Below are 57671 nucleotides of genomic sequence, written 5' to 3' on the forward strand. Positions count from 1 at the left end.
GCCCTGCAATATTTAGTGGACCAAGTAATCGAGAGCCATACTCCTCATCGGAATAAAATCTATCTCATGCAAGGAAATGTAATGGAGCAAGCCATCCATTTGAAACAATTGATTTCCGAACAAGTTCCGGGACTCGAAGTGGAAATCGGCGATATCAGTTCGACGCTTGCAGTCCATGCGGGGGAAGGTACTTTGGCTATTCTTTGGTATGATTAAAAGAACAATAGCACGGGGCGCCTTCTTAGTTGAAGTTCACAGTCTTAGTGCGCGGTATTGTAAAAGTGCCTTAATTTCTGCAAAGAGCGCAGAAATACGGCAAATCGAACCCTTCGTGGATCTGTGGATTAAATGAAAGCAGCTGTTCAACACGGTTCGTTGAACAGCTGTTTTTTCATGAAAATTGGTCATTGATTTTAAAAAAGATGTATTTTGCATTCGGTGAGTACGCATAAGAGTCCTTATATGCCCAGTGCCTTTGACGGACGTCATAGGTGTGCGCGTTGACGAGTGGGACTGCCCCGTCTTTTGCCGTGACGATGGTAGAATGGTCGAACCGTCCGTCCCCTTGAAAGTCATAGGCAATGACATCCCCCAAGTCGAGCTGCTCTGCGGAGGACACTTGCCTGGCCGTCAACCCTTTTTTTGAACTGCCCAAATACCAGCGCAACGAATGGGCTACCGACCAACTGAAGCTCCACGTCCCCCCTTGGATCCACCAACCCCGTTCGCGGTTCGGATAGCCGTGCATCGGTGCTCCGCCCGCACGCAAACATTGGGATATATAGTTCGTGCAGTCTACATCAAATGACGGGTACGCTGGGTTACGGCCATTCCACCAACGGTTTGCATAGTCTACCGCGGCTTGTCGATTATACAAATCACATCACCCCCTCCCCCATCGTATGAAGGAAAAAGAATAGGCATTCCGCCCATCTTCTCTTTTCCAACGGTTCCATCCCGATTCGACTCGGGCGATTTGGGATCTGTTTTTATCGTTTAAGGCCTTTGTTAGATAAATGGATAATTTTTAATAGGCTGGGCATTCTAATCCTTAGAGAAAAATTGAAAGGATTGGATGTATTTGTATTATTACAAGGAAGAGCTTATTAATATCATCACTCCTGATAAACCAGACCCCGAAGCCGCTAGAGTCTTACAAGAAATTTTAGGCGGTCATTATGGCGAAATGAGAACGATGATGCAGTTCTTTTTCCAAAGTTCCAACTTTAGAGGGAAGGATACACAGTTTCGAGATTTGCTTCGTGGCATTTTCTTGGAAGAAATTGCGCATGTCGAGCTAGTTCAAAATACAATAAATCAGCTATTAAATGACTCTGGGCATTCCGCAGCTCCAGGAAACGCCGGTGTCGATCATGCTCCACTTAACGACGCCACTAGACATGCAAATCCACATCATTATATTATTGGCGCTCAGTCTTCTCTGCCTGTCGACGCTGGAGGCAATCCTTGGAATGGTTCTTGGGTGTATGCTCATGGAAACCTCATCGCAGATTTACTCGACAATTTGGTACTTGAATCAACGGGAGTCCTCCAAAAAACCCGCATTTACGAAATGAGTTCAAATAAAACATTCCGTGAAACACTCGCTTTTCTTATCGTTCGTGATAACGCGCATCAGAATGCTTTTGCTAAAGCGTTGGAGACGTTAGGTGTGAATTGGGGTAAAATACTCCCCATTCCTAATTATGATATTAACAAGTATCCGGAATGCCGAAAATATGTCGATATGGGGTTCGATAATGCACTATTCAACTTCAGGTTAGACCCTACCCGCATAGCTGAGATTTTTCAAGGTCAATCTCCGAGCAGGAGTGAAGGCACTCTTCAAGTAGTTGATCCGCCTAATGGTTTTCCGGTACCGTTGATGCCTGAGATGCCTAACGAACATAGTCCTGGAATTCAAGATTTGAACCGCTGATTATTCTGTCCCCGATAAGATCACTGGGGACTTTTTTGTATTTGATCACCTTTTTATGTAACCAACCTATACGTTGTCACCTCCCGTAAAAGCATTGCTCACTTTCCACAAAACGTTTTCCTCTTCCATGGAACTTCTAGTTTCCCCTTCCCTCCTGGCAACACCTACAAAATTTCCCATTAATCTTACAATCTGTTATCAATTGTGTTACATCTCACTAAACCGCGGAATTTAGGGTATACAATAGCAGCTAATTCTTTTTCTCGAGGTGCTTGTTTATGAGTAAGAAACGTTTAACATGGGTGGATGTAACGAAAGGATTCTTAATGATCCTTGTCGTGATCGGCCATTATCCAGGGGAACTTGATTTTCCGCTTGCAAAGTATATTTATTGGTTTCATATGCCTGCTTTTTTCATTTTGAGTGGGTTGTTTTTTAAGCCGGCTATGGAAAAAGGGCTAATGAAAGCGGCTATCCATAAACGCTTTATGCAATTGATCGTCCCGTACTTGTTTTTTCTAGTCAGTATTACACTGATCCGTTACGGTATGGAAATCGGTTCGGGGAATTGGGATGTATCGTGGTATTTGAATGATTTGTGGACGCTTGTTATAGGCGGGCGTTTTGTGCGTGGTGCTTATGGTGTGTTCTGGTTTGTTACAACATTATTTTTTACCCATCTGTTTTTCTTATGGCTTACCAAAACATTCAACCGGACGAAACAATTTGTTCTGTTAGCGATTTTTTATACGCTTGCCCACTTCGAAAGCATTGTGGCAATGCATGTCATTGGCGGGAAACCCTCTGAAGCCGCGCAATCGATACCGATGCTTTGGAATATTGATGTGGCGCTGATGGCAATAGTGTATTTCGCAATCGGCTATTATTTAAAAGATATATGGATGCAGGTGACGAAACGATGGATGATAGCCGGTATCGTTGTCAGTGTGACGGCCGTTGTACTCGATAGCGTCGGTATGATCGATTATCGGTTAAGCATGAAATTTTTGCGCTACGACCATTTTATTTTGGATTTGGCCATTCCCCTTTCATTCACAATTGTATTGGTCGGTGTTTTCCAAAGAATCACCGCGAGGATGTCGCTCGGCTGGCTCCGGAAAGTCGAACAGCACTCCCTCTCCATCATGTACCTGCATATTTTTGCGGACATTGTTCTGAACGACTATTTCACTTATGGCCTCATGGGATTCACGGCAATCGGCTTGTTCATTCCAATCATCGTTTCGATTCTGATCAACAAGTTGCTGCCGAACGGGAAACTGTTGCTTGGCGGATTTACACCGAAGAAAAAATCGACTCCGATCCCAACTTAATAGAACGGACGAAAAACACCAGCCATTACAAACTCGGCTGGTGTTTTCCTGTTTACTTGAGTTGACTGAGTGTGTCTATCCACAATTTATACCCATCACCATTTAAATGAAGTCCATCAATTGTGTATCGCTTATCCAACTGTCCATTTTGATTCTGAAAATGGGCATGTAAATCGATATATTCCAATCCATTTTCCTCAGCAATTCTTTGTAAAATATCATTGAATTCCTTTACTTTTTTATTAGATACTTCATTCCCGAATAACCCATTGTTCACCGGCAAGATGGATTGAATAAAAAGCTTCGTACCCTTCCCATCGAACGCGTTTATGATGGCCATGATATTCTCCTCGAACTCCTGAATATCCGTTGCGTAACGGATATCATTTACACCAACCATCAAATACGCTTCAACAGAATTACGGCTCACCACTTCTTCTATTCGTTCCAATACCCCTTTGGCAACATCATTCCGTATTCCCCGATTCAACACAACCTCGTCCGGAAAGTATTCCTGGAATTCTCCGTAATCGGTGATGCTATCTCCGATAAACACCTTATCCGGCTGTTGAACAACAGAATTCTCGAAGACACTCTTTTTTGTGAAATAGTAATCGGCATCCCTTTTTGCGGAAGGAACTGCTTGCATCCGAGTTTTAACGAAATCAATCCCTCCAATTTTATTCACGATATAACTTCCCGATCCGATTAAAAGGATATTTAAAAGTAAAGATATCCCCAATATAATTGTAACCTTTTTCAATATGTACACTCCCTACTCAAAGGCGTCAGCCCGTCATCACTGCTATACCCGAAATAGTAGGGTATGTAACTGGATTGTTCCACCTTTTGAAATGTTGATATCAACAAAAAAGGAAACACAATTCAGATGCGAATTGTGTTTCCCATTGGGTTAATACTTAATGTTTACGCCTCAATAACCAACCTGTCAGACTATTCCTTCCCGCTTTTCGTTTCGCCTATTTATTGCAGGCCGCCAGCCATCTTTTCGTAATCGACTGGTTTTGGCGAGACTTTGGATTTCTCCAAGGCAGGAGTGTCTGGACGGGCGATTTGATAGACGGCTGCCCCGACAATTTCGGCTGTTTCCTGCAGCTTCTCTTTACTAATTTTATCTAATGAATCTTCCGGCGTGTGGTACCAAGGCTCAAGTGGATTGTGGATAAATAAAGCGGCTGGAATGCCTGCATAATGGAACGGTACATGATCACTGCGTCCTTCTTGTCCATACGTTAACGCCGTTCCCGTTCGGACACCGGCTGCTGCCGACAGGTCAGTAACAGTATTTTTCTCCCCATCAACCGTAAACATGACGAGCTCTCCGGCATCCCGGCTACCGACCATATCCATCTGGAACATGCCGACAATACGGTCGCGTTCATCTTGGGATAAACTATCCACATACGCATAAGATCCGAGAAGCCCCAATTCCTCCGCTCCGAATGTAACGAATCGGATTTCCGTATCAGTCGGCATGTTGGCAAGGACACGTGCAAGCTCCAGGGATGTTGCTACTCCGGAAGCATCATCATTGGCACCAGGCGACCCCGGAACTGAATCATGGTGTGCCCCCACAACGACAATCTGGTCTGTGGCTTTATTTTTCTGTGTTGGTTCTTTTACAGCTATTACATTATGTGATGTTTGTTGCGAAATTCCGCCACCTGTAATGTTGACAGTTGCGGAAATTGCTTGTCCTTCCGCTAAAGTAGATACCAGCTTCTCTCCCTCTTCTTGCGTAATGGAAACAGCCGGCACAAAGTCATCATTCGGGGCACCTAACGTACCTGCTAATGATCCCGGTACATTGTTGTAAATGATTACCGCAGTCGCTCCTGCTTGTGCGGCATTCAGCACTTTATCAGCGAAGGAAATGTCTCCTCGTTTGACGAGTGCGATCTTGCCAGAGACATCAACATCTGCCAAGTCTGCCTCTGTCGCTAATCCGGCATACACCAATTCACCTGTCGCCTCGCCGTTTGGAGTATACGTCAAGCTGCTGGATGCAAGGGGCTTGTCCCCGATTCGAACGGAAATGGTCGGCTCTTGGTAACTTTCGAAGGTAAACGGCTGAATTTCAGTTTGATAGCCGTATGAAGAAAATTTCGATTCAATGTATTGAACCGCTTCCCACTCGGCTTCCGTCCCCGCAATCCGCGGTTCGCTGGAAAGATGTGCAATATCATCGTAGATGTTATCCGAGTTGATTTTCTTAATGATCTTATTATCCAGGGCTTGCTGTGCTTGAGATGGCAGAGTCGGTGCTTCTTTTGCATAGGCCGCCGGAACTCCCATCGTTAAACTTGCTGCCATTAGTAAAGCAATAAACGGTTTTCTTCTCATACGTTAATCAAGCCTCCCGAAAAGTAGGTTACATGATTAAGTATAATTGAAGTACTATTTTGATAAAGTTCATATAGAACCAATTTTCAGAATAGTATTTTCGATAGTGATAATTCATAAAAAGAAGAAACTAACATATCAAAAGATCCGTTCACTACCACATTTAACTATAAAAAATCTATGTGTAAAGACTTTCATGAAAGTAGACTTTCAACCCATTAATTGAGCAAGACGATATTACATTAGACTCAGCAATTAAAAATTATCATCTATCGCAATCCGGGCATACTGCATTTTTTTAATTGCTAGATATATAGATAAAATAGGAGCCACTGAAGTGACTCCATTGTTGTTTTGCATCCATTATGCTCTCGCTTAAGCCCCTAGAAAACTAACCACTATAAACACTTGCACATGTTCCTGCGGCCGGTTCATAAAAACAGTGACTTTTAAATTGACCAGTAAAAGGTTGATTGTACCAGGTTGGAGGACAGGGAGCATATGGGTTAAAATACCAAAGGGCGTATCGCGCGGGATGTTGTCTCCAATTTTCCAAGGTCTGTCTGGCTAATCTTTTTTCAGAAGATCTCGCTCTTTGATAAAATAAATTCCCTTTTTGAACAGCTTCAAATGAATAATTTCCTCCTTGAATCTGAAAAATGACATCTTCAATTGTTCTTACATCCCTAAAGTCCAAACAATCTGCGACAGCCCGATTCACAATTACATTGCCCACATATAACATCCCTTGGTTGCCTTCACCCTCGGCTTCTGCTCTCATCATCCTTGCCATTAAACTAACGTCTGCATCTCGGTATTTAACTCTCGGCATTTTTCCACCCCAAACATATAGTATGATAGAAAAACTATATGTATGTCATGGTTTATATAATAAGAAAAAACACTTCCCTCATTCTGTAAATTAACAGATGTGGAAGTGTTTGTAGGTTCACTCAATGGTTGAGTGGTTTTCAAAATAAAACATTGGTAATTCTAAGTATGGAGCATAGGGGGCTCGAACCCCTGACCTCTTGCATGCCATGCAAGCACTCTCCCAGCTGAGCTAATGCCCCGTAAGTTTGGTACAATAAGATTATAACATAAGATATTAAAAAGACAATAGGTAGGGGGTTGGCTAGATGCAGCATATAGAGAGGGAAATTATGGGACCTGTCCCGCTCTGTGATGGCAAGGGACAATTGAATCCGGAAGCGATTGGGTTTGCCAGGCGTCCATTCATCCAGAGTAATTTAAAAGGCCATTTCATGCGGAAAAAGAAGTGGAATTATTGGTGTGTCTATGGGGAGGACCTTTTATTTTCCGCGACGATTAGCCACCTCGACTACGCAGCTGTCTGTTTTGTTTATATATTGGATTATGAGACGCAGCGGTTTTATGAGAAGGTGGTCACTATTCCGGTCGGACGAAAGGTGAAGATGCCTGAAGAAGTACTGGACAGTGTCAAGGTGTCAACGGATAGCTTCTCGATTCAGTTCATCCATATTCAAGGCGAGACCCATCTATCGGTCACCATCCCCGATTTTGATAATGAAGTGCTTCATGCGGATCTTCATATCACCCATCCGCCGGAAGACGATTCGTTAAATGTTGTCATTCCGAAGAGCCGGGACGTCTTCCAATTTACCGCCAAACATCATATCCTTCCAACCGGCGGTTTCGTGAAAATCGGGGACAAGCGGTATGATTTCAATCCGGATTACAGCTTTGCTGTCCTTGATTACGGACGCGGTATTTGGCCCCGTGAGGCGGAGTGGAATTGGGCGATGGCCTCCCAACGATCAGGTGGACGCCGGATTGGACTGAATTTTGGAGGAAAATGGACGGACGGTACAGGTCTGACGGAAAATGCCGTTTTCGTGGACGGGATCATGACGAAAATCCATGAAGATGTCATCTTCACATATGACGCGGACAATTTCATGTTACCTTGGCAAATTAAAACAAAATTCACAGATCGCGTTCAACTCACCTTTACTCCTTTTTTCGAACGAGTGGCCCAGACCAACATCCGCATTATCCGGACGGATGTCCATCAGCTCGTCGGCTATTTTAACGGCCGGATCAAACTTTATGATGACTCCATCTTGTATGTCCGACAAATGCTCGGTTGTACGGAAGAACATAAAGCTAAATGGTAACACTGTTATTATAGATTCCTTTTTCAGCACCGGCTCTTGGAAGCCGGTGTTTTCATTTCCACCATCTCTGTTTAATTTCCTTTCCGCGAGGTAAAGTTAAGTATTGATACCAAATGAAAGGTCGTGAAAATATGCGAAAATTTACGATAGCAAGTTTGCTTTTGTTGGCAGCTATCTTCGTAATAGCCGGATGCGGAAACTTTGGAAAAAATGCGGACAAAGATCAGCGGGAAGACGCGGATATCATTTACGAACATGAAAAAGAAGGAGGCACGATGGAAACCGGTGACGGGTACGGCTTCACCCATTTCGATCTGGACATCGATGTAGATGGAAAAGATGCAATCGAAGCGGATTACGAGGTCGATAAAGAGCTGGACGTCGAATATAAAAACACGTTGAAGGGAATCAATGTGAAAGGAAAAGAAGCGATGGACGAGCTCCATCAACTCTTTACCGCCCTTCTTCTCCGTAACAATATGACAAAAGAAGAGTATATCAAACGCATTTTAACGTATTACGAATTGGACGCATACTCCAAATTCGATTTGGAAATTAATTTTGACGATGGAACGAAATTGGATATCGAAGACGTGAAATAACAAATAGGCTATGAGGGTTCGCTTCCTCATAGCCTATTTTGATGCATTCATACTTCCGATCCCTTCACCATTTGATAAAAAGCCCCTTGACGCGCCAACAAGTCCTCCTGCGTTCCGGACTCGATCAATCGGCCCTGCTCCATGACATACACCTTATCCGCTTTGCGAATGGTATTCAGTCGATGGGCAATGACAAAACTTGTCCGGCCTTCCATCAATCGATCGAGCGCCTCCTGGATCGCCAATTCGGTCACCGTGTCGATGCTGCTCGTTGCTTCATCTAACAGAAGGATGACGGGATCGGCCACTAAGGCTCGTGCAATGGACAGCAACTGCTTCTGCCCTTGCGAAATCTCTCCCCCATCCGCCGTCAGGATCGTATCATAGCCATTTTCCAATTTCATGATAAAAGAATGCGCATTGGCTTGTTTCGCCGCTTCCATGACTTCCTCGTCCGTCGCATCCAATTTGCCGTACCGGATATTCTCCCGGACGGTCGCCTCGAACAGAAACGGATCCTGGAGGACAAACGCCATCTGGCTGCGAAGCGTTTGCCTCGGCATTTCATGTATCGGAATACCGTCGATCAAAATCAGGCCTTCATCCGCCTCGTAAAAACGGGACAATAACTGCATGATCGTCGTCTTCCCCGCTCCTGTAGCACCTACTAATGCCACCGTCTCTCCCGGTTTAACGTGGAATGAAATCCCGTCCACCGTGTAGCCGTCCGTTTCCACTGCATATCCGAAAGACACGTCCTTGAATTCCACTTCCCCCTTCAGCTTTTGATTCACATAGAAAGTGGCGTTGTCTAGCTCCACCGGCTCATCCATTATGGCAAAAACCCGCTCCGCTCCCGCAATTGCGGATAGCACTGTATTGAATTGGTTGGCCAGATCATTCAAGGGACGCGTAAATTGACGGGCTAATTCCGAGAAGATGACGATCGTCCCGATAGTCACAACCCCATCGCCTTTCAGCGCTAACAAACCACCAACGCCAGCCACAATCGCAAATGCAGCGTTGTTCAGCATATTCATCACTTTAGGAATGAAACCCGAATACGCGGAAGCCCAAAAACCGGCTCGGCGAAGATACTCGCTCTTCGTCGCGAATTCCTCCATAACACGGGACTCCTGGGAGAATGCCTTGACGATCCGCTGGCCGGAAACCGTCTCCTCGATCATGCCGTTCAATTCCCCGAGCGCCCGCTGTTGCTCCTTGAAGAGAAGCCCCGTCCGGCGGGTGATCCATCGGACTGCTGTGAACATGATCGGAATAATGATCATCGTCAATAAGGTCAATAACGGACTGAGGTACAACATGACCGCCAGAGTTCCCGTCAACGTCAGGACGCTGGAAAACACTTGGATAAAAGAAGAGTTGAGCGTTTGGCTGACGTTATCGATATCATTCGTCACGCGACTCATCAATTCACCATGCTGCCTTTTATCAAAAAAATGGACCGGTAGCTTTTGTAGATGGGCAAACAACCCCGCCCTCAGTCGTAACACCGTACGCTGTGCGATGCCGACCATCCAGAAGTTCTGGAAATAAAGCGATAAAGACAGGAACAGATAAATGGCGATCAGCCAACCGATTTTAACGGCCAGACCATTGAAACTCATCGGAATGATGTGATAATCGAGAATTCTTCCGACCATTAATGGACCTAGTAAAGTGAGGACAGAACTGACAAAGACGAGACCAAGAACGAGTAGTAACAGGCCTCGTTGTTCATCGACCAGCCTCCAGATCCGGAAGAGAACCGACTTCCAATCGCTCGCCCGCTCCTTTTTCCTCTTTTTGACTCCTCGAATTGCTTCTTTCGTAAGTATCGGTTCATAGCCGAACGGTTTACGGATGCTCGACATCATCGATCACCTCCCCTTCCGCTTGGGACTGTGCAATTGCCTGATAGAGCTCGGATTGCGTCATTAGTTCATCATGCGTGCCGTAGCCGACGACCCTTCCCTCATCCAAGAGTAAAATCCGATCTGCCCCTTGCGCTGTCCGGATTTTTTGCGTGACAACCAGCATGGTCGCCTCCTCCTCTTGCAATGCTACCCACAAGGCCGCTTCCGTTTTCACGTCAAGCGCGCTCGTACTATCATCCAGAATGAGGATGGACGGCTTCCGTACAAGTGCCCGGGCGATCGACAACCTCTGCTTTTGCCCGCCGGATAAGTTGACCCCTTTTTGCCCGACACGGGTTTCATATTTCTGCGGGAAATGATCGATGGATTCATGGATCTGCGCTTTCCTCGCGGCTTCCACCAACTCATCGGACCCGGCTTCATTGTCACCCCAAGCCAAGTTCTCCATGATAGACCCGGTGAACAGGACAGATTGCTGCGGCACAAGTCCGATCGTTTCCCGCAACTCGTTCAACGGCCATTCCCGGATGTCCACTCCTCCGACATAGATGGCTCCCTCCGTCACTTCAAAAAAGCGGGGGATCAGATTGAGAAGTGTTGATTTCCCCGAACCTGTCGCTCCCATGATGGCCAGCTTCTCTCCCGCTTGAACATGGAATGTGACGTTCTGAAGAACCGGCTTTGTTTTTCCGGGATAATGGAAGGACACCTCCTCAAAACGCAGATCTCCAGCCGATACGGACAAGCTGGAACTTTCCGTCTGTTGATCTTCCAGATCTTCATCGGCCAAGAGCACTTCCGCCATCCGTTCCGAGGAGGCTTTCGCACGGGAAAATAGGATGATGAGAAATGAGAACATCGAAAACGCACCGGTAATCCGCATCGCATAGTTGACAATCGCCACCAGTTCCCCGACCTGCGCGCCACCATCCCGAATTTCCACCGCTCCAAACCAAAGGACCGCCATCAAGCTGACATTCATGATGAACAGCAAAACAGGCAAGATCAGTTCCATCATCCGCATCGCCCGTACTGTGTCGCCCCGTAAAGAATCTGCAACATCGTCAAACCTTTTTGCTTCATGGGTCCCCCGCAAATATGCTTTGATCAACCGGACCGCTTGCAAATTCTCCTGAATGACCCGGTTCACCCTGTCGAGCCGTTTTTGGACACGTGAAAAGAAAACGACTCCCTTTTTCGTCATGACATACAAAAAGATGACAAGGATTGGCGCACCTGCAAGTAAGAACAAGGCAAGTTTCACATTGACGACAAAAGCCATGATCAAGCTGCCGATTACCATAAGCGGCGCACGCAACATAATCCGCAATCCCATGAACAACACGTTCTGCGCCATCGTTACATCACTCGTCAACCGGGTGATGAGACCGGACGTCGGAAACCGCAGAAAGGTGGCCATTGTGAATGCCTGCACTTTATTGAACAACGCCTGCCGCAGATCAAATGCAAAACTTTGCGCCGCATGCGCTGCGAAGAAGGAGTTGAAAGCCCCCGAGAAAAAGGCGAAGAACGCAAGCGCCATCATCACGCTCCCCCAAGTCCAGACAACAGCGGCATCCCCTGCGATAATCCCTTCGTCGATGATTTTCGCAATGAGTAGTGGCTGAACCAGTTCCACCCCCAGCTCCAGCAATGTCAGAACAAGCGCAATAACAATCGGCCATTTATATGGTTTCGCATAGGAAAACACCGTCCTCATGATCCGTCACCCCTAAAACCCTATCATTTCTCTAATAATTCAATAACTGTCCCCCATTATAACACGCCATGAAGAGAGTTTTCTTTCTCCCGGGGTGCGGGTTGATTGCACACTTCAGTTGTTTGCTTGCATCCTGTGTCCGAATGCTTGCACTCACCCGCACTTTCCTTGCACTCCGCATCAGGTTGCTTGCACGCAACGAACTGTTCCTTGCAAACCATGACTTTAGGTTCAATCAACCCACCCCCTCCGCTACCCAGAATGGTGCCTGGCACCGACACAATTTCAAAGAACACTTGTATTTCATTTCCAAATAGCATATAGTACATTACAACAGTAATGCACTAATTAGTAGGAGGTGACGCTGATGCTCGATCTGGATAGTTCGAAACCGATTTATATTCAAATAGCGGAATGGATTGAAAGTGAAATCATAGATGGAACGCTGCAGGCGGATGAAAAAGTTCATTCACAATATCAATTGGCTGAGATTTTCAATATTAATCCGGCGACGGCGGGAAAGGGGCTGACCTTGTTGCTGGAAGCAGGAATCGTCTATAAAAGAAGGGGGCTCGGGACATTTGTCTCCCAGGATGCCCGCGATACCTTAATTATAAAAAGAAAAGAAGAAACGCTCCGGCGGCTGATTAAAGAGCTATTAACCGAGGCTCGTTTGCTCGGTGTCGATGACCGACATCTTCTAACAATGATCGAAGCAGAGCGTGCACAGAAAAAGGAGGGGGAATCATGAACGTCATCGAATTTAGCAACGTCTCCAAATCATTCGGAGCACACAGCGTTTTGAATCAATTGGACTTCACGATTGCAGAAGGCGTTTTGACAGGCGTGATTGGTCGAAATGGAGTGGGCAAGTCAACATTGATGAAAATTGCTGCGGGTCATATCCGCGCAACTTCCGGAGACGTCCGGGTCTTCTCGGAAAATCCATTCAATAGTTTAAAAGTGTCCGCCAATCTCATTTTCACAGACGATACGATGAGTTTTTCCGATAAATTGACATTGCAAGACATCCTGGAAGAAGCGGCCCGCTTTTATCCGAATTGGGATGCCGATCTTGCCCAAAGGCTTTTCGAGTATTTCGGATTCCACCCGGCGGCTCGCTACCCTACCTTGTCCAAGGGAAGAAAAAGCACATTCAACGCCATTTTTGGCATAGCAGCGCACTGTCCGGTAACCATTCTTGACGAACCGACAACCGGCATGGATACGGCGGTCCGGAAAGATTTTTATCGTGCTTTGTTAAAGGATTATATCGCCCATCCCCGGACGATTTTATTGTCCAGCCATCATCTGGAAGAGATTGAAGATTTGCTGGAAGATATTTTACTGATCCATGATGGCGGCGTCCGGTTCCACGGTCCGATCACAGAATTACAGGAACGATTTATCAAGCTGATTGGAAAAGAAGAGAAACTGGCCTCCATTCAAAAGACCGTCTATGGCCGGCTGCAAAACGGGGCTTGGAGTGAAATTGTCGTGGAAAACGAATTGACTGATGAAGAAAAAACGCGATTGGCAGAGGAAGGCGTGAAACTTATGCCCGTATCCGCCAACGAGGCGTATGTCATCTTGACGACGGGATTGAATGGAGGGATCGACAATGTATTTAACAGAACCGCGACTCACTGATATCGTCATGAAGCAGGTCCACTATAAATTTAATGCGTATACCGGTGTTTTCACCGCTTTGATGGTCATGCAGATTATTGGCGTTTTATTGGCATTTAACGCAGGGGGCGGAAGCTATGGAAGTTCATCACTCGAAGTTTCTTGGACAGCCGCATCTGGCGATATGCCTGTTATTCTGACACTCATTTGGGCCTTCTCAATGGGAGTTTTACTGACGACGACAGCTTATCGCAACGACGCATTCGCTTTCGTATCCAACCGGCTCAGCCATCATCTGTCCAGTTTCGGTTTTCTGTTGGCGGTATCCGGGATTGGTGGAGTCACTGCTGTTTTTGCGGGCTCGATCGTCAAATTCATTTCCATGTTCCGATCCCAGCCCGTTCTGATCGAATCTTGGGGAGTATTGGGAGCTCCCATGGAGTATTTCACCCAATTAAGCACAGCCATTTTGTATACGATTCTATTGGCTAGTTTCGGTTATGGCATCGGCTCCTTCATCCAGCGGAGCAAACTGGTCATCCCGATACTCATCATCTTCTTGTTCGTTCTTCCGTTTTTTGCCGGTATCTTCGCATTCGGCTTTATTGAAAAATTGGTGGCCTTCTATGGAACAGAGACGTACTTTTTCACATTTCTCTTGAAAGTGGTTGTGACAGTCATTGGCATCTTCGGAATAGCGGTTTACTTAACGGATAAATTGGAGGTGAGGAAATAAATGTTCACAGTAACAATGTTCGGACTAGCAACATTACTGATTCCTATTGTTATCATCATGCTTCTCCTATTCAAGCCGATGAAAAAAGTGTCCCGAAGAATATGGCTTGGCCGCAAATGGACGTATCTCTTGTTTGGGACCTATATTGCCATTTTGCTCATCGCCACGTTGACTGTCGATTTCCTGGACACTCAAGCACAAGCAGATTTGCCTATTGTAGAAGAGCAGTCGGATAATCAGTTCTTCGAAAACATTCGGGCCGGTGACTTTGAAGCAATCCCTTCCGAACGGATTCTGAGAGAGCAGACATATCCCGTGCAGGATGGCTTTGCCATTGCCCACGCGATCCCCGACTTCGAGAACAGCCCCCATGTCATTCTGAAGTGGAAAGATACGGACGATGGTTTGATCGAGGAAAAAGTATTCCGTCCCCTCTTGGCAGTCAACCATTATGATCTGTCGGATCGGGCCGATTATGTCCTCCCCAAATGGGAAGACAACCAGGTGACCATTTTAAGGCAACCATCTACCCCAATACAGTTGAATTCCTATAATGACGCAGTTCTAGTAAATCAATTTACAAGCGCCCCACGCCGGAACATGGGATTCAGCTCATCCATGTCGCGCGATTTGGTCATTTATCTCCACGTCCCGAAAGGCTTGGAGATTGATATCGATGATGGGATTTATGTCGAAGAAATCACTGAACCATAAGAAAAAGCGGAGCGATCCTATTTCCGGAACGCCCCGCTTTTTTCATTCTTCCCGTGCTTTGCTTCCTGCTATCGACAGGCCGGTCACACCGACGAGCATGACGAGTGCCCCTACGAGCTGCCACGTGCCGAGCACTTGCCCAAGCCACAGGACCGAGATGACCATCGCTGTCAATGGTTCGAAGCTGGATAAAATACTCGTCTCGACCGGCGTGATGTATTTCATACTTCCTAAAAAGAGCGAGAAGGCGACTGTCCCGACGACGATGACCAAGACTTGCATAACAGCAATCCGCCAATCGAGTAGCGGATGATATCCAGTAAAGACGGCCATCGGATTCATAATGAATAAAACCCCGCCGCCAATCAGCATTCCCCATCCGACCGACAGCAGCACCCCCCATTCACTCATCAACCGAACGGGATACAATGTATAGAAAGCAAATGTGAATCCGACTGCCAACCCCCATGCCAGGGCCTCCTTGCTCAAGGCAAAGCCTGCCAATGATCCATTCGTCAATAACAGGAACAACCCCACAACGGTGACGGCAATCCCGATCACTTGCGAACGTGGCGGCAAGGCCCACTGCCGCCAGGAGACGAAAATGATAATGAAGATGGGGGCCAAAAATTGAAATAAGGTCGCTATGATGGCATTGCTCGTTTCAATGGAGCCCAGAAAAGTGAATTGGACCCCGAGCATGCCCACAATGCTGAACAGAATCAACTGCCTGGCCCACATTTTTTGTTGCAGGGGCGCCAAAATCCTTACCCCTTTCCCTTTCAAGACGGAAAGCAGCAGAATCCCTGCCACTATCATTCTCGTAATAATGAGAAAGGAGCGGGTCATGGCACCCTCTGTGAGAAGCCACTCCATCATGGGCCCTGTTGCCCCCCACAATATTGCACCAATCACAATCATCGCGATACCTTTGAATCGTTCCATTCCCGCCCTCCTCTCCGCCTGAACAAACCGTACAACCAACCCATGCCCTTCCACCTAGAAATCGCATGAAAAATTTCTAAAATTAAACAAAAGTTGGGGATTTGTCATAATCATGCTGTAAAGTAAAAATGATTTTATTATAATAGTAATATACAACATCCAAAAGGGGACAGTAATATGAAATCCGAAAGTGGGCAATTTATGCCAGAACTCCCAGACCTTCTCCGTAATTTGGAGCTCTTTTATATGGTGATGCGTACCGACGCCGAGGGGGTCATATTCTATACAAATAAAAAATTCCTGGACATCAGCAAATGGACGCCGAAACGGATCCTCGGAAAGACAATTTGGCAAATGTTCCCCGAAACGGAAGAAGGAGTGGAACAAGCCCATATCATTTGGGAAACCGTCGGCAAAGGGAAAACATGGTTCGGCACCGTTGAACAAATGACCCGGAATGGAGAGCCATACTACGTCAACCTGATTGCCATCCCATTTTTGAAACCTAACGGGGAATTAAATTCCGTCACGTTCTTGGAGCTGGATATCACACAAGACGTTAATTTGCGGAACCAACTTCAACAGATTGCTTTCATAGACTTTGAGACGGGTCTGATGAGCAGGCACAAACTTGAAGCTACTGTAAATGAAATGATTGAGGAAGACAAGCATTTCTCGTTTGTTCATATTGCCATCGACCATTACTATACGTTGAAAGATCTACATTCCATTGACTCGGAAAAAAAGCTGATCACATCGTTCAGCAATCGGTTAAAGCGATTCTTCCAAGACAATCCAATCGCCCGGATCGGCATCAGTGAGTTCACTGTCCTGACACCGTTCGGCGATTGGTATATCCAAGGGTTCCTCGAATTTTTGGAGCAAAATCCGATTTACATTGATAACAATGCTTTGCCGATTTCCGTCAGCGGAGGAATTGTCCGGTTCCCCGAAGATCAACAGACTTATAATCACCTCATCCAGGCAGCCATTACTGCTACGAAGGACGTAATGGAGCACGGCGGAGGAAAGATCGTGTCATTGACCGCGGAATCACATCGTGGACTCAACCGGCGTGCTACGATTGACCGTAGAATGCTGTCCGCCCTAAATGAACAAACTCTCCAAGTCGTCTACCAACCGCAATGGGATGTGGCAAGCGGGAAAGTGAATATGTATGAAGCCCTTGTCCGATGGGAGGACGCAGAACTTGGAATCGTGACACCGGAAGAATTGATTTCCGTTGCCGAAGAAAATGGGCTTATCCACGAAATCGGCGCATTTGTCTTGAAAGATGCCGCGCAACTTGCCGCAGTGTGGGCAAAAAGCAACCGGGATATTAAGATTTCGGTGAACTCATCCGTACGGGAGTTCAGCAATTCCCAGATGCTCGAAAAAATAAACTCCATTCTCGGGGCAACCGGCTGTCCTTCCAACCGGATTCAACTCGAAATTACAGAACGCTTTGCTTTTCAAGCGGAAGAAGAGCAATCCCTCGTTGTTCAAATGAATGACTTGAAAGAGAAAGGAATTGAATTCGCTCTCGACGATTTCGGAACCGGATATGGCTCATTCCGCTATCTACAAAAATTACCGATATCCAAAATCAAAATCGATAAAGAGTTCATCAGCTCTTTATTGACCCACAACAATACACAAAAACTGGTGGAAGGCATGATCCGTCTCGGAAAATCCCTCGGGTTGTATGTCGTGGCAGAGGGTGTGGAAACGAAAGAGCAGATGGATATGCTAATCTCCATGGGAATTGATGCCATTCAAGGATACCATATCGGCATGCCTGTCATTCCAGAAAAAATTGAAGCCCTATAACCAAGAAAAAATGGAGTGCCCTTGAATCCTAGGACACTCCGTTTTTTCACTGGGATACCAGGTACAGCTACAATTCGCAAAGAACACAAATGGTGTCTGTAGCCTGGCATCCTAGAGACTTCTTCCATCCGGGTGCCAAATTATTACACAATTCACGCCTATCAATTTGTGTGAAAACCTGGCATCCCTTTTTAATTCAGCGGCAATGTATTTTCCCGTTTCATCGAATCCAACCCGTACTGATGGATCTCCTTCATAGACACTGTATACAGCTTATCACCGCTAAATAACAATCGCTGAACTTCCCTTTCCCAATCGACATATTGTTCGCCTTGCTGTTTTCGCTCTATGAGATCTCCTTTCAACACAATTCCCTGCTCCGGCGTAATTTCATAAACCAGCGCGCCTGCCCCTTGGAAGTTCACATCCCAGAAATCATTATTACTCTTGCGTTCTTCGTAAAGAACCGCAGGGAATCCGTATAAACTCCGTTGTGGATTCTGGAAGAGCGCTTTATGGTCATGCTGGATCGGCGAGTAACTTCCCCGTCCGCCGATAATTTCGGTATCCTTTTCTTTTGGATTTGCAAAATCCGATACATCGAACAAGGAGAGTTTCATCCCTTGTGTCAAGATCAACGGTTCGCCGCCATGCGGATTTTTCTTCGCTACTGTATCGTAGCCGAACCCGATGAGATGGTTTTCGTCAAGCGGATGCAAATAGTTGCTGAATCCTGGAATTTTCAACTCCCCGAGCACTTTCGGGGCAGCCGGATCGGCGACATCAATGACGAACAGCGGATCCGTCTCCCGGAATGTCACCATATATGCCTTATCTCCCATGAAGCGGGCAGAATAGATGCGCTCCCCTTTCGCCAACCCTTCGACCGACCCAACCTGCTTCATTTTTTCATCTAAAATGAATAGATGGTTTTTGGAAGGATTTTCCTCGTCCCATTGATTCCCTTCGGTCGTGACTACACGGAAGTGGCCATTATGTTCATCCATGGAAAACTGGTTCAGTAACGTGCCTTTTAATGTAGCGGAATTGTGGAATGTCACTTTCGTACCATTCAGGGAAAACTTGAAGACTTCGCTATTGGCACTTCCGGGGTTCCAGATCATGGACCGATTTTGCCCGCCCGCAGCTGGATTTGCCTGATAGATTGAGGCGGTCAAATAAAGATTATCTTTTGACATATACAGTTGCTGGCTGCTGCCGAGATACCCTTTTGTTACGAGTTCGCTTTTAGATGGAGATGATAGATCAACTGCCGTGATGACGGAGTACGTCGGTTCCACTGCTCCCGGCAAAATGGAAATGTCTTGATAGGCTAACGGCTCCGGGTTGTCACCGCTGTTGGAATCCAGGACGACCGGACGAAGTTCCTCCGCTTTCGAATCCTCCATGATCCAGTAATATGGATAGATATTCGTTACAAAATAAAGCATATCACCTGTTTTCCGTGCGCCGTTCAGATGTCCTTCCGCACCGACTTCGCGGATCAGCTTCGGCTTCTCCGGCGTTGTCACATCATATAATTGCGCAACCGTCATGCCATTCATTGGCATAATCATTTCTGCCTGCTTATTTGAAGTTCCTGTATCCATCCTCATTTTCGTGCCGAGGACAATGAGCAAATTATCGTGCAAAAATAAGTTGTTCGGATAAAAATTCTCTGCGCCCACCTTTAGTTCATGAACTTTCTGGAGCTTTGCTGGATTCCGGATATCTGTAATGGTGACGCCGTTATGGCCAACAATGGAATAAATAAAGTCTCCGTCCGTCTTCACGATATCCGCCTCGTCGACCCCCTCGACTTGGTTGTTGGTCGTCGAATGGTCAACACCGCCGCCTTGTCCTGATGCCATGTCATTTGCACTCTCACTTGTGGTCATTTCCCTGGACACCTTGCTCTGATTTCTCTCCATCACTTGCTTCGCCCGCTCAAAATATGCTTGCAACTCTTTGGCGGAGGTAACGGATTGGATGGATTCATGGACCGTAAATTCGATTTTATCCCCTTGGAGAGATTTGAACCGCTTCCCTTTCACTGCCTCTTTCTTGACATGCAGCGTATACATGCCCGGTTCAAGTCCGTTGACATAGACCATATGCCCCTCAATTCGTATGTCCGCCTCGACCTTTTTCCCTTTCCGATCGGTGATATAAATATCACCGGAAAGGTTGGCCTCCGTTTTAAGCGGTGCGGAGAAGCTCGCACGCCAACCGCTATCGGACAGCGCAATACTGGAGGCGGTCACGGTCACTTTCTCAATCGATAACGCAAACGCCAAAGCTAAGATGACGATGGATAATGCAGAGGCGATCCAAATAGCTGGTTTTCTCAAGTTGACCAGTCCTTTCCATTTCCCTAGTTATACCATTAGACTGCTATCGAGCAATTTCGTTTCATTTAATTTCTGAATAGGCTTGAAATGATAGGTTTCATAATTTAATTAAATCCGGGAAACCTGAGAAGAGTGTTTTATAGCAATGATAATTAGGGTACTGGAAGATTAAATAACTCTTCATCGGAAAGGACGAATCCGTTTGAAAAAAACAGAAACGACCATCAAATCGAAGCGGAATCTGAAGCCTCTTTGGATTGCGCTTGCTTTTGCGGTCATGCTCATCATCGTATTTTTGCCTACTCATCCTGAACTCCCGGTTGCCGGTCAGCGCGCCTTGGCCATCTTGGCTTTTGCAGTCATTTTATGGATGACGGAGGCGGTCACCTATCCGGTGAGCGCCGCTATGATCATCGCCCTTATTACCCTCTTGCTTGGCTTGGCCCCGGACATGGCCAACCCAGATGTCATGCTCGGAACGAAAAATTCGCTTAAGATGGCGCTCGGTGGATTTTCCAACTCCGCGGTCGCCCTAGTGGCAGCCGCCCTGTTCCTAGCCGCCGCCATGCAGGCCACCAATCTCCATAAACGGCTGGCCTTGTATATTCTTTCAAAAGTCGGGGTCAAAACAGGCGCCATCGTTTTCGGAGCCATCCTCGTATCCATCATTCTTGCGTTTTTTGTACCAAGTGCTACGGCGCGAGCCGGTGCGGTCGTTCCTATTTTGCTCGGAATGGTAGCTGCATTCGGCTTGCCACATAATAGCCGACTCGGTGCATTACTTGTTATTACCGCAGTACAATCGGTATCCATTTGGAATATCGGTATCAAGACGGGCGCAGCCCAAAACATGGTAGCCCTCGGTTTCATTGAAAAGGAATTCGGGGTTTCGGTCGCTTGGAGTTCCTGGTTCCTGTATGCCGCCCCCTGGTCCATTATTATGTCCGTCGTTCTCTACTTTGTCATGTTGCGAATCATTAAACCGGAAACGAAAGCGGTCGAAGGCGGAAAAGAATTGATACAAGGACAGTTGAAGGAAATGGGGCCGATGAAGTCCGCAGAAATCCGATTGATCGTCATTTCGCTCGCCCTCCTATTCTTCTGGTCCACCGAAGAAAAACTCCACCCTTTCGATACGACGACGGTGACGCTTGTCGCACTCGCCATTCTGTTGTCGCCGAAAATCGGAGTATTTGATTGGAAAACGGTGGAGAAGATGATTCCGTGGGGAACGATTATCGTCTTCGCAGTCGGAATTGCACTTGGAACCATCCTGCTGGATACGAATGGAGCTCAATGGCTATCCGATAAAGTATTTGGCGCCATGGGGCTTGATCATATGCCACTATTGGCGACTATCGCCCTGCTGTCGCTGTTCAATATTTTAATTCACCTCGGATTTGCCAGTGCAACCAGTCTGTCTTCCGCGCTCATTCCGATTTTCATTGCATTGACATCGACACTGGCCATTAATGCGAATGACGTCGGATTTGTCCTGATCCAGCAGTTTGTCATCAGTTTCGGCTTCCTGTTGCCGGTGAGCGCGCCACAAAACATGCTCGCTTACGGGACGGGCGCCTTTTCTGTCAAAGACTTCCTAAAGTCCGGCGTACCATTGACCGTAATCGGTTATTTGCTCATCTTGCTGTTCAGCGCCACGTATTGGAAATGGGTCGGGCTATTGTAAATCCGTTTATTCCCCACGGGATGGGGAACATTTCTACTAATGACAGTTATGAAGGAGGAGAAGACATTGTCCGAAAATAAGTATGAAAAAATGGACAAGGCGGTTCCTCCGCAAACCCAGGATCAGCAACCTGGAATTGAAGCGGAAATGACTCCGGAACCTATTTATGAAGATGAAAATTATAAAGGCTCGGAAAAGCTGAAAGGTAAAAACGCATTGATTACAGGTGGAGACAGCGGAATCGGCCGAGCCGTGGCCGTCGCTTTCGCAAAGGAAGGAGCCAATGTGGCCATTGCCTATTTGGATGAAAGCGAAGAGGTCGATGCCGACAAAACGGTGCAATTGATTGAAAAGCATGGCGTGAAAGCGCTGAAGATTTGCATCGATATTAGCGAAGAGGAAAATTGCGAGGAATTGGTCGACACCGTCGTTAAGGAATGGGGCCATCTGAACATTCTCGTCAACAACGCCGGCAAACAGTTCCCGCAAAAAGACATTGCCGACATTTCGGCCGACCAGCTGCGAGAGACATTTGAAACGAACTTTTTCGGTTTGTTTTATTTGACGAAAGCGGCTGTGGCCCAGATGAAAGAGGGAGATGCCATCATCAATACCTCTTCCATTACAGCCTATAATGGCTCGGCGGGCTTGCTCGATTATTCCGCGACCAAGGGAGCGATTACTTCATTCACCCGGTCACTTGCCTTGAATTTGGCCGAGAAGAAAATCCGGGTCAATGCGGTTGCCCCCGGCCCGATCTGGACGCCGCTCATTCCGGCCACTTTCGACGCTCAAAAAGTGGAACAGCACGGTGGCGACACCCCGGTCAAACGACGGGGCCAACCGGCGGAAAACGCGCCCGCCTTCGTATTTCTCGCCTCCAACGACTCCAGCTATATGACCGGACAGACGATTCATGTAGATGGCGGAGATTATGTAGGGTCTTAATACTGGATTGAACCCCGGAAGTGGAGGCTTTCGGGGTTTTTCATATGTTTTTAGACAATGGAATGGAATGATGAAAGGACCTATACGTAACATGCCCTGCTTGATATAATGGAATAAAGAAATGGAATTTTCAAGGAGAGGAGGCTTTTGAGTATGGAGCAACAATTCAAACTGATCGTGTCTGAACTCCAGAAAGTGAATCAGCGATTGGATACAGTAGACAAACGATTGGATACAGTAGACAAACGACTGGATACAGTGGACAAGCGATTGGATGCAGTAGACAAACGACTGGATACAGTGGACAAGCGATTGGATGCAGTAGACAAACGATTGGATTCAGTGGACAAGCGATTGGATCGATTGGAATCTGAGCAACAGCTGATCAAACAGGCTGTATTGGAAACGAATGAACGGGTCAAACGACTTGAAGGGATCCAAGAGAGCCAGCATCGCCTGATCGAATTGCTATCTGCCCGGTCCATACAACATGAAGCTGAACTGAAAAGGATCCAGTGAAATTACATACTGATCAAAAACAAACGTGATGAGTTGATGAACCTAGGCGTTTGTTTTTTATCGAATAAATGCCCGGTCAAAATCTTATCCAATGGAATCAGATTTTGGCCGGGCTTTTATTAAGCTTCTGCAGTTTCTCTTGTGTAGCGTTTTGTAAAAATCAATGCAAAATAGCCGAATGTGATGACTAAACATGCTGCAGTGAAGCCGATGAGGATGCCGTTATTCGTCCACAAGAATCCAATGTCACCTGTCGAGATGGTGGCTTTGAATGCTTGGACGGAATAGGTCATCGGCAAGAATGTATTAAAGATTTGCAACGGCTCCGGAATCAATTCCAGCGGGAATGTGCCCGCGCTCGTGGTCAGTTGCAAAATTAGGATGAGAATGGCCACAAAGCGGCCGGCATCGCCCATGATGGAGACGAACATCTGGACAATCGCGATGAATGTGTAGCTGGTGATGATTGCCGTCAAGATGAATAGCGGTGTGCTCTCGGTTTCCATGCCGAGCCCGAATTTGACGACTGCCACCGCAATCAAGGCTTGGATCAACCCGACTGCTGCAAGAACGGTCGCTTTGCTGGCAAACCAGCGGAACGGCCCGATCGGCTTGATGGCCGGTTCGACGAGCGGGAAAACGATGGACAATAGCAAGGCGCCGACGAACAATCCGAGCGACAAGAAGTACGGGGCGAAGCCCGTTCCATAGTTTGGTACGTGGTTGATGCCTTCTTTGTCGATATCTACCGGAGCGGCAGCCATTTCATATGTTTTCTCTGTCGGTGTCACTTCGCTTGCCGTTTCATTCGCTTCTGCCAATTTCTTCTGAAGCGTCGATATACCCTCTTTCAGTTCCCCGATGCCATTCACAAGTTTTCCGGACCCTTCGGCCAGTTCCTGCGATTTGGACGCGAGCGTGCCGGTGCTTGCCGTCAATGTACCCGTTCCTTCTGTTAGTTTGGCAAGCCCTTGCGATAAATCGGCAGATCCTTTTTGGGCAGCATTCGCTCCGTCTGCCAGTTTGGCTAATCCGGTTGCTAGTGCTCCGTTTCCGTCCGCCAGTGAATTTGCACCATTCACCAAAGCGGCAGAAGAAGCGTTCAATTCATGTAAACCGGCCAATGCTTGGCTGCGCGCAGCGGCGATTTGGTTGGCAGAGTCGTTCAATTGGGCAGTGCCACCTGCCAAAGCTGATGTACCTGCGGATAATTCATGTATCCCTCCTGCCACTTGGGCACTGCCTTGTTTCAAATCTTCAAATGCAGCATATAACCCGGCTTGTTGCTCTGCGGGAAGCGATGCGATGATCGGTGCTAGTTGTTGCGACAAGGCTTCAACTCCCGAATTCACCTGTTGGGCTCCACCAACCAGGTTGTTGGCCGCTCCATTGATGGCAGCCGTCTTGTCATGCAGGCTGCCAATCGCTGCATTGAACTCTTTTTCCTTTTCAGCGAGTTGCCCGTAGCTGGCCGCTAACTTACCTACGCCCTCGGTGTATTGGGCAATGCCGGAATTTAATTCACCAGCTCCCGCTGATGCTTGTTCGGCTCCGGTTCGGAGTTCAGCGGTCCCAGAAGCGAGGGTGCCGATTCCGTTATTTAATTCCTTCGCGCCGGCCACTGCTTCCCGGGTCCCTTTCGCCAATTGATCGGACCCGTCTGCCAGCGTAATCGTACTTGATGCCAATTGTTCAAGATAGCCTTTCAGATCGGCGGCGCCTGTGGACAAATTGGCAGCCCCTTCATCCAAGCGACCTGCTCCATCGGCCGCTTCCCCGAACCCTTCCCCCATTTCCGCAATGGATGCAAACAATTTTTCCGAGTAAGTGGAAGCCACTTTTTCATTCACTTCCGCTCGGATACGATCCATGGCCGTTTCCCCGATTTGGGCGGACAGGAAGTTGAATCCTTCGTTCGGTTTATAGACAATCGTCAATTTTTCCGGATAGGCGTCCAGTAAAGTGGTGGCGTGTTCCGAAAAGTTTTCGGGTATCTCGATGACCACGTAGTACTCCTGATTTTTCAACCCTTGCTCCGCCTCGGCTTGCGAGACTTTCTGGAAATCAAACTGCTTGCTCTCCAGCAGCTTATCCGTCAATTCCCGGCCGAGCGCCAACTGCTCGCCATCCAACTCGGCTCCTTGGTCATTATCGACAATCGCTACGGGCAAGGAGGACATATTCTCATACGGATCCCAGAACGCCCAAAGGAACATCCCTGCATATAAAACGGGAATGAACAATATAGCCACCATCGGTACGAACATTTTCCGAGTACGTAGCAGTTGCTTCCATTCCGCCCAGGTCATTGTCTTTTTCATATCTTTCTCCTCCTCAAAGGGATGACCGTTTTAGTCATTTGGTCATTTTCAAACAAAAAAAGGAGTCTCAAATTAAGAGACTGTTAAAAATGGTCCTGCTTAATACATCGCTAATGCGCTGCTCGGTCAATGCTTCCTCATGGGTTTCTTCCCAATCGACAATCAATGCCAAGTACGATTTGAATAAAAGGTACGCAACCAACTCTGTGTCGCAAGGCTTCAATTCACCTTTCGCAATTGCCCGCTCCATCTTCTCCCGAATATAGGCAACTATCTCTTTCTCGATCGTTTCAAGCACTTCCTTGACAGCAGGGGTGCGCAGCTCTTTTTCTTCATTCACCAATTTGGCATATAAATGATGGGTCTCCCGGAACTTAAGCATTTGCATCAACCGCGCATGGGCATTCTCTTCAAATGAAGCCCCCTCGACCGAAACCGCGTCGGCTTCCTTCCGCATTTCGTTCATCATCTTCATGACAATTGCATTGAAAAGTTCCTCTTTGTTTGCAAAGAACGTGTAGATGGTCCCTTTCCCGACGTTCGCAATTTTGGCGACCTGATCCATCGTGGTCGCTTTGTATCCAAAGAGGGAAAATGATTTTGCCGCGGCATCCATTATTTCCTGTCTTCGATCCATTGCTTCATCCACCTTTCTGACCAAAATACAATTCCGGTCACTTAGTCATTATAGTATACCGACCAACAAAGGATTGCAAGTGTAATGTCGAAAAAGCTAAAATTTCCATTCCTTCCATACTTATGAGATGATAGGAATAGATAGAGCGTTTCATAAAGAAGTTTACGATCATTAGTGACACTATCTAATGAAAGGAAGCTGACAACTATGGGTAACTTCACGAAATGGGTCGGTGTGGCAGGAGTTGTTGCCGGAGCGGCCTATCTGTCAAAGAGTGGGAATCGAGAGAAAATAAAAGGGCAGCTTGATAAAGCGATGAAAAGACTAAATACATCGTATGTCAAAAACTTGGGCAAGCCTTTGGACATTGACGATGCCCAAATGGTGGACGAAGGTGCCATGACAAGTGTGCAGTATTTTAATAGACTGCAGGATAAATCCCAGCCAACATCATAATTTTTGGACCACCCGCGAACTTTTACACGGTTCGCGGGTGGTCTTTTGTTTTTTATTCAAAAAGAGGCTGTCCAATTAGCTGAATAGGCCCGTTTTCAGATGAGAGCGGATTGTGGGCGGAGCGGTTGTTGAGAAATATGAGCGGTTCTCCGCCGTTATAGGCGCTCGTGACGAAATATGAGCGCCAACCTGAAGCTTATGAGCGGTTCTTCAAAAATATAAGCGCCGATCCATTTTTATGAGCGCTTGTGAAAAGTTATCAGCGCTTGTCCCTATTACGAAAAGGGCTGCCTATACAGGACAGCCCCTTCTCATCCCTTAATACGTCAGTTCTTTCAACTGGTTAATCGCTTGTTTGAGCAGCTCCGGTTTCTGAACTAGCGCAATCCGGACATACCCGGCTCCCGCAGAACCAAAAATACTCCCGGGAACCATGACGACGCCGGCCTCTTCAATCGCTTTGAAGACAAAGTCGATGTCGTTCATGTCCGATGGGTACTTCGCCCAGACAAACATGCCGCCTTGCGATGGAGTTGCCGACCAGCCGAGCTCGTCCAGGCCTTCCATCAACACGCGATGCCGGACAGAGAATTCCTCGCGGAGCCGGTCCGTGATTTCCTCTGCATTATCCAGCGCCACCGCAGCGGCCTCTTGGATCGGCGCGAAAATTCCATAGTCCAGATTGGATTTCAATTTCCTCAAAATCGCCAGCATCTCCGCATTCCCTACGATATAAGCGATGCGGGCACCGGCCAGGCTGAAGCTCTTTGATAAAGAATTGATTTCCATTCCGACTTCCTTCGCCCCTGGAGTGGACAAGAAGCTGATCGGCGCATCACCCGTGAAATAGTATTCCGAATAAGCCGCATCATGCAGGACAGGAATGTTGTATTTACGGGCAAATGCGACCACTTTCTCAAAGAATTCGGGCGTCGGCATCGCCGGAACTGGATTACCTGGCAAATTTAAAATGAGCAGTTTCGCTTTTTCCGCAATTTCGGCCGGTATGGCATCAAGATCCGGGAGAAAGCCGTTTTCCGCAAGAAGCGGCATGTCATACGGCACCGCTCCGGCAAGTTTAATGCCCGCGTCGTAAGCGACGTAGGCCGGATTCGTATTCAAGACAATGTCGCCTTCATCGCAAAAAGCGAATGGCAAGTGGACTAGCCCTTCTTGGGAACCCATCGTCTGCAATACTTCCGTTTCCGGGTCGAGTACTACATTGGAACGTCTTTTATAGTAATTGGCAACCGCCTCGTTAAAACGCTTGATCCCCCCAAGTGTATAACCATAGGAACTCGCCAGGGCACTTTGCTCCGACAACGCCTGCCGTACTTTAACATCGGGCGGCAGATCCGGGCTACCCAAGCTCAAGTCGACCACCGGATGCCCTGCCGCCTTTTTCTTTTCCGCGGCTGCTTTTAAATCTCCAAAGATGGCGGGAGTGAAAATAGACATTTTACTAGACGGTTGAATTTTCAAGAGAAAGCACTCCTTGTGTGAAAAATAAATGTAGGGTTCCAGTTTATCACAAGACGAAATTTCATTGTACATGACAATCTAAATTTCTTTATCTTCCACTTCACTAGGTCTTTATTAAGATTAAATTTGTTTATTTTTTTTCAATAAAGAATGCGTTTACATTATTTAACTTTTAAATTTTATCAAAAAGTGTTTGACTTTATTTAAAATCCCTCGTATCATTTACGTAAAGCTTCAAATTTTTTAAATATGCTCGAAAGGAAATGACGAACTATGACAAACATATACGGCAATACACCTTGCTTCCTTGGGGCAAAGAACATTTCTGCTAGTAAGTCATTAGAAGATATAGATGCAGTTGTATACGGAGTACCTTGGGAAGGTGCGGTAACTTGGGGAGATTATACAGGTTGTGAACTAGGCCCGAAAGTGATGCGCCTCACATCTGCAAGATACAGCGGCTACTTGCCAGAGTTAGATCATATTGATGTGTTTGAACATATGAAACTCGGAGATATCGGCGATATTGACGTAGTACCGGCAGATGTCGACGAAACAATGAAAAGAATCACAGACTTCACAAGCAAACTATGGGAAAGCGGAAAATTCCTGATCGGACTCGGAGGAGATCATGGTATTACTTTCCCGATCGTGAAAGCGCTTGCCGAGCAAGGCAAAAAAGTCGGTATCATTCACCTCGATGCCCACTATGACAACTTGCCATCCCATAACGGCGACCAATATGCACGTTGCAGTCCGTTTGCCCGTTTATATGAGCAAGAAGGCGTACGTAATGAAAGCATCATCCATACAGGAATCCACGGACCGCGGAACATTCCGGAAAGTGGACGTAATGCAAAAGCAGCAGGTGCTGTCACGGTAACGATCAACGACATCCGTAACCACTCTAATTTGAAACAATTGGCAGCCGAGCTTCATGCAATGGCGAGCAAAGATGTCGATTGCGTCTACTTGAGCATTTGCAGTGACGTATTGGACTTCGCGTTCAACCCAGGCGGTCCGGTCGATGGAAACGGATTGACTTCCCACGAACTATTAACTCTAGTTCATGAGATTTGTAAGCAAGGCGTCGTTGGAATGGACTTTGTGGAAATCTATCCACAACAAGATCCGACCCAACTTTCAGCTCACTTTGCTTCGACAGTCATTTTATATGCACTTGCAGGGGTCATTGAGAGCAAAAAATAAGGTATACTTTACTTTGGTTATCCCGCTTCCCCTCAGAAAAGGAGGCGGGAAGCCCAAAGTAATCTTGGAAGACTGGTGATTCAAATGGCGAATGAAGAAAACGCAGAAATATTAAAGCGTTACGAACCGGTGGCTGATATGATTGCCGCTACGTTTGGACGGAATTGTGAGGTTGTCATCCACGATTTGACGAACGTCCAATCCTCCCTCGTATATATAGCCGGGAGTGTTACGGAAAGAGCGCTGGGAGCCCCGACTACAGAAGTCATCTTAAAAGAGTTGCGGCAACACGGGGATGCTGTCCCTGATATGCTCGGCCTGACTTCACGGACAAGAGATGGGAAGTTCGTAAAGACTTCCAGTTCATTTATCCGGAATGAAAGCGGTAACGTGATTGGCTTCATCGGGATTAATTTTGACATTACTGCATTCTCTATGGTCAATCAGATTATTAAAGATTTTTCTTCTACTCCTGATCTAGATCAACTCGATTCCCCTATGGAGGAATCGTATGCGAAAAATATTGATGAAGTCTTTGAACAACTGATCAACAGTTCATTAAAAGAAATCGGGATTCCCATTTCAAACATGTCCCGAGAGGATAAAATTCAATTCGTTCGCAGTTTAGAAGAAAAAGGAACGTTTTTAATTCAAGGTTCAACTGAAAAAATTGCAAACGCTCTCAATGTTTCAAAGCAGACGATTTACAATTACTTGGAATAGGCAATGTGCAGCACCTCCTATTCTAGGTTCTTCTACGAAAAATAGATTGAATATTCTTAACTTAAAGAGGGTAAAGAAAGGTGGTAGAAAGCTATGACTGCAACTAAAGAAGTCGATACAACAACAACCGAAAAACCAACACTGAAAAATAAATTAAAAGTGATCGGTCCCGGCGCCATTATTACTGCATCATTTATTGGACCCGGAACTGTGACAACAGCTACACGAGCAGGGGCTTCGTTCGGATTTGCCATTCTATGGGCTGTTGTCTTCTCCATTCTTGCAACAATTATTTTACAAGAGATGTCCGCCCGACTCGGGATTATTACGAGGCAAGGCCTCGGGGAAGCGATCAGAGAACAGTTTGCCAACCCAATTCTAAAATTCGGCTCCATGTGGCTTGTTATGATAGCTGTTGGAATCGGTTGCGCCGCTTACATCGCGGGTGATCTTCTCGGTACATCGCTCGGAATTTCAACATTGACAGGGATTTCTCCGAATGTTCTCGGACCGATTTTCGGGGTTGTCATTCTATTACTCGGTCTCAGCGGCAGCTATAAGCTTATTGAACGAGTGATGGTTGTACTCATTGTCGTCATGAGCTTCACCTTCATCACCACGATGATTGTAGCGAAGCCAGACTTGGGCGCTGTGTTCCAAGGTGCGTTCATCCCGACATTGCCTTCCGGCTCCATTATTATGGTCATCGCATTAATCGGGACGACAGTCGTACCTTATAACTTTTTCATCCACTCTACGATGGTTCAAGAAAGATGGTCCAAGCCATCCGACCTGAAAGAGGCACGACTCGATACAATTGTCTCTATCAGTATCGGAGGCCTCATTACGGCAGCCATTCTAATTACTGCCGGGGCAATGATCTATGGCGTTGAAGTTTCAAGCGTTGCCGATTTATCACTACAGCTCGAACCAATACTTGGGGAATGGGCTAAGGTTTTCATCAGTATTGGATTATTTGCTGCGGGCTTCTCTTCTGCTCTAGCTTCTCCTCTGGGCGCTGCGGTTACCATTGGAAGCGTTTTAAAATGGAAAAACGGCATGAAAGACAAGCGGTTCAAAGCAGTATTCGTTATTGTAATGGTAATCGGGATCGTTTCATCCGGACTCGGTTTCAAGCCGCTCGATGTCCTGCTTTTCGCACAAGCATTGAATGGTATTTTGTTGCCGGTCATAGCAATCTTGCTATTGATCATCATGAACAACAAAAAACGTCTTGGGAAATATACAAACAGCGTAAAAGCAAATATTGTCGGGGGCATTGTCGCTTTGATTTGTACAGGCCTTGGGATTTATAGTTTGGTTGACGCAGTTCAAGTGTTCTTGGGATAAAACTCCGACCATCAAAAAGAGCGCGGGAATCTTCCTTATTAGGAAGCCCGCGCTCTTTTTTCACGTCAGTTCGCGGATTGTTTCAAACAGGATTTTTGTTCCAATAGCACAGTCCTCTTTCGAACTCCACTCAGCTGGATTATGACTGATGCCTTCTTTCGAACGAATGAAAATCATACCCATTGGCCATGCGTTGTAGAACTGCATACCATCATGCCCCGCCCCGCTTGGAAGGGTGAACGGTTCAATGCCCGTTTTACGGCACGCTTCTCGAATCACTTCTTGGATCGAATCCGAACAGGGAGCCGGTGTGACGCGCTGTAACGGTTCAATATACAGCTCCACTCTCCGCCTTCGGCATATTTGCTCTGCCTGGGCAATGATCTTATTCTCCACTACATTGCGGATTTCCTCATCGATGGTCCGGTGATCCAGTGTGAACTCGACTTCCCCCGGGATGACATTCACGCCACCCGGTTTGACGGATATCTGCCCGACCGTCGCAACTGTTGCTGGATACTTATTCGCTTCCTCTTCAATGAACTGCATGATTTCCGCCGCTGCCATCAATGGATCCTTCCGGCTGTCCATCGGGTTCGCACCAGCATGGCCTGCTTCACCGGTTAGAATCCACCTTGTCCAAAGTGGGCCCGCGATGCCTGAAACGACACCAGCAGGAAGTCCCTGCTTCTCCAAGACTCGCCCCTGTTCAATATGCAGCTCGACATATGCTTTGACAGTCGATGGCTCTTTACTCGCTTCTCCGATGTTTAGGGGATCCAACCCGACCCGTTTCATCGCCTCCCCGATGGTCACCCCATCAGAATCGACCTGCCCGAGCTGCTCCTCCCTTAACGTTCCCGCCATGGCACGGCTACCGATCATCCCGAATCCAAAACGGCTTCCTTCTTCATCGGTGAATGCGATGACTTCAATTGGATGATCATGCTGGATCCGTTGCTCATTCAGTGTTTGAACGACTTCAATGCCGGCAAGTACACCAAGGGCACCGTCAAACATGCCGCCATCCGGAACCGTATCGATATGGGAACCGATTAAGACGGCAGGCGCATTTGCCAGCCGCCCATCGCGCCGTCCGATCAGATTGCCGACCGCGTCTTCCCTGATACGCATACCCGCCTCTTCCATATAAGAAGCGACGAGCTGCTTCGCTTGCCGTTCTTCCTTTGTAAATGAAAACCGGGTCACCCCGCCGCTAGGCTGTTTGCCCAATTCCCCCAATGCCATCAGGCGATTCCAAAGCCGCTCTTCGTTAATCATTCGGATGTCCCGCTTTCACTTTGATCTCCGTCCTTCATTTGAAAACGGAAGTGGCAAGTCCCTTCCCGTAGAACATATTGATCATGCACCACTTCGAAATTCGGATTATAGCCTTTCGCAATCGAAGGGTCGATCATATGGCAGTATAGGATTCCGTAGTCTTCCATGCCATCTTTTTTCCACTGTTCCGCAAATGCACATTTCGTAAAGGACTGTTCAATTTCCGTTGGATGAAATGTTGTTTCATATTCAAATAGTTCACTACGGCCCATATCATAGTTGGACAGATAATTCTCCATCGTATTCGGTTTCCCGACAGCGGCAGCTCGACGGGCAATATCCCGGCCACGCTCTTCACCAAATGCCCCGACACTATCCATCATGACACGTTCCCCTTCTTCTTTGCCGAACGTTTCCACCATCGCTTTGGCTATATGGGCAAACAGTTTTGCCATGATGGCGAACATCGTATAAGGTTCGCGGCCCGCTTTTTCCAGTTGCGCATTATAGGCATCAAGCGTTTTCTCGATTTGCCCCGCGTCAAACACCTTATCGTATGAAAATAGAGCATCCTTCTGAAGCTGGCCTTCCACTTCAGATCGCTGTTCGGCCACCACTTGCTGCACTCCTGCCTGCACAGCCGCTTTTCCCTCTTCCCCGAAACGGTCCGTCGCAGTGGCAACGATATGATTCATCAATTTTGCGGTAATTGTATCCATTGTGACGGGTTCCAGATTTGTTATTTCATCCATGCGGTTTCACTCCGTTTTCTAGTAGTTTGTATAGATAATTGGTCAAAAGCTTGGAATAAGTCCCCTATGATATCTTCCACATCTTCAAGTCCTGCCGACAGACGGATGAGTCCATCTGTGATTCCACTTTCCCTCCGAACAGATTCCGGAAGAGCGAAATGCGTCATGGTCGCCGGGTGTTGGACAAGCGTTTCAGGGTCTCCCAGGCTGAATGAAATCATGATTAATTTCAAAGCATCCAGAAATGCCGTTGCTGCATCCAGACCGCCTTTTATTTCAAATGAAACAATTCCGCCCATCCCCCTCATCTGTTTTTGCGCAATTTCATACTGAGGATGGGAAGGCAGGCCTGGATAATAAACTCTTGCTACTTGCGGGTGATACTCTAGGAATTCTGCAATTGCATTAGCATTATAACAATGGCGTTCCATCCGAAGTCCAAGTGTTTTCATTCCTCTCAACAGCAAGGAGGCATCACCCGCACTCAGCACTTGTCCGAGGTCACCCATGATCTGCTGCCGCATGAAATCGATTCGCTCTTGATCCGCAACGATGACTCCTGCGATGACATCGCCGTGGCCATTCAAGTATTTTGTCGCACTATGGATCACGATATCAGCGCCGAGGTTCAGCGGCTTCTGGAGATAAGGCGACATGAATGTATTGTCGATGACTAAAGGGATTCGGTGCTGTCGGGTAATAGTTGCGATCCCTTCAATATCAAGCACGGTCAATAGTGGATTCGAAGGTGTTTCAATATACACCGCTTTCGTGTTTGCCTGGATGGCCGCCGCAAGGCTCTCCAAATTGGTACAATCCACAAAACTGAAGGTAATGCCGAATCTAGGGGCCAACGTTTTCAAAAAGTGATAGGTCCCGCCGTAGACATCTTTGGTTACGACGACATGATTCCCGTGTTGCAACAAGCTAAGCAATACTGTGGAAATCGCCGCCATTCCCGAACTGACACCAAGGGCCGCCTCACCATTTTCAAGTAGAGCCACTCTCTCTTCAAACGATTGTAACGTGGCATTGCCGTACCTACCATAGTAAATACCTTCCCGCTTTCCCGCTACTGTCTCCGCCGCCGCTTCATGACTTTCGAACGAATATGCGACTGCCGGAACAATCGGTTGGGCAACAGCCCCTATACTTCTATCTTTCAGGTGACCATGAATTAAAGTCGTATCAAATCCCAATTTCTCTTTCATCTAAAAGGTCTTCCTCCTTCAAGCAGACACTCCGCTACTCCTTTCATTATAAATTTCCACTTTTCCATAAATCAAATGAATGTTTATAATGGTATGTATGAATAAAATTCATGTATGAATGAGGTGCTGTAATTGTCTTTAATCAAGTATGAAATTTTTCGCACCGTAGCTGAAACCGGAAGCTTGTCCAAAGCGGCCGAATCGCTCAAACTGACCCAATCCGCAGTCAGTCATGCCATTGCAGGACTTGAGGAAGATTTCGGGTTTACGCTGTTCATTAGAAGCCGTTCCGGGACGAGTCTGACGTACAACGGTGAAAAAATGCTTGTCCATGTTCAGGAAATCTTAAAGAGCAACGAGCAATTATTGCAGGAAGCCGCGAAGATTAATGGGCTTGAAACCGGGATTGTCCGGGTCGGTACATTTCCAAGTGTTTCGATCCACTGGATTCCCCACATCATCAAACTGTTTCGGGAAGACTTTCCGCTGATCGAAATCAAATTATACGAAGGCAATTATGATGACATCACCAAGTGGATTACCGAAGGAAAAATTGACTTCGGCTTTTTATCCCTACCGGCCTCTAAATCATTCGATACAATTCCGATCAAACAAGATCCGCTCCTTTGTCTGGTATCCGCTGTCCACCCGCTTTATGAAAGTGAAACGGTTCACGTCGAACAGCTTCGGCACGAGAAGTTCATCATGCCCAAATCATCCATCGATAATGATGTTCGAAGGATTTTCAAAAAGTACCGGATCACCCCCTTGACCCAATACGAAATTGCAGAAGATCAAGCCATCATCTCAATGGTGCAGAACCATCTGGGCATCAGCATTCTTCCCGAGATGATCTTATATCATCTGCCCGAAACGGTCCGGGCGATTCCGCTGGAAGGAACCTATTATCGGTCCATCGGAATTGCCGCAACTTCTTTCACCTATATGTCACCAAGTGCCAAGAAATTGATTGCGTTTATTCAAAACTGGATCACTCCATCAGAAAACGGGTAGGCGAAACAGTCGCTCCACCTACCCCTTAATGCAACTCAATTATTCAAAAGGCCATGCAGGCAGCATGCGATTCAACTGCTTATCCTCTCGATACCCCAGAACATATTCCGCCTGCATGACCGTATGGATTTCCCGGGTCCCTTCGTAAATGACCGGCGCTTTCGAATTGCGCAGGAACCGGGCGACCGGGTAATCGTCCGAATAGCCATATGCGCCGTGGATCTGGAACGCGTCGTCCGCGGCTTTATTGGCAAAATCACAAGCTTGCCATTTGGCGAGGGACGTTTCCCTCGTATTGCGCAGCCCTTTGTTTTTCATTTCACCCGCCCGGTAGACTAGGAGGCGGCTCATCTGAAAACCCGCTTCCATATTGGCGATCATTTGCTGGACCAACTGGTGCTTGCCGATTGCTTTCCCGAACGTTTCGCGTGCACGGCAATATCTCACACTCTCTTCCAAGCAGGCCATGATGAGCCCTACTGCCCCAGCTGCGACGGTGAATCGTCCATTATCGAGCGCGGACATCGCAATTTTGAAGCCTTCTCCTTCTTCCCCGAGCCGATTGGCTGCAGGAACTCTCATATCTTCAAAGAATAGCTCGCCTGTATTCCCCGCACGGATTCCGTATTTCCCCTTGATCGCTTTCGAAGAAAAGCCCGGCGTGGTCCGCTCGACAATGAAGGCACTGATGCCATGATGCTTCTTTGATCTATCCGTATAAGCGAACACGAGGAGGTGATCCGCCACGTCACAGAGTGAAATCCACGTTTTTTGTCCGTTGAGCACGTAATGATCCCCGTCGCGGACCGCCACTGTCGACATCGCGGCGACATCGGAGCCGGCACCCGGTTCGGTCAGTCCGAATGCACCGATTTTCTCCCCCTTCGCTTGGGGGATCAAATACTTCTGTCTCTGTTCTTCATTTCCCCACTGCAGCAAGGTCAGACAGTTCAGCCCGATATGGACGGATACGGCCGTCCGGAAAGCTGTATCGCCCCGTTCCAATTCTTCACAAAGAATGGCGAGAGAATTATAGTCCATCCCGCTGCCTCCATATTTCTCAGGAATGCAGACCCCCATGAACCCAAGGTCTGCAAGCTGTTTCCAGATGGCTGGATCAAATCCCCCATCTGCATCCCATTTCCGGATATACGGAATGATTTCTTCATCGACAAAGTGGCGGGCCGTCTTTCGTAACATTATTTGTTCTTCCGTGAATCCAAAGTCCATTTCAATCGCTCCTTTAACTTCCGTAGATATTTATGGATTCTCTGATGGTAGCTCTATCGATTCTTGGATGACAACTCCCCGCTTTTTCATCTCTTCGATATACCGTTCTCCGGGAACAATTTGTTCCGGAGGAAACACGCCCCTATTTGCGATCACGCCTGCACCGATCATTTGCGCGACGACTGACACCGTATTGGCCGTCGCCCTGGCCATCGCCGTTTCGCCAACTGCTGTATCTTTTGTCGTGACGAGATTATAAGTATAGGTGACTCGGTTACCCTTTTTCATACCGCAGACCTTAACTCGAAGCAACACAGCGTCCAACTTCTCCCCTAATTGCAGTTGCTTACCCAAGTGTTCAAGCATGACATCCCGAACGTTCACTGGCTGCCCTTTGACGATCACTTCTTGACCGCGCGACAATAAGCCTAGGTCCACCAACAATTGGAACTTTTCGGCATGCCCTTTGTAGCGAATCGTCTTGTACTCGAGCGTTTTGACTCCCGGGAACGACCGGGGCAAAGTGGAGGTGCCACCCGATGTATGAAAAGCCTCCAATTCCGGGAACTCTTCGAATTCGATTGCTTCAATTTCGGATAAAGAAGGGATTTCAAAACGGTTGCCCTCCCGGATGACAAGGGAAGGTTCCGTATAATGATCGAACACCCCTTCCAGCGAAAAGACGATATTATATTGCAGCGGCGGCTCCGGCTCCAACGGAATCCCTCCGACATACAGTTTGATCGTGTCAACGGCATCCAGTTTTCCCGCGCCGTACCCTGTCAGAATATTAATCATCCCAGGGGCCACTCCCAAGTCCGGAATGAGCGTCACGCCTTTCTTCTTTGCCTCTCCGTCCAATCCGAGGACGGTATCCGTGACACCACCGATATGTCCTCCGAGGTCGACTGCATGCACCCCGACGTCAATTGCGGTGCGTGCCACTTTTTCATTAAACGCGTAAAAGAGCGCATTGATGACGACATCACCCAATGCCATGACGTTTCGCAACTGGAGGTCATTGCCGGCATCCAACAATAAAATATCCAGTTTGTCTGACATTAATTGCTCAGCGAACTGTTCCGCTTGTCGGACGTTGATATCCGCCAAATACACTTTTGTCACGGCGTCGCTCTTCACTAGATCCCGTACCGCTTCCTTCCCCATCAGACCCGCACCTAGTACAACCACTTTCACACGCTCATCCCCTTACTTCAATAAGATGTCGGAACCCGGCTTCTTTCAAGATTCATTGAGCGATTAGTCCGTATCAATCTGCGCACGCTGCAATTTCCCACTAAAGTCCACGTAGATGCTTTTCCATTCCGTGAATACGTCGAGCGCCGCCACGCCCGAATCCCGGTGGCCGTTCCCTGTCCCTTTCGTCCCTCCGAACGGTAGATGGATTTCCGCTCCCGTCGTTCCCGCGTTCACGTAGACGATTCCCGTATCCAAATCGCGTTGCGCCCGGAAAATGGTATTGATGTCTTGTGAAAAGATGGAGCTGGACAATCCATAGCGGACGCTATTATTCACTTCAATTGCTTCATCCAGATCCTCCACTTCGATCAGGGAGATGACAGGACCGAAAATTTCCTCCTGCGCCAACCGGCTATCCCATTTGACGTCGGTGAATAAAGTCGGCTCCATATAATGTCCCTTTGCCAAATTTCCTACAGTCGCCACTTTCCCTCCCGCCAACAACTTGGCACCCTCTTCTTGTCCAATCGCGATATAGCGGGTGATCTTCTCCAGCGCCTGCCGATTTATGACCGGACCGATTTTCACCGATTCATCCAATCCATCCCCTATCGTGAGTCCTTCCATAGAGGCCAAGAGCTTGTGCTCCAGATCCTCTTTCACATCCTTATGCACAATGACCCTGCTGCATGCCGTGCACCGTTGGCCCGCCGTGCCGAAAGCGCTCCATAATATCCCTTCAACGGCCAATTCCAAGTTGGCGTCGTCCATGACGATGACTGCATTTTTGCCGCCCATTTCAAGCGACACTTTTTTCAAGTGGTGCCCCCCCAACTCCGCCACACGGCGACCGGTCTCCGTCGAACCGGTGAAGGAGATGACCCTGACATCCGGATGTTCGATCATGGCCGTGCCGACTTCTGCACCTGTACCGAACACGATATTCGCCACTCCCGCGGGCAGTCCGGCTTCTTTGAAAATCAATGCCATTTCGTAAGCCATCATCGGAGTTTCAGTTGCCGGCTTCCAGACGAATGTGTTGCCTGCCACAAGGGCAGGAAACGACTTCCACGTGGCAATTGCGACAGGGAAATTCCATGGCGTGATCAAACCGACGACGCCAATCGGCGCCCGAACGCTCATCGCGAATTTGTTCTGAAGTTCGGATGGTACAGTTTCCCCGAACAATCGCCTGCCCTCACCGGCCATATAATAGGCCATGTCAATCCCTTCCTGCACTTCTCCGCGTGCCTCTTCAATCACTTTTCCCATCTCTTTTGTCAAGACTCGGGACAGATGCTCTTTCCTCTCTTTCATCAAATGGCCGATTTCATAAAGGTAATCCGCACGCTTTGGAGCAGGGACAAGCGCCCATTGCCGCTGCGCCGCCTTTGCTGCTGCCACTGCCGTATCCACATCCTCTTTAGTGGACAATCGTACCTGCGCCAGCTCTTCGCCGTTGGCCGGGTTGAGTACCGGCGCATAATCTGTTCCGCCCGCTTCCTGCCATGCTCCATCGATAAAGTTATTCAGTCTCATAGTAAAACCCCCTAATAAATATTTCCGAAAAATCTATTATCTTGTCCATTCGCTAGCTATTATGATATTCCTCTCTTTTTTTAAATATGAAAACCCCTGAACCGATATTCACCGGTTCAGGGGTGTCTGTTTATTTGATATCTACTCGATTTAATAATTTACTGATGTACCGCGCTTCCTCCACGCTGCCCGCTTCCATCATATACCGTCTCGGGAACGGCATGATGGGCTCTTCCAATGCGTTGCCGACGTACAGATTATGTTCATGGGCATTGGATAGCAGCAAAAGGGATTCCCGGTCTTCCGGGTCATCTTTCACGGTAGCGATCCATTCGAGGAACAAGTAAATGGCATCGTCCTCTTCCGGATATTCTTCCAGGAGCTCAAGCGCCCGTTCAGCTTCATCAGCATGGATATGGCTCGCTATCGCAACGTAGCGCGCCCCTTGATTATCATTCGGATTGAGGGCAAGCAGTTGACCGAGGACGCGTGCCGCCTCGGCAAATTTTTGCTCGTCGAACAACCAAGCGCCATATGAGAAAATTGCCCGCAAGTACGGTCGATTGGTCACAAGATTCCACGCAATATCAACATCGCCGTCGAACTGTTTTTCCCCTTCTGCGATGGCGGTCCGGTAATACTGTTCTTTCTTCTCTTCATCCTTTGCCATTTCCGCCTGCAACAGCAACACATCCACGTTTTGCGGATCCAATTCAGCCGCTTGCTTCGCCAGTTGATAGCGCTGGCTATCACTTTTCGCCTCATACGCTTCATAGGCGAGTGCCTGGGCTTGCTGCTTTGCCCCTTTTGGAATGAACTGCTCATTCATGACCCGATTCATATAGGCTTGTGTTTCTTCCATCGTTTCAAAGTCACTTTCGTTGATCCTGCAAAACATTTCCCAGTTGGGACGCTCTGTCATGGCAGGGTCTGTCCCGATTTCAGTAGCTAGTCGTGGTCGGTCTTTCTGTGCCTCTTTCATTGAATCCATTACATATTCGTGAATGTTGTCGGCATGCTTCGTCATGGAACTAACAGAGACGCCAAACAACTCGGCGATCCGGGATTTGCTATATTCCCCCGGTATGACCCCTATTTCAAATGCGACCTGGAACATGGCGGCCGACAATATCTCAGCCTTCCTGAAGTTCGGTTTCTGTAACACGAAATACGAGACCAAAATATTTTTCAGTATTTCTTGTACTTCTGGCAAACCGATTTCCGCTCCGGTCACTTCATCCAAGGCGTTTATCGCATCGCGTTGAAGAGGAGGAAGGTTTTCTATGACTGCATCAATGGTGGCAGTTTCCTTATCCAGCAAAATTTCATAGACATCGACCATATGCTCCTTATAAAATTCGGAACTCGTCTCAAAACCACTCTCTTCCGCCAACGATATGATCTCTTTCCGGACCAGTTCCATCGGATCATTGATGAACGTGAGAGAGGATATGACATAGATCCCGTTTTCAATTTTACGATTGTCCGGAAGTACCGGCCCGAAAACAAGAAGATCCTCTTGAGAAAGTTCGTTAAACGGCATATCCATTTCCTTGTCAATGAAGTGCATATCGTTGCCGAGTATTTCTTCTACTACGAAAAAACCCTCTTGTTCCCCGATCACTTTCCCGAACAAGACGAACGGATTTTTCCATACATCTAAAATGGATCGGACCGCCTCCCGAATCGGACTGTTCGATGTTCGGACCAAATGGCGCTTCCATATATCAGGCCGTGCGATGAATAAAAAATACTCGCTGATCGCTTCTTCAATTTCTTCCCTTCTCCAAAGGCTCTCCAATCGGTTCAACCACTGTCTCCGATACCGCTCAAATTCCGCAATGTCCGAATGGGATGGGGGTTGTTCGAATACACTCGAAACAATCCGGGACAATTCCTCATCGACAAGCGTCTCGACCGGATCTGATTTTTTAAGCGCACAACACTTTTTGTATTTTTTCCCACTCCCGCATGGACATGGGTCATTTCGTCCTACCATTCAACTCACATCCCTTATCAATTTACACACGGCATTTCTGATGGCTTCTCCTTTCCTATTCTAGATGGTTCCGTTTTTCCCTTCAATACAAACAAACTCCATATTGGCTATTATGCCCGTACGGAGTTTGTTGTCATTCATTCAACTATCGGTTTGGTGCTCTTTTCACTACCGGGTTGGTCCTCGGCTTTCAGCTGATATTCATAGGTCGGTGGCAAGACCCGTTTGACGAATAGCGTCAAGACGAGAGCTACAATGGCCACGATTGTGGAAATAAAGAACGAAAAATTAATCCCTTCCAACATCGCTTGCGCTCCTAAGGTCTGTTCCAATTGTTTCAACCCTTCCGCAGAGGTTGGGACATTCCCTGATGTTTGCGCCTCCGCGAATAGTCGGGCTCCTTCACTTTCCATCCGTTTTGTCATAATGGTCAAGAGCACGGCGGATCCAATTGCTCCGGACACTTGTTGCAATGTATTGTTCATAGCCGTACCATGCGGATTCGATTTCATCGGCAATTGATTCAACCCATTGGTCATAATCGGCATCATGACCAATGAAATGCCGAACATCCGCAACGTATAGATGAACATCAAATAATAATACCCGGTGTCCATCCCGAGCCGGCTTAAATCGAATGTGGAAATGGCAGTGATCGCAAGGCCAATGACCGCGAGAATCCGGGCGCCGAATTTATCAAATAGTCGCCCCGTAATCGGCGACATCAAACCCATAACGACAGCACCCGGAAGCATGAGCAAGCCGGAGTGCAAAGGCGAAATACCCCGGATCGTTTGGACATAGAGCGGCGTTAAAATCATCCCCGAAAACATAGCGATCGATAGGACGATTGAAATGGCGGATGACAAGGCAAACATCGGATGTTGATAGATCTTGAAATCCAGCATCGGTTCCGTCATGCGAAGCTGTCTGACAATGAAGGCAATCAAGGCAAGCGTGCCGATAATGATTGTTCCATAAACAATAGGCGCACCCCATCCTTTATCCCCGGCAGAACTAAATCCGTATAACAAGCCCCCGAACCCGATGCTCGATAAGATTAAAGAAAAAGCGTCAAGGGTAATATCACGGTTCGGCGTAATATTACGCAATTTAAAGAAGGCGTATAGGAGTGTCAGAATCGAGAACGGCAAGACTACGACGAACAGCATACGCCATGAATAGTGCTCGACAAGCCAGCCGGACAAGGTCGGACCAATGGCAGGCGCGGTAAACATGACAAGGCCGAACAATCCCATCGCTGTCCCCCGTCGTTCAATCGGAAATGCAGTCAGCATGACATTCATTAACAGCGGCATCATCATCGCAGATCCTGTCGCTTGAATCATCCGAGCTGCGATGAGCATCCCGAACACCGGCGCGACGATTGCCATGAGGGTACCGATTGAAAATAATGTCATCGCAGTCAAAAACAGCTTCCGATTCGTAAACTTTTGGACAAAGAAGGCGCTAGCCGGGATCAGGATTCCATTCACTAGCATATAACCTGTCGTCAACCATTGGACGACCGAAGGCTTCACGGCAAATTCCGTCATAATGGTCGGTAAGGCAATGTTTAATAATGTATTATTCAGCAAAGCGACAAAAGCCCCGATGAATAAAATCGCAATCATCCCGTACGGCGGGTTCTCATGCAGCTTTTTAATATCTATAGTTGATTCCATATATAACCTCCAGCATAAACATGGTGTATAAAAAATGCACCTTTAGTACAATCCATTAAACAGTTTATACTCAAAGTCCAAATTAATCAATTACTATATTACATATTTAATAAAATGTTATCGTTTCATTGATATCTCAACGTTTATAGTTTAAAATTCAAATTAGACTATCGGTTCAAACAATAATCCGAAAGACAATTTGATAATAAGGTGATATGAATGAACGAGCGCAAGCGCCAAGTTCTAATGACAGCACAACGGCTTTTTGTGGAAAAAGGGTTTCAAACCACTTCCATTCAAGATATCCTGGATGCAGCAAAGATATCCAAAGGGACTTTTTACAATTACTTCGCTTCCAAAAATGAATGCCTCATGGCGATACTGGAACAAGCACATATCGAATCGACGATCAGAAGAAGAGAATTATTGGTGGGACATGACATCACCGACAAAACCATATTGGCTAAACAGATTTCTGTCCGGTTGGTCGTCAATCGGGAGCAACATCTTATGCCCCTTTATGAAGCAGTCTTATATTCCGGAGATGAGGACCTCCGCGCCTTCATCCGCAAACGTCATCTAACGGAACTGCGTTGGCTGGCAGATCGGCTGGTGGACGTCTACGGCAAGGAAGCCACCCCCTACGCAAACGATGGTGCCGTCATTTTGATCGGCATAATCCAGCATTATCATCATTTTTGTAATGGGTGCAAACAGGACTTTGACGCAGACAAAACCATATCTTTCTGCATCCGGCGGTTGGATTCCATTATGCAAGGGATGATGGAGGCGGATGATCACTTCATCGAAGGTGAAATATGGAGGGGTTTGGAACAACCAGTTGATGATAAATCTGCGATTCAACAGCGCCTGATCGAACAATTCTCGGGCTTCCTCCGACATTTGACGGACGAATCCAGGCAACATGAAATCCAATATACCCAATTCCTGTTGGAGGAAATGAAAGCGGACCATCCACGGCTGTTCATTCTGGAAACCGTGGCACGCTCCTTCCGGGAAACCTTCAACGGCACTGCGCACGAATCGGAAGCGCATGAACTGATTTCGCATTTGTGGAAGTATATAGACTTACTCAAAAAAGATTCTCAGTCTTCGTAATTTCATGAAGCTTTTTCACTTCCTACACGTATACTAAGTAGTTGAAAAATAAAGGTATTAGGAGGAAGCTCATGAATAATCACGAAATCGATTACAAACTTTACGGAGATGACATGCAGTTTGTAGAGGTCGAACTGGACCCCCACGAAACGGTTGTGGCGGAAGCCGGAGCGCTTATGATGATGGAAGACGGCATCGAAATGGAAACGATCTTCGGTGACGGCTCCTCAGGCGGCGGCAGCGGGCTGATGGGGAAACTGATGGGTGCCGGGAAAAGGCTGTTGACAGGGGAAAGCCTGTTCATGACAACCTTCACGAATATGGGAACAGGCAAGAAGCACGTCTCTTTCGCCTCCCCTTATCCCGGGAAAATCATTCCCCTTGATCTGAGCCAATATAATGGTAAAATCATTTGCCAAAAGGATGCGTTTTTGGCAGCTGCAAAAGGCGTATCTGTAGGAATCGAGTTCCAGCGCAAATTGGGAGCCGGCTTTTTCGGTGGGGAAGGGTTCATCATGCAGAAGCTGGAAGGCGATGGTATGACGTTCGTCCATGCAGGCGGCACAATTATTGAGAAAAAGCTGGGGCCCGGCGAGACGTTGCGGGTCGATACCGGCTGTCTCGTCGCCATGACTCAAGAAGTCGATTACAATATTGAAATGGTAAAAGGCGTGAAAACCGCGTTATTCGGCGGAGAAGGTCTGTTTTTTGCCACATTGCGCGGACCTGGCACTGTCTGGATCCAATCCTTGCCGTTCTCCAGACTCGCAAGCCGCGTCTTCGCAGCAGCGCCACAAACTCCAGGCGGCGGTTCTCGTGATGAAGGCAGCGTCGCAGGCGGGATATTCAATCTGTTAGGCGGGAAATAAGAAGTGGGGCTGTCCGATGAATCGGGCAGCCCGTTTTTATTTGGGGAGGTGGGCGGCGTTATGAGCGGTTGGCGGGAAATATGAGCGGTTCTCCAAGGTTATAATCGCTCACGGCTAGTTATGAGCGTAAATCCAGGCTTATGAGCGCCGTCCTGGAAATATAAGCCCCAAACGATTTTTATGAGCGCTTGAGGAAAGTTATGAGCGCGTCCCCCCAATTGAATGAACTGCGGTTATCCGTCAATTTCGGGAAGATATCCGTCACTTCCGGCAAGATATCTGTCACTTCCACAAACTTATTCCCGAAACAGGCCCTTCCTCCTACCCAGCCCCGTTGAGCAGCAGCCAAATATACCGCGCTTCCTCCTCGCTGCCCTGGGTGATCTTCAAATATCTCGGATAGGGAATGGTCTTTGCTTTGAACAACATCAAGTGCATCACATGGCTATTCGCCTGTTTCGCCAATTCCAGCATTTCCTCTGCGGATTCGGATTTTCCCTCAGATGCTTCACATTCCAACTTCCAGTCGAGATATAAATATGTCGCGTCGTTCGCGGAACCCCTCTCGTACCGCACCATGATTTCCGCCGCTTCCCTGAAACGTCCTGCATGGATCAAAGAAGCGACTGCCTCGTATCGGGCGCCTTGATTATCCGTCCGGTTCATCTTCAGCAAGTCCAAGAATACTGAAGCGGCTTCATCATATTCTTGCTGCCTGAATAAATGCACACCAAACGCGAAAGCCGCCCGCATGAACGGCCGGTTCGGGATATTCATCCACGGATTTTCACCAGGTTCGAACACTCGGGAAGCTTCCCGGATCGCCTTTTCATAGAAGCGCGCCGCCTGTCCGGGATCCGTTTCCTTTTCGGCTTGCAAAAGAAGGACATCCGGGCAGGATGGTCCAATTGCCGCTGCGCTTTCCGCCAAGCGAGTCCGCTGTTCTTCCGACTCGGCCGCATACGCTTCATACGCCAGTAATTGGGCGCGGCTCCCATCGACTCCCGGCTTGCGGCCCTGCTTCACGACGCCGCCCGTCGTCATCGCAGTTTCCCATAACCCCTTCTCAGTCGGGCGGGGAGCCGTACCGATTTCATATTCCCGGATAGCTGCGGGCTCCTCCCCACTTCCGAGCATTTCGGAATAAAGTTCAGTGAGCTCCTCGAAATACCGGGAAGCTTGTACATTCTCTTCACTCTGTACGGTTTCATCTTCCATTCCTTCAAGCATACCGATATTAACGCCAAGCTTCCAAATAGCCGTCAGGAAATCCCCTTCCAGGACAACCTCCTGCGGTTCATTCAGAAAATAGACGACTGCCAGCTTATGTAACATTTCTTTCGTCTCCGACGGCTGCGCCGAGTCACGGAGTATGGTATCCAGGGAGGTGAGGGTCCGAAGTTGGGAAGGCAGCAGCACTTCCTCGACCATTTCATTCAACGTCGTAACACTACGTTTAATGAATAATTCGTAAATGTCGAGTGCATGGTCGGCGATGAATTGGTCATGCGGCTTCTCCTGTTCTTGCGCTCTTAAATCCACCAAGGAAGTTTTCGTCTGTTTGCTCCATCTCGCAAGAAAAATCATGGAAGACACCGGAGCAACAGCATCTGGACCTTGTCGAGGATCGCGCAGGACAATGCCGAAAACGAGCGTCCCCTCATCAATCGGCATTCCTTCATTCCTCCGCAATTCATAGATCCGGTCCCCGAATAAATCAGCCACTTGAATGGAGGTATTGGACGAACCGATTATTTCACCCAGGAGCATATGCGGGTTTTCCCATTCCTGCAGAACCGACAATACGGATTCCCGCTCCACTTCCCGTAACTGACGAGTCCAATAGTTCCTCCAAACATTCGGATTGTGGATAAATAAATAATACTCACTGGAAGCTTCTTCGATATCATCCCGGTTCCAACTGTTGGACAGCCGTTCATTCCACTCCCGCATCAAGCGCTGCATGCGCTGGCGATCAGAGGGCTCCCGCGGATAATCCTTGAAAAACCCGGAAAGAATTCGATCCAACTCTTCATTCACTACCAATTCGACTAAATTCATCCCTTGTGAACCGCAACATTTCTTGTACTTTTTCCCGCTGCCGCACAGGCACGGGTCGTTTCGTCCCATCATTTCATCCCCTCCTAAAAAATCCATTCCGTCACGAATGGATTTTTGTTTATCACTCTTTCTCTGCACTTAAATCCCAAACAAAGCCGTATTTGTCGCGCACCTTTGCATATTTGGCTCCCCAAAACGTCTCTTGCAGTTCCATCAGCATGGTCCCTTCCGCAAGCAGGCCATCGTACAATCTTTGAATTTCCTCGTCATCCTCACATTGCACGGTCAATGACAATCCATGCTGCATATCTTGCGTCCGTTCCTCGGTCGAATCTGCGAGCATCAGCTGAAAATCCCCTTTTTGCAGATGGCAATGAATGACCAGGTCTGCAGCCTCGGGCGGGGAAGGAAAATCGGCATCGCCGTAACGCTGGATACCTAGAATGGTCAGTCCGAATAAATCCGCGTAAAATCCCGCCGCTTCCCGGGCCTCTCCGTGGAACGTCAAATAAGGAATAATACACCCTTTCATATAAGCCCCTCTTTTCTCTACGACTTTATTAAACTACTCGATTTTGCGGTTCACGGCCTTCAAATACATCAAGGATGGCCTGTACGTTCAAATTCATCATGGCCAACCGTGTTTTAACAGAGGCGCTTCCGATATGGGGCAATGCCGTGACATTCGGGAGCGATAACAGTGGGTGATCCACTGGAACCGGCTCGGTCTCGAAGACGTCCAATCCGGCCGCCCAGATCGTCCCGTTTTTCAGCGCTTCGTAAAGGGCCGTTTCATCGACAATCCCCCCGCGGGATGAATTGATGAAAACAGCGGTCTTCTTCATGAGCGCCAACTCCCTTGCTCCGATCAAACCCGCTGTTTCGGGCGTGAAGGGAGCCAAGGTAATAACAAAGTCAGCCTCTTGTAATAGTTTATCCAGTTCGGCGTATTCAAAACCAAACTGGACTTCCGCTTCCTTTTTCCGGCTCCGATTATGATATAGAACCCGCATATCGAACCCTCTGGCCCGACGCGCAACCGCTTCGCCGATCCGGCCCATGCCGATGATGCCAAGCGTCGCACCGCCGACATCCATTCCCGTATACCCCATCGGTGTCCACGATGTCCATTTCCCTTCGCGAAGATCCTGTTCCGCCTCCCCTAATCGGCGGGCCGTCGCAAGCAACAGGGCAAATGTCAGATCCGCCGTCGTTTCGGTTAAGACCCCTGGTGTATTGGTGACGACGATGTCCCGCTCTTTCGCTGCCACCGTATCGATATTATTATAGCCAACCGCCATATTGGCGACGATTTTCAATTTCGGAGCAGCCGTCAAGAGGTCACGGTCCACAGCATCGGTGACGACCGTCCATAAAGCATCCGCGTCTGCCACTTCCTCAAGCAGTACAGAACGTGGAACGGCCTCACTTTCAGATTCCCACATCCGCACCTCAAACTGATCCCGAAGTGGCGCCACGGCCTCCTCTGGTAATTTCCTTGTTATGTATACGATAGGTTTCATGTAAACTCATCTCCTCAATCAATACTGTTGGCGTTGGGTAAACCCGCCTGTTCGTTGTACAACCGTATAACTTAGTTGCATATGCTGTGTTTTATTAAAAAAACGGTCATAAAAAAGAGAGCCTTCTAAGTCAATCCTAACTTAGAGACTCTCTTCTTTCACTTTTTTTGCACTATTTCGATATCAATTTTTGCAGATTTCGAGAACGTTCCGTACAGATTCCACCGACTGGGCAAAGGCTGATTTTTCTTCTTCCGTTAACGGCAGCTCGATAATGCTTTCAAGCCCATTTCCGCCAAGTACTGTCGGAACGCCTACATACAAATCCGAATAGCCGTATTCGCCCTCCAGGTAAGCAATGGCAGGTAGGATTCTCTTTTTATCCAGGATAATCGCTTCCGCCATTTCCACGAGCGACGCGGCCGGCGCATAATAGGCACTACCGTTCCCTAATAAAGAGACGATTTCGCCCCCGCCTTTCCGGGTCCGTTCCACAATCGCATCCAAGCGATCTTTCGGTATGATTTTCTCCAGCGGAATCCCGCCCGCGTAGGAATACCGGACGAGGGGCACCATATCGTCGCCGTGTCCGCCCAACACAAAACCGGAGATATCTTCTACCGAAATGTTCAGCTCTTCTGCTACAAATGTATTGAAACGCGCCGTATCCAACACACCTGATTGCCCGATCACGCGATGTTTCGGGAATCCGGTCGTTTTATAGCAGACATAGGTCATCGCATCGACCGGATTACTCAGAATCAAGACAATGCTATTAGGAGCATAACGTCGTACTTGCTCGGAAACGGAACGCATGATTTTCGCATTCGTATTGACCAAGTCGTCCCGGCTCATGCCCGGCTTTCTCGCGATGCCCGCCGTGATGATCACCATATCGGCATCTTGGATCTGCCCATAGTCGGACGTACCTGTAATCTTCGAATTGAATCGTTGGACTGCACCCGCTTGAAGCATATCGAGCGCCTTCCCTTTGACCGGACCTTCCTGGTCAGGAATATCGACAAGTACGACATCCCCTAATTCTTTTTGAGCGATCAGCAGCGCAACCGTGGCACCGGTGTACCCCGCGCCGATCACCGCTATTTTAGGTCTTCGAAAAGCCAATGAGGTTCACCCTTTCTAACGACTACGCCTCCGGATTCTTCGGAGCCGTATCCTTTTTCGCGGGAGCCGTTTTCGTTTTTTGCACTTTTATGGCTGGTGGGGTTGATTCCGCCGGCTTCACCATGCCATAGACCGTTTCATCCGGCCGAGGGATCACATGGGAACCGACTAGTTCTCCGACCCGGTTGGCCGCATCCCGTCCCGCATCGATCGCGGCTTGAACTGCACCTACATCCCCTTGTACGATGACCGTCACAAGGCCTCCATCGATAAATTCCTGCTTGACCAGTCTCACATTGGATGCCTTGATCATCGCATCCGCCGCTTCAATCGAACCGACCAGCCCTTTTGTTTCAATCATTCCAATCGCTTGACTCACCAGACTCACCTCTTTCCACTTCGGTTGAATCAATGATTCCTACAACTACCGCATCAATCGGGATAGGATTTTCACGATCTATGAAACGGGAAGAGCCTCCGCTCGTGACCAACACGTGGTCTCCTATCCCTGCCCCGATGCGATCGGCAGCTACAAAATGTGTGCGAATCGGTCGGCCATAACCATCTACCGGCTGAATGACCAATAGTTTCATGCCCTGCAAACCTTCCTCTTTCCGGGTCGCCCAAACATTGCCGATTACTTTTCCCATGCGCATGCCGCTTCACCTTCTTCTATTTTCTAAACGAAATAGATTTGCCGAGCTCCCGTGCCGTATCCCGGGCAAGAGCTGTGACGATCGTTCCTTTTTCCAGAAGAATTTCCGATTCTTCAATCGCTTTCACTTCGTCATTCGTCAGCAATTTCTTGCCGAATTCATACACTGTTTTCGTTGGAGTGGGAACAGACCGTTCGACAGTAGCCGTAACAGGCGGTTGGCCGGATTTCACGAGCCGCCCCATCGCTCCTTGTGTAATGAAACCTGCATTCGCTTCGTCCGTGTCGATGTGCATCTCCAGACGGTAACGTTCGGACACCCGGATTTTTACATTCCGGTAGGCAATCGGTCGGATTCCGTCCACTTCCACGGTCACAACCTCGCCATCTTGGACACCCATCCGGTTTGCATCCTGAGGCGACATATGGATATGGGATTGGGCGATAATGAGCCCCTCTTGCAAGAAGAGACTTCCCTGAGGTCCGATGATCGTTATCGGAGCCGAGTCCTTTATATCCCCCGATTCACGAATCGGCGGACGGGCACCAATTTTCATGGCATCCGTCCAACTGATTTCGACTTGTGTTTGTGACCGGGTCGGCCCTAGCACACGGACATTGGAAATGCTCCCTTTCGGCCCGGCAATCACGACGGTTTCATTCGCCGCAAACTGGCCAGGCTGGGAAAGCTCAGAACGTTTTGTCAGTTCGTACCCTTTCCCGAACAAGATTTCCACGTGTTGCGGGGACAAATGAAGATGGCGGGCAGAAACGGCAATCGGAATCGTATCAGCGGGCAGCTCCTGTTGCCCTTTTGCCAATTGGCCCAGGACTTCCCCGACAATCTGTTCAATTAATTGCTGATTCATTTCGGTACCGCCTTTCCGTTACAAGCACATCTTAGTTTTCCAATTTAGGCAAGATCATTTCCAATTCGTTATGCGGTCTTGGAATCACGTGTACCGATAGAAGTTCTCCAACACGTTGTGCAGCCGCTGCTCCTGCGTCCGTCGCCGCCTTTACTGCACCGACATCTCCGCGTACCATAACTGTGACAATCCCACCACCGACGTGCACTTTTCCAACAAGGTTGACGCTTGCCGCTTTCACCATAGCATCCGCCGCTTCTACTGCTCCAACCAAACCTTTTGTTTCCACCATTCCTAATGCTGTACCTTCTCTATTCATAATTGTTTCCTCCTATCATTTATTTGGATAATTGTTTTACAATCTCATGGACCAGGTTCTTTACCATAGTTTCATCGACACTTGCATCGAGCGATTGCAGCACTTGTGATACGACCTGATCTTCCGTTTCCTCGCCGGACGACACATCGTTTTTCGGAAGATCGACTTCCTTGATGCCATACGCCATCCGTTTAATATTCAATAAATGCTTGGCGGTCACGTTGTCGGATGTAATATTACCTCCGAACGTCCCGCACCCTAATGTCATGGACGGCATAAGCCCGGTTGTTCCACCAACCGCCCCGACAGAAGACATCGTGTTGACCAGAATCCGGGAGACCGGCATATCCAGCGCAAACTCACGTGCGATGGCGTCCGTTTCGGTGTGGATGGATAGGGAATGCCCCCTGCCCCCTAGGTTCAACAACGACAGGCAAATCTCCTTCGCATGTTGGACATCGTTTGCGACGTACATCGCAAAGACCGGTGACAGCTTTTCCAATGAAAACGGAATATGCTTGCCTACTTCCGTTTCCATCCCCACGATCACCCGCGTTCCTTCCGGTAATGAAATTCCCGCCAATTTTGCAATTGTTTGTGGGCTTTTGCCAACAATCTTCGGATTCACTTTCCCAGGCGTCGGCGAGATCACTTTTTCCATCGTCCGCTTTTCATCATCCGACAGCAGATAGGCTCCGTTCCTCTTCAGCTCGCGGATGACCATATCCTGGACATGGCGGTCCACAACAATCGCCTGTTCCGTCGCACAAATCGTCCCGTAATCAAAAGATTTACTATCGACGATATGTTTGACAGCTTTGTCGATTTTCGCTGAGCGTTCGATATAAACAGGAACGTTCCCCGGTCCTACCCCGTAAGCCGGCTTTCCGGAACTGTAGGCAGCTTTCACCAAACCGCCGCCACCTGTCGCCAAGATGAGGTTGACGTCCCGATGGGTCATGAGCTGCTGTGTGGCGTCCATGGAAGCCTTCGTCAAACATTGGATCAGACCTTTCGGTGCGCCTGCCGCAACGGCAGCCGCATCGCAAACCTCCAAAGCCTCTTTCGTACACTGCACTGCATAGGGATGCGGGCTGACGACGATCGAATTACGCGTCTTCAAGGCGATCAACGTCTTGAAGAACGCCGTGGATGTCGGGTTCGTCGTCGGGATGATTGCCGCCACAACGCCGAATGGCGCGGCAATTTCCAGCACTTTATTGACTTTATCTTCCCCGACGACCCCTACAGTTTTCAAATTCTTGATGCTTTCGTAGACGTCCCGGGAACCCACTTCGTTTTTTATCTTTTTATGGGCTGCCACACCCATGCCTGTTTCTTCGACCGCCATTTTCCCTAGGCGCTCGGATTGTGCGAAGGCCGCTTCTGCCACCGCCTGGACAATCCGGTCGACTTGTTCTTGTGTATAGTCCATATAGGCGAGCTGCGCTTCTTTCGCGGTTTTCACCGCCGAGCGCATTTCCTGCAACGCCAGTAAATCTGCATCTAGTGCAACTTCCATCTGCATCCTCTCCTTTCTCAGTAATCCAATGGCCTCCTAGCCATCAGCTGGATCGCCTCTCTGAACGCATCCGCAGCTGCCTGGCAAGATGACTGACTACCCGTCAATAATCCTCCGCCAAAATTGGTTTCCGATGGCGGTGAGAAATATTCACAAATCCGGACATCCGCCGCTTTCAAAGCGGCGTCCAACCCGACGACCGATTCAACGGGCGGGGCGATCAAATACGCAAGCGCCTGCCCTTCCGCCACCCCGGCCACTTCCGCTAAATAACTTCCGCAACTCGAAATGGTGTGAGCATATAAGACATGGTCCGGATTGTCATTGATTGCTTCGAAATAAGCTGTGTTTTCAATCGTGATCCGGATGGAATCCAGCCCGCTCTTCACTTCTTCAGGAGAAGGGCCTGCGATGATGCCAATGAATTCCCCCGATAAGGGACCCGAAGGATGGGCTGATCCGGCATAAAAGCTATTTGCATACACCACCTCAACATCGGATGTCTTCGTTGCTTCATCCGCAGCCGTATAACCGACATCATCAATTGTTGTTGTGAAAATGCCGAGGCTCCGTTGATACGGCTTTAATTGAAATTGATTCGCCAGCCCTTCATCCACATTGGGAATAACCTGCATGGAGAGTAGATCCGCAAATATTTTTTTCATGTTGTACGCACGCCTCCTATCCTTCTTTCTTCACTAACGAAACTCCGCTCGCTTCATACTTCAAGATTTTTTGGATAAGCGTCCCAAGATAAGCCCCTGCTTCCACGGGAGGAATGCCTCCTTTATGGATGTTGGAAACGACCATCCGATCCGCCTCGATTGTACCGATACGTGGCTTGTAACAGATATAAGCACTTAATGATTCCGCCGACACCAGTCCAGGCCGCTCGCCGATCAAAATGATCACAACGTCCGGCTGCAGGATTTCCCCGATCTCATCCATCAATGCAACCCGCCCTTTATCGACATAAAAGGTCGTTCCCATCTCAATTCCCAGATTGTTCAGCGACTGTTCCAAGGATAGATAGACATCCTCCAAATTTTCCTCCAGCGCCTTGGCACTAAGCCCATTCGAAGCGACCACTTGGACGGTCGGGGCGTGTTTGCATTTTTCTTTCACGAGTCTTTTGGATTCATCCGATAGCCGTCTCCCCAAATCGGGGCGTCGAATATACTCCTCTTTGTCTTGCACTCTGGAATGGGTCTGGAAGAAATTGAGACGATTCAAAATTTCTTCAGGCACCTCTCCGTATACGGCATCCACCGCGGCGGCGTGGTCAAAACGGAATTGAAGCCACGTTGACGTTCTAGGTCTCGAGCCAGCGCGCCCTACTGCAATCCGGGCAGGCGTTTTTTTCCGGAGTTCAGCCAGTTGATCATGCTCTTCCTCTTGCACACTCGCGGACATCCCCGAAAAAGTCTGCGGAAGAGGCTCTGTCTTTCTATCAGACACCACCGTCTTGTGAAACTTCACATCCCCGGAAGCCGCTTGACGAGGCTGTTCTTCCGTTGCACGGCTTCCAACCGGTAAGTCGTTGAAAATCTGGACAGGCATATGCTCTTCCTTCGCCTTCACTTGATTGGTCTGCAATTTTTCTACGACCATTTTCGTAATCTTCTCAATGAGTTGTTCATTCACAGCAGTCGCCTCCTAACGTGTGAATATCGTCGGTTCTCCTGCACGAGAACTCAGACGACCATTTTCATAAATCCCCATTTTCTCCAGCCATTTCAGATATTCAGGCGCAGGTGTCTTCCCGAACGTCTGCAATAGCGTCGCTACATCGTGATAGCTCATGGATTGATAGTTCAGCATGACATCGTCTCCCATCGGGGTAGCGATGATAAAGTTCACACCCGCCGCAGATAGCAAGACACCTAAATCTTCGATGTCGTTCTGGTCCGCTTTAATATGATTGGTATAGCAGATGTCGACCCCCATCGGGATGCCGTGCATTTTCCCCATGAAGTGATCTTCCAGTCCGGCGCGGATGACTTGTTTATTGTTGTACAAGTACTCAGGTCCGATAAAACCGACAACAGTATTCACGATGTACGGGTCGTAATGGCGGGCAAATCCGTAATTCCGGGATTCCAGTGTCATTTGGTCGATACCAAAATGGGCTTCTGCCGATAACTCGGAGCCTTGCCCCGTCTCAAAGTACATCACTTGTGGCCCTGTGCCCGTCCCTTGCTTCAAAGCCAGATCCCGAGCTTCCGCGATTAATTCTGCCGAAATGCCGAAGGAGCGGTTCGCTTTCTCCGTTCCCGCGATACTCTGGAAAATCATATCCGCAGGAGCACCTTGTTCCACCGCTTTCATTTGCGTCGTGACATGCGCCAATACACAGTTCTGTGTAGGAATTTCCCATTCTTGAATGAAATCTTTTGTCGCGTGTAATAGACGTTTAACACTTTCGACAGAGTCATCGACCGGGTTGATTCCGATTACGGCATCCCCGATTCCGTAAGACAATCCCTCTTTCAGGGAAGCTATCATGCCATCGACATTGTCCGTCGGATGGTTTGGCTGAAGACGTGAAGAAATGGTCCCTTTTTGTCCAATCGTAATATTGCAAGTCGACAGGATCTCGATTTTATTGGCAGCGTGTACCAAGTCCAGATTGGACATCAATTTCGCAACAGCTGCAATCATCTCGGATGTCAGGCCTCGGCTGATCCGCTTCAGTTCACGATCACCGACTTCATTGCTCAGAATATACTCCCGCAATTCCGCGACTGACCAATTTTGCACTTCACTATAAATCTTTTCGTTCAAATCTTCCTCTATGATCCTGGAGACCTCATCCGTCTCGGCAGGGATCAACGGGTTATTGCGGATATCACGCAAGAGAATCTCGCTTAATACGGCCTTGGCGGCAATACGCTCTTGGACCGTTTCAGCCGCGACCCCCGCAAGTCGATCACCCGACTTTTCTTCGTTGGCTTTCGCCATCACTTCTTTCAGGTCGGCAAATCGATATTGGATTCCGCCTAACACTGTATCTAATTTCAATGGTCAACACCTTCTTTCATGACGAGTGAAATGTTAATGTCTTCACGACCACCGGAACGACACCCGAATCGAGCGCTCTTCCGATGTCCAAATAATCCCCATGTTCAACACGGATCTGATCGATGCAAACGACACTCTGCTTGACCTGCATCGCCAGTAACGTCTGCCCCAGCACTTTGGCGTGATCGGACTGCAATACCAGCACAATCGGCTGCTCCGGCATAGGCCGTCTCTCCATCGCTTGGGTGATCACCTCTGCCAGTCGCTGAATGTCCCGGAACCCCATATACGGAAGGTCCGAAATATAAAGTGCAAAATTCTGGCCTTCCATCGTGGCATCAAACATTTCAATGGCTGTAATAATAGCCGTTGGAAATTCACCTAAACCTTGTTCGAGATTTGAGTTGAATGAATAATGATACACCGGCAAATTTTTCAGCGGTAACTCATCCGGAGCAACTTGAATGGTAGCGCCGCTGATCTCCGTTGTTTGCGTACCTGCACCGAGGACGGTCGCCCGCACCGTTTCCACGGGTTCCATCCACTCGAATGCCTGAAGTTCGGCGTTCTGTTGCAACGCATCCGCCAGCACCAGTCCGATGTCATCATATTGCGCGGTGGATTCAGCTTCCGATTCATGCCGGTACATACATTCCGAAATGCCGCCCGAGAATACGATCACGTCGATCGGACTTCTCCAGTTGGGCGGATGTCCGAGCAATAACGCCCGATCCTGCTCCCGCATCTCGTTTCGAAGTACCCGGGCAAGTGACTCCGCCATGAAGCGGGTGACAAAGGTCACCCCCTCCGATGTCGCGGAATCACCGATTTGCAGTGGCAGATGATGTTCGTCTAACAGGCGTTGGACAGGGGGTGAAATCGAGCGGATTGTTCCGTCCTGGAATTCGATCAGCCTGCCACCGATGTGCATCGTGCACGTCCCGAGAAGTTCTTTATCCCTGTAAACAGCGATATTGGCCGTACCGCCCCCGATATCGATATTCGCAATCACTTTTCCACTACGGCTCGACTGCTCAAAAGCACCGGAGCCTTTTGCCGCAATAATGCCCTCCAAATCCGGTCCGGCCGTGGCAACCAAAAAATCGCCGACCTCTCCGGATAAGTAATGGAGCATCTCCCGGGCA

Annotated in this window: 52 protein-coding genes and 1 tRNA gene (2 of these 53 running past the window's edge); 20 read left to right on the forward strand and 33 right to left on the reverse strand. The window is 48.2% G+C overall.

Going from position 1 to position 57671, the window contains the following annotated elements; all coding sequences use genetic code 11:
- On the forward strand, window positions 1–216 hold the 3' portion of the coding sequence (locus AB1K83_RS10015) for a DegV family protein (protein ID WP_413058051.1). The gene continues 630 nt to the left of window position 1, outside the view; 216 of the gene's 846 nt are visible here — the last part of the coding sequence; its start codon lies off the left edge, out of view; its stop codon occupies window positions 214–216.
- A gap of 175 nt (window positions 217–391) precedes the next feature.
- On the opposite strand, the gene AB1K83_RS10020 is transcribed toward AB1K83_RS10015, so the two are convergent.
- Window positions 392–877: an amidase domain-containing protein gene (locus AB1K83_RS10020; protein WP_413058052.1), complete on the reverse strand. Its 486-nt coding sequence runs from the start codon at window positions 875–877 to the stop codon at window positions 392–394.
- Window positions 878–1081: 204 nt separating this feature from the next.
- Between AB1K83_RS10020 and AB1K83_RS10025 the strand changes: the two genes are divergently transcribed.
- Together AB1K83_RS10025 and AB1K83_RS10030 are read left to right on the forward strand one after the other, a co-directional pair.
- Window positions 1082–1939, forward strand: a complete 858-nt coding sequence (locus tag AB1K83_RS10025) for a manganese catalase family protein (protein ID WP_413058053.1) — start codon at window positions 1082–1084, stop codon at window positions 1937–1939.
- 278 nt (window positions 1940–2217) lie between these two features.
- On the forward strand, window positions 2218–3273 hold the full coding sequence (locus AB1K83_RS10030; protein ID WP_413058054.1) for an acyltransferase family protein: 1056 nt from the start codon (window positions 2218–2220) through the stop codon (window positions 3271–3273).
- Window positions 3274–3325: 52 nt separating this feature from the next.
- Here the strand turns inward: AB1K83_RS10030 and AB1K83_RS10035 are convergent, their stop codons facing one another.
- From AB1K83_RS10035 to AB1K83_RS10050, 4 genes are all read right to left on the reverse strand, one after another.
- Window positions 3326–3961: a GDSL-type esterase/lipase family protein gene (locus AB1K83_RS10035; RefSeq protein ID WP_413058055.1), complete on the reverse strand. Its 636-nt coding sequence runs from the start codon at window positions 3959–3961 to the stop codon at window positions 3326–3328.
- A gap of 296 nt (window positions 3962–4257) precedes the next feature.
- Window positions 4258–5637, reverse strand: a complete 1380-nt coding sequence (locus AB1K83_RS10040; RefSeq protein ID WP_413058056.1) for a M28 family peptidase — start codon at window positions 5635–5637, stop codon at window positions 4258–4260.
- A 391-nt stretch (window positions 5638–6028) separates the two neighbouring features.
- The gene (locus AB1K83_RS10045; RefSeq protein ID WP_413058057.1) at window positions 6029–6469 is read right to left on the reverse strand and encodes a cell wall hydrolase; all 441 of its coding nucleotides are present in this window, start codon (window positions 6467–6469) and stop codon (window positions 6029–6031) included.
- Window positions 6470–6637: 168 nt separating this feature from the next.
- Window positions 6638–6710 (reverse strand) — tRNA-Ala (locus AB1K83_RS10050).
- Between the two features lie 66 nt (window positions 6711–6776).
- Here AB1K83_RS10050 and AB1K83_RS10055 point away from each other — a divergent pair.
- Window positions 6777–7796, forward strand: a complete 1020-nt coding sequence (locus tag AB1K83_RS10055; protein ID WP_413058058.1) for a DUF2804 domain-containing protein — start codon at window positions 6777–6779, stop codon at window positions 7794–7796.
- A gap of 131 nt (window positions 7797–7927) precedes the next feature.
- The gene (locus AB1K83_RS10060; protein WP_413058059.1) at window positions 7928–8398 is read left to right on the forward strand and encodes a YusW family protein; all 471 of its coding nucleotides are present in this window, start codon (window positions 7928–7930) and stop codon (window positions 8396–8398) included.
- Between the two features lie 47 nt (window positions 8399–8445).
- Here the strand turns inward: AB1K83_RS10060 and AB1K83_RS10065 are convergent, their stop codons facing one another.
- Both AB1K83_RS10065 and AB1K83_RS10070 read right to left on the reverse strand, forming a co-directional pair.
- On the reverse strand, window positions 8446–10272 hold the full coding sequence (locus tag AB1K83_RS10065) for an ABC transporter ATP-binding protein (RefSeq protein WP_413058131.1): 1827 nt from the start codon (window positions 10270–10272) through the stop codon (window positions 8446–8448).
- Window positions 10256–11995, reverse strand: a complete 1740-nt coding sequence (locus AB1K83_RS10070; RefSeq protein ID WP_413058060.1) for an ABC transporter ATP-binding protein — start codon at window positions 11993–11995, stop codon at window positions 10256–10258. Before AB1K83_RS10070 ends, AB1K83_RS10065 begins: the two co-directional genes overlap by 17 nt.
- A 367-nt stretch (window positions 11996–12362) precedes the next feature.
- Here AB1K83_RS10070 and AB1K83_RS10075 point away from each other — a divergent pair, with 367 nt between their 5' ends.
- From AB1K83_RS10075 to AB1K83_RS10090, 4 genes are read left to right on the forward strand one after another with little or no spacing between them, the layout of a single operon-like run.
- A complete protein-coding gene (locus AB1K83_RS10075; RefSeq protein WP_413058061.1) occupies window positions 12363–12746 on the forward strand; it encodes a GntR family transcriptional regulator in 384 nt (127 codons plus the stop codon).
- Window positions 12743–13645 carry an ABC transporter ATP-binding protein gene (locus tag AB1K83_RS10080; protein ID WP_413058062.1) on the forward strand — a complete coding sequence of 301 codons (903 nt, stop codon included), beginning with the start codon at window positions 12743–12745 and terminating at the stop codon, window positions 13643–13645. The genes AB1K83_RS10075 and AB1K83_RS10080 overlap by 4 nt, the downstream gene beginning before the upstream one ends.
- The gene (locus tag AB1K83_RS10085; protein WP_413058063.1) at window positions 13617–14360 is read left to right on the forward strand and encodes a hypothetical protein; all 744 of its coding nucleotides are present in this window, start codon (window positions 13617–13619) and stop codon (window positions 14358–14360) included. The genes AB1K83_RS10080 and AB1K83_RS10085 overlap by 29 nt, the downstream gene beginning before the upstream one ends.
- A complete protein-coding gene (locus AB1K83_RS10090; RefSeq protein WP_413058064.1) occupies window positions 14361–15074 on the forward strand; it encodes a hypothetical protein in 714 nt (237 codons plus the stop codon).
- A 42-nt stretch (window positions 15075–15116) separates the two neighbouring features.
- Here AB1K83_RS10090 and AB1K83_RS10095 read toward each other — a convergent pair whose 3' ends face one another.
- Window positions 15117–16019, reverse strand: a complete 903-nt coding sequence (locus tag AB1K83_RS10095; protein ID WP_413058065.1) for an EamA family transporter — start codon at window positions 16017–16019, stop codon at window positions 15117–15119.
- 177 nt (window positions 16020–16196) lie between these two features.
- On the opposite strand from AB1K83_RS10095, the gene AB1K83_RS10100 reads away from it, so the two are divergent.
- Window positions 16197–17849 carry an EAL domain-containing protein gene (locus AB1K83_RS10100; RefSeq protein ID WP_413058066.1) on the forward strand — a complete coding sequence of 551 codons (1653 nt, stop codon included), beginning with the start codon at window positions 16197–16199 and terminating at the stop codon, window positions 17847–17849.
- Window positions 17850–18040: 191 nt separating this feature from the next.
- Here the strand turns inward: AB1K83_RS10100 and AB1K83_RS10105 are convergent, their stop codons facing one another.
- Window positions 18041–20200, reverse strand: a complete 2160-nt coding sequence (locus AB1K83_RS10105) for a beta-propeller domain-containing protein (RefSeq protein WP_413058067.1) — start codon at window positions 20198–20200, stop codon at window positions 18041–18043.
- Window positions 20201–20402: 202 nt separating this feature from the next.
- Between AB1K83_RS10105 and AB1K83_RS10110 the strand changes: the two genes are divergently transcribed.
- From AB1K83_RS10110 to AB1K83_RS10120, 3 genes are all read left to right on the forward strand, one after another.
- Window positions 20403–21887, forward strand: coding sequence for a DASS family sodium-coupled anion symporter (locus AB1K83_RS10110; RefSeq protein WP_413058068.1), 1485 nt, complete (start codon window positions 20403–20405; stop codon window positions 21885–21887).
- A 66-nt stretch (window positions 21888–21953) separates the two neighbouring features.
- Window positions 21954–22835 (forward strand): SDR family oxidoreductase, encoded by an 882-nt coding sequence (locus AB1K83_RS10115; RefSeq protein ID WP_413058069.1) that lies wholly within the window; start codon window positions 21954–21956, stop codon window positions 22833–22835.
- A gap of 153 nt (window positions 22836–22988) precedes the next feature.
- Window positions 22989–23354 (forward strand): hypothetical protein, encoded by a 366-nt coding sequence (locus AB1K83_RS10120; protein WP_413058070.1) that lies wholly within the window; start codon window positions 22989–22991, stop codon window positions 23352–23354.
- Window positions 23355–23473: 119 nt separating this feature from the next.
- Here the strand turns inward: AB1K83_RS10120 and AB1K83_RS10125 are convergent, their stop codons facing one another.
- Complete coding sequence (locus AB1K83_RS10125) at window positions 23474–25675, reverse strand: YhgE/Pip family protein (protein ID WP_413058071.1); 2202 nt, start codon at window positions 25673–25675, stop codon at window positions 23474–23476.
- Between the two features lie 67 nt (window positions 25676–25742).
- Window positions 25743–26312: a TetR/AcrR family transcriptional regulator gene (locus tag AB1K83_RS10130; RefSeq protein WP_413058072.1), complete on the reverse strand. Its 570-nt coding sequence runs from the start codon at window positions 26310–26312 to the stop codon at window positions 25743–25745.
- 207 nt (window positions 26313–26519) lie between these two features.
- On the opposite strand from AB1K83_RS10130, the gene AB1K83_RS10135 reads away from it, so the two are divergent.
- A complete protein-coding gene (locus AB1K83_RS10135) occupies window positions 26520–26768 on the forward strand; it encodes a hypothetical protein (RefSeq protein WP_413058073.1) in 249 nt (82 codons plus the stop codon).
- 318 nt (window positions 26769–27086) lie between these two features.
- Here AB1K83_RS10135 and AB1K83_RS10140 read toward each other — a convergent pair whose 3' ends face one another.
- On the reverse strand, window positions 27087–28250 hold the full coding sequence (locus tag AB1K83_RS10140) for an aminotransferase class I/II-fold pyridoxal phosphate-dependent enzyme (RefSeq protein WP_413058074.1): 1164 nt from the start codon (window positions 28248–28250) through the stop codon (window positions 27087–27089).
- Window positions 28251–28523: 273 nt separating this feature from the next.
- Here AB1K83_RS10140 and AB1K83_RS10145 point away from each other — a divergent pair, with 273 nt between their 5' ends.
- The 3 genes from AB1K83_RS10145 to AB1K83_RS10155 all read left to right on the forward strand — a co-directional run bounded on the left by AB1K83_RS10145 (window position 28524) and on the right by AB1K83_RS10155 (window position 31532).
- Window positions 28524–29459, forward strand: coding sequence for an agmatinase family protein (locus tag AB1K83_RS10145; RefSeq protein ID WP_413058075.1), 936 nt, complete (start codon window positions 28524–28526; stop codon window positions 29457–29459).
- 84 nt (window positions 29460–29543) lie between these two features.
- Complete coding sequence (locus AB1K83_RS10150; protein ID WP_413058076.1) at window positions 29544–30182, forward strand: transcriptional regulator; 639 nt, start codon at window positions 29544–29546, stop codon at window positions 30180–30182.
- A 93-nt stretch (window positions 30183–30275) separates the two neighbouring features.
- A complete protein-coding gene (locus AB1K83_RS10155; RefSeq protein WP_413058077.1) occupies window positions 30276–31532 on the forward strand; it encodes an Nramp family divalent metal transporter in 1257 nt (418 codons plus the stop codon).
- A 60-nt stretch (window positions 31533–31592) separates the two neighbouring features.
- On the opposite strand, the gene AB1K83_RS10160 is transcribed toward AB1K83_RS10155, so the two are convergent.
- The 3 genes from AB1K83_RS10160 to AB1K83_RS10170 are packed head-to-tail and all read right to left on the reverse strand — an operon-like array spanning window position 31593 to window position 34776.
- Window positions 31593–32813 carry a Zn-dependent hydrolase gene (locus tag AB1K83_RS10160; RefSeq protein ID WP_413058078.1) on the reverse strand — a complete coding sequence of 407 codons (1221 nt, stop codon included), beginning with the start codon at window positions 32811–32813 and terminating at the stop codon, window positions 31593–31595.
- Window positions 32810–33565 (reverse strand): L-2-amino-thiazoline-4-carboxylic acid hydrolase, encoded by a 756-nt coding sequence (locus AB1K83_RS10165; RefSeq protein ID WP_413058079.1) that lies wholly within the window; start codon window positions 33563–33565, stop codon window positions 32810–32812. Before AB1K83_RS10165 ends, AB1K83_RS10160 begins: the two co-directional genes overlap by 4 nt.
- Window positions 33553–34776: a trans-sulfuration enzyme family protein gene (locus AB1K83_RS10170; protein ID WP_413058080.1), complete on the reverse strand. Its 1224-nt coding sequence runs from the start codon at window positions 34774–34776 to the stop codon at window positions 33553–33555. Before AB1K83_RS10170 ends, AB1K83_RS10165 begins: the two co-directional genes overlap by 13 nt.
- Window positions 34777–34908: 132 nt before the next feature.
- Here AB1K83_RS10170 and AB1K83_RS10175 point away from each other — a divergent pair, with 132 nt between their 5' ends.
- Entirely contained in the window at window positions 34909–35790 is an 882-nt protein-coding gene (locus AB1K83_RS10175; RefSeq protein WP_413058081.1) for a LysR family transcriptional regulator, read from the forward strand.
- 39 nt (window positions 35791–35829) lie between these two features.
- Here the strand turns inward: AB1K83_RS10175 and AB1K83_RS10180 are convergent, their stop codons facing one another.
- The 5 genes from AB1K83_RS10180 to AB1K83_RS10200 form a co-directional block, all read right to left on the reverse strand.
- A complete protein-coding gene (locus AB1K83_RS10180) occupies window positions 35830–37020 on the reverse strand; it encodes an acyl-CoA dehydrogenase family protein (RefSeq protein ID WP_413058082.1) in 1191 nt (396 codons plus the stop codon).
- A 30-nt stretch (window positions 37021–37050) separates the two neighbouring features.
- Window positions 37051–38217, reverse strand: coding sequence for a saccharopine dehydrogenase C-terminal domain-containing protein (locus AB1K83_RS10185; RefSeq protein WP_413058083.1), 1167 nt, complete (start codon window positions 38215–38217; stop codon window positions 37051–37053).
- A 63-nt stretch (window positions 38218–38280) separates the two neighbouring features.
- A complete protein-coding gene (locus AB1K83_RS10190) occupies window positions 38281–39759 on the reverse strand; it encodes an aldehyde dehydrogenase family protein (RefSeq protein ID WP_413058084.1) in 1479 nt (492 codons plus the stop codon).
- A 130-nt stretch (window positions 39760–39889) separates the two neighbouring features.
- Window positions 39890–41758 (reverse strand): SEC-C metal-binding domain-containing protein, encoded by a 1869-nt coding sequence (locus AB1K83_RS10195; protein ID WP_413058085.1) that lies wholly within the window; start codon window positions 41756–41758, stop codon window positions 39890–39892.
- 137 nt (window positions 41759–41895) lie between these two features.
- Window positions 41896–43443 carry a DHA2 family efflux MFS transporter permease subunit gene (locus AB1K83_RS10200; RefSeq protein ID WP_413058086.1) on the reverse strand — a complete coding sequence of 516 codons (1548 nt, stop codon included), beginning with the start codon at window positions 43441–43443 and terminating at the stop codon, window positions 41896–41898.
- A 219-nt stretch (window positions 43444–43662) separates the two neighbouring features.
- On the opposite strand from AB1K83_RS10200, the gene AB1K83_RS10205 reads away from it, so the two are divergent.
- Both AB1K83_RS10205 and AB1K83_RS10210 read left to right on the forward strand, forming a co-directional pair.
- Window positions 43663–44562, forward strand: coding sequence for a TetR/AcrR family transcriptional regulator (locus AB1K83_RS10205; RefSeq protein ID WP_413058087.1), 900 nt, complete (start codon window positions 43663–43665; stop codon window positions 44560–44562).
- A 71-nt stretch (window positions 44563–44633) separates the two neighbouring features.
- Window positions 44634–45431 carry a TIGR00266 family protein gene (locus AB1K83_RS10210; protein WP_413058088.1) on the forward strand — a complete coding sequence of 266 codons (798 nt, stop codon included), beginning with the start codon at window positions 44634–44636 and terminating at the stop codon, window positions 45429–45431.
- Between the two features lie 321 nt (window positions 45432–45752).
- Here the strand turns inward: AB1K83_RS10210 and AB1K83_RS10215 are convergent, their stop codons facing one another.
- From AB1K83_RS10215 to AB1K83_RS10275, 13 genes are all read right to left on the reverse strand, one after another.
- A complete protein-coding gene (locus AB1K83_RS10215; RefSeq protein ID WP_413058089.1) occupies window positions 45753–47564 on the reverse strand; it encodes an SEC-C metal-binding domain-containing protein in 1812 nt (603 codons plus the stop codon).
- A gap of 49 nt (window positions 47565–47613) precedes the next feature.
- Window positions 47614–48024 carry a VOC family protein gene (locus tag AB1K83_RS10220; RefSeq protein WP_413058090.1) on the reverse strand — a complete coding sequence of 137 codons (411 nt, stop codon included), beginning with the start codon at window positions 48022–48024 and terminating at the stop codon, window positions 47614–47616.
- 28 nt (window positions 48025–48052) lie between these two features.
- On the reverse strand, window positions 48053–49015 hold the full coding sequence (locus AB1K83_RS10225; protein ID WP_413058091.1) for a 2-hydroxyacid dehydrogenase: 963 nt from the start codon (window positions 49013–49015) through the stop codon (window positions 48053–48055).
- Between the two features lie 183 nt (window positions 49016–49198).
- Window positions 49199–50140 (reverse strand): malate dehydrogenase, encoded by a 942-nt coding sequence (mdh, locus tag AB1K83_RS10230; RefSeq protein WP_413058092.1) that lies wholly within the window; start codon window positions 50138–50140, stop codon window positions 49199–49201.
- Between the two features lie 22 nt (window positions 50141–50162).
- Window positions 50163–50519 carry a BMC domain-containing protein gene (locus tag AB1K83_RS10235; RefSeq protein ID WP_413058093.1) on the reverse strand — a complete coding sequence of 119 codons (357 nt, stop codon included), beginning with the start codon at window positions 50517–50519 and terminating at the stop codon, window positions 50163–50165.
- Window positions 50494–50796 (reverse strand): EutN/CcmL family microcompartment protein, encoded by a 303-nt coding sequence (locus AB1K83_RS10240; RefSeq protein WP_413058094.1) that lies wholly within the window; start codon window positions 50794–50796, stop codon window positions 50494–50496. Before AB1K83_RS10240 ends, AB1K83_RS10235 begins: the two co-directional genes overlap by 26 nt.
- A gap of 16 nt (window positions 50797–50812) precedes the next feature.
- Complete coding sequence (gene pduL, locus AB1K83_RS10245) at window positions 50813–51664, reverse strand: phosphate propanoyltransferase (RefSeq protein ID WP_413058095.1); 852 nt, start codon at window positions 51662–51664, stop codon at window positions 50813–50815.
- Window positions 51665–51695: 31 nt separating this feature from the next.
- Window positions 51696–51983: a BMC domain-containing protein gene (locus tag AB1K83_RS10250; protein WP_413058096.1), complete on the reverse strand. Its 288-nt coding sequence runs from the start codon at window positions 51981–51983 to the stop codon at window positions 51696–51698.
- 19 nt (window positions 51984–52002) lie between these two features.
- On the reverse strand, window positions 52003–53505 hold the full coding sequence (locus tag AB1K83_RS10255; protein ID WP_413058097.1) for an aldehyde dehydrogenase family protein: 1503 nt from the start codon (window positions 53503–53505) through the stop codon (window positions 52003–52005).
- 17 nt (window positions 53506–53522) lie between these two features.
- Window positions 53523–54170 (reverse strand): ethanolamine utilization microcompartment protein EutL, encoded by a 648-nt coding sequence (gene eutL, locus AB1K83_RS10260; protein ID WP_413058098.1) that lies wholly within the window; start codon window positions 54168–54170, stop codon window positions 53523–53525.
- A 16-nt stretch (window positions 54171–54186) separates the two neighbouring features.
- Complete coding sequence (gene eutC, locus AB1K83_RS10265) at window positions 54187–55149, reverse strand: ethanolamine ammonia-lyase subunit EutC (RefSeq protein WP_413058099.1); 963 nt, start codon at window positions 55147–55149, stop codon at window positions 54187–54189.
- 12 nt (window positions 55150–55161) lie between these two features.
- On the reverse strand, window positions 55162–56526 hold the full coding sequence (locus AB1K83_RS10270; protein WP_413058100.1) for an ethanolamine ammonia-lyase subunit EutB: 1365 nt from the start codon (window positions 56524–56526) through the stop codon (window positions 55162–55164).
- Between the two features lie 16 nt (window positions 56527–56542).
- Window positions 56543–57671 carry the 3' portion of an ethanolamine ammonia-lyase reactivating factor EutA gene (locus AB1K83_RS10275; protein ID WP_413058101.1) on the reverse strand. The gene runs 308 nt beyond the window's last position, so only the last 1129 of its 1437 coding nucleotides appear in the window; its start codon lies off the right edge, out of view; it ends in the stop codon at window positions 56543–56545.

The organism is Sporosarcina sp. 179-K 3D1 HS (assembly GCF_047228905.1).
Classification (GTDB): domain Bacteria; phylum Bacillota; class Bacilli; order Bacillales_A; family Planococcaceae; genus Sporosarcina.

Coding starts and splice junctions, on each gene's coding strand:
- AB1K83_RS10030 (WP_413058054.1), top strand. CDS start 2,218: ATGAGTAAGAAACGTTTAACATGGGTGGATGTAACGAAAGGATTCTTA.
- AB1K83_RS10040 (WP_413058056.1), bottom strand. CDS start 5,637: ATGAGAAGAAAACCGTTTATTGCTTTACTAATGGCAGCAAGTTTAACG.
- AB1K83_RS10045 (WP_413058057.1), bottom strand. CDS start 6,469: ATGCCGAGAGTTAAATACCGAGATGCAGACGTTAGTTTAATGGCAAGG.
- AB1K83_RS10055 (WP_413058058.1), top strand. CDS start 6,777: ATGCAGCATATAGAGAGGGAAATTATGGGACCTGTCCCGCTCTGTGAT.
- AB1K83_RS10060 (WP_413058059.1), top strand. CDS start 7,928: ATGCGAAAATTTACGATAGCAAGTTTGCTTTTGTTGGCAGCTATCTTC.
- AB1K83_RS10065 (WP_413058131.1), bottom strand. CDS start 10,272: ATGTCGAGCATCCGTAAACCGTTCGGCTATGAACCGATACTTACGAAA.
- AB1K83_RS10070 (WP_413058060.1), bottom strand. CDS start 11,995: ATGAGGACGGTGTTTTCCTATGCGAAACCATATAAATGGCCGATTGTT.
- AB1K83_RS10075 (WP_413058061.1), top strand. CDS start 12,363: ATGCTCGATCTGGATAGTTCGAAACCGATTTATATTCAAATAGCGGAA.
- AB1K83_RS10080 (WP_413058062.1), top strand. CDS start 12,743: ATGAACGTCATCGAATTTAGCAACGTCTCCAAATCATTCGGAGCACAC.
- AB1K83_RS10085 (WP_413058063.1), top strand. CDS start 13,617: ATGTATTTAACAGAACCGCGACTCACTGATATCGTCATGAAGCAGGTC.
- AB1K83_RS10090 (WP_413058064.1), top strand. CDS start 14,361: ATGTTCACAGTAACAATGTTCGGACTAGCAACATTACTGATTCCTATT.
- AB1K83_RS10095 (WP_413058065.1), bottom strand. CDS start 16,019: ATGGAACGATTCAAAGGTATCGCGATGATTGTGATTGGTGCAATATTG.
- AB1K83_RS10100 (WP_413058066.1), top strand. CDS start 16,197: ATGAAATCCGAAAGTGGGCAATTTATGCCAGAACTCCCAGACCTTCTC.
- AB1K83_RS10120 (WP_413058070.1), top strand. CDS start 22,989: ATGGAGCAACAATTCAAACTGATCGTGTCTGAACTCCAGAAAGTGAAT.
- AB1K83_RS10125 (WP_413058071.1), bottom strand. CDS start 25,675: ATGAAAAAGACAATGACCTGGGCGGAATGGAAGCAACTGCTACGTACT.
- AB1K83_RS10130 (WP_413058072.1), bottom strand. CDS start 26,312: ATGGATCGAAGACAGGAAATAATGGATGCCGCGGCAAAATCATTTTCC.
- AB1K83_RS10135 (WP_413058073.1), top strand. CDS start 26,520: ATGGGTAACTTCACGAAATGGGTCGGTGTGGCAGGAGTTGTTGCCGGA.
- AB1K83_RS10145 (WP_413058075.1), top strand. CDS start 28,524: ATGACAAACATATACGGCAATACACCTTGCTTCCTTGGGGCAAAGAAC.
- AB1K83_RS10150 (WP_413058076.1), top strand. CDS start 29,544: ATGGCGAATGAAGAAAACGCAGAAATATTAAAGCGTTACGAACCGGTG.
- AB1K83_RS10155 (WP_413058077.1), top strand. CDS start 30,276: ATGACTGCAACTAAAGAAGTCGATACAACAACAACCGAAAAACCAACA.
- AB1K83_RS10160 (WP_413058078.1), bottom strand. CDS start 32,813: ATGATTAACGAAGAGCGGCTTTGGAATCGCCTGATGGCATTGGGGGAA.
- AB1K83_RS10165 (WP_413058079.1), bottom strand. CDS start 33,565: ATGGATGAAATAACAAATCTGGAACCCGTCACAATGGATACAATTACC.
- AB1K83_RS10170 (WP_413058080.1), bottom strand. CDS start 34,776: ATGAAAGAGAAATTGGGATTTGATACGACTTTAATTCATGGTCACCTG.
- AB1K83_RS10180 (WP_413058082.1), bottom strand. CDS start 37,020: ATGGACTTTGGATTCACGGAAGAACAAATAATGTTACGAAAGACGGCC.
- AB1K83_RS10190 (WP_413058084.1), bottom strand. CDS start 39,759: ATGAGACTGAATAACTTTATCGATGGAGCATGGCAGGAAGCGGGCGGA.
- AB1K83_RS10195 (WP_413058085.1), bottom strand. CDS start 41,758: ATGGTAGGACGAAATGACCCATGTCCATGCGGGAGTGGGAAAAAATAC.
- AB1K83_RS10200 (WP_413058086.1), bottom strand. CDS start 43,443: ATGGAATCAACTATAGATATTAAAAAGCTGCATGAGAACCCGCCGTAC.
- AB1K83_RS10205 (WP_413058087.1), top strand. CDS start 43,663: ATGAACGAGCGCAAGCGCCAAGTTCTAATGACAGCACAACGGCTTTTT.
- AB1K83_RS10210 (WP_413058088.1), top strand. CDS start 44,634: ATGAATAATCACGAAATCGATTACAAACTTTACGGAGATGACATGCAG.
- AB1K83_RS10215 (WP_413058089.1), bottom strand. CDS start 47,564: ATGATGGGACGAAACGACCCGTGCCTGTGCGGCAGCGGGAAAAAGTAC.
- AB1K83_RS10220 (WP_413058090.1), bottom strand. CDS start 48,024: ATGAAAGGGTGTATTATTCCTTATTTGACGTTCCACGGAGAGGCCCGG.
- AB1K83_RS10225 (WP_413058091.1), bottom strand. CDS start 49,015: ATGAAACCTATCGTATACATAACAAGGAAATTACCAGAGGAGGCCGTG.
- AB1K83_RS10240 (WP_413058094.1), bottom strand. CDS start 50,796: ATGCGCATGGGAAAAGTAATCGGCAATGTTTGGGCGACCCGGAAAGAG.
- pduL (WP_413058095.1), bottom strand. CDS start 51,664: ATGAATCAGCAATTAATTGAACAGATTGTCGGGGAAGTCCTGGGCCAA.
- AB1K83_RS10250 (WP_413058096.1), bottom strand. CDS start 51,983: ATGAATAGAGAAGGTACAGCATTAGGAATGGTGGAAACAAAAGGTTTG.
- AB1K83_RS10255 (WP_413058097.1), bottom strand. CDS start 53,505: ATGGAAGTTGCACTAGATGCAGATTTACTGGCGTTGCAGGAAATGCGC.
- eutL (WP_413058098.1), bottom strand. CDS start 54,170: ATGAAAAAAATATTTGCGGATCTACTCTCCATGCAGGTTATTCCCAAT.